The sequence below is a fragment of the Enterococcus gallinarum NBRC 100675 genome, assembly GCF_001544275.1.
GTDB classification, from domain to species: Bacteria; Bacillota; Bacilli; order Lactobacillales; family Enterococcaceae; genus Enterococcus_D; species Enterococcus_D gallinarum.
The window spans coordinates 1-57,409 of sequence record NZ_BCQE01000017.1; the positions used below are offsets into that span (position 1 = coordinate 1).

Genomic DNA, 57,409 nt, shown 5'->3' on the forward strand with positions numbered 1-57,409 from the left:
AATTTACATTTTATCAGGTGCATGTAATCCTAACAGACGCAAATCTTCTTTTAACAAGACCGTTACAGCGTAAACCAATGCCAATCGAGCATCTTTTTGCGCATCTTCTGCTAAAATCTTGACATTTGCATAATATTTATTGAAGGCTTGCGCTAATTTGATCGCATGTTTAGCAATCACTGATGGCTCATATTTATCTGCAGCCTGTAAGATAGTTTCTGGGTAGCGTTGGATCAACTTGATCACTTCCCAGCTCTCTGCATCATTCAAAGCAAGAGCTTGCGCATTGGCAGGATCAAATTGTGCTTTTTCTAGAATGCTCATCGCCCGTGCATGAGAATATTGGACGTAAGGTCCGGTTTCTCCTTCAAAACGAACGACTTCTTCCAATGTGAAATCGAAGTTGTTCAAGCGATCATTTTTTAAATCATGAAAGACGACCGCACCGACACCCACTTGTTTTGCCACTTCATCTTTGTTCGCTAAGCCTGGATTTTTTTCTGTGATTTGTTCTTTCGCAGATTCGATGGCCTCATTCAACACTTCTTCTAATAAAACGATTTTTCCTTTACGAGTAGACAGCTTCTTACCATCTTTGGTGATCAAACCAAATGGAATGTGGTGCATATCATCTGACCAATCGAAGCCCATTTCTTTAAGAACTGCTTTCAATTGCTTAAAGTGATAGCTTTGTTCGTTACCGACAACGTACAGAGACTTAGCAAAGTCATAAGTCCGTTTGCGGTACAATGCTGCCGCCATATCCCGAGTGATATATAATGTTGCGCCGTCAGATTTGCGGATCAACGCTGGATTGAGATCATAGGCAGACAAATCAACGATTTCTGCGCCTTGGTCTTCTTGTAACAAATGTTTTTCTTCCAAAAGTTCAACGACTTCCGTCATTTTATCATTGTAGAAGGCTTCCCCATTCAATGAATCAAAACTTACTTCCAGCATGTCATAGATTTTGTTGAATTCTTGCAATGACTCATCGCGGAACCATTGCCATAATTCGGTTGCTTCTTGATCACCGTCTTCTAACTTCTTGAACCATGCCCGAGCTTCGTCTTCCAACGCTTTATCATTTTCTGCTTGTTCATGGAATTCAACATATAAACGCAAGAGTTCATTGATTGGTTCTTTTTTAACTGCTTCTTCAGAACCCCATTTTTTATAGGCGACGATCAATTTCCCAAATTGAGTTCCCCAGTCTCCTAAATGATTGATCCGAATTGGCTGATAACCGATTTTTTCAAGAATAAAGCCAATCGAATTTCCGATCACCGTAGAACGCAAATGGCCCATGGAGATTGGTTTCGCAATGTTTGGTGAAGACATATCAATCGGAACCGTCTGCTGATTGCCAATTGATTGATCTCCATAATGATTTTTTTCCTTCAAGACGGTTTGTAAGACGTGTTCGCTGATCACTTCTTTATTCATAAAAAAGTTCAAGTACGGACCCACGACTTCGATTTTTTCAAAAGAAGCTGGATCAATTTTTTCCGCCAGTTCGCTAGCGATCTGTTGCGGTGCTTTGCGATAGACTTTAGCTAAGGCAAAGGCAGGAAAAGCAACGTCTCCGTGTTCAGCAGTTTTAGGATTTTCTAACAATTGACTGACTTGTTCTAAAGTCAAATCTTCTTTGACAGCGGCATAAATAGCTTGTGCAACGATTTGTTTATTATTCATTTTCTTTCCCTCCATTTGTTTCGATACGAAAGCAATGCCCAGCGAATGTACACGCGGAACAACTAAAAAAAGCCTCTAGTGCATCACATGCACTAGAGACGAGATTTCCCGCGGTACCACTCTATTTGTCCCTTAAGGAATGATCCTTAAAAAACCTACTTATTTCTGATAACGGCAGAATTCCGTTTGCTAGGCAAAATCTCACAAGTGCGCTTCACTTTCTTGATTGTTCGGCTCACACCTTCCCGAACTCGCTGAAAAACAAAAGCTACTCTTCTTGCTCATCGATTATCTACTATTTTGTTCCCAGAAAGTATAACAAAAAATAATCGGTTTGGCTAGCCGGTTTTTCGCCTTTGCATGGATTTCGCTATTTAAACCTTTGGAATAAAAAGATCTCCAAGGGTGACAGCCATAATGGCTTTGATAGAGTGAAGGCGATTTTCTGCTTGATCGAACTGGCGCGCTTGCTTGCTGTGAAAAACGTCATTCGTCACTTCCATCTCCTTCAAGCCAAAATCAGCAGCGATTTTAGCCCCATATTTGGTTTGTGTATCATGAAAAGCTGGTAAACAATGGAGGAAAATAGCTTGTTCATTATTGGTTTTTTTCATTAATTCAGCATTTACTTGGTAAGGCATCAGCAAGTCGATTCGTTCTTTAAATTTTGCTTCTTCTCCCATTGAAACCCATACATCGGTATAAACGACGTCTGCTCCTGCTACAGCTGTCACATCATCTGTAATTAAAATCTCTGCTTGTGATGCTTGGGCAAATTGCTCTGCCAGCTCGATGACTTGCTGTTCCGGCTGTAATTCTTTTGGTGCGATGATTCGAATAGCAACACCGAGAATCCCGCTAGTCACAAGTAAGGATTGCGCAACGTTATTTCTTCCATCGCCGCAGTAAGCAATCGTCAGACCTTCAAGACTGCCAAAATTTTCTTGAATCGTCATAAAGTCTGCGATCATCTGTGTCGGATGCCACATGTCAGACAATCCATTCCAGACAGGTACACCAGAATATTTCGCCAAGTCTTCAACGATTCTTTGGCTAAATCCTCGATATTCAATCCCATCAAACATCCGACCAAATACTTTTGCAGAGTCCTCAACAGATTCTTTTGATCCCATCTGGATATCATTTGCTCCTAAAAATTCCGGATGCGCTCCTAGATCAACGGCAGCAACGGTAAAGGCGGCTCGTGTTCGAGTAGAATTTTTTTCAAACAAAAGAGCGACATTTTTTCCTTCCAAATAACGATGCGGGATATTCTTTTGCTTTAATTCTTTTACATGTAATGAAAAATCGATCAGATACTGCAATTCATCTCTGGTAAAATCTTTTTCTGCTAAAAAACTGCGACCTTTAAAAACGGATTTCATTTCTTTTGCACCCTTTCTTGCCTATGTTTTTAGCCAGTATACAACTTTTATAATTTTTATTCAATATATAGAAATTTTACGTATTTTTAATCAATTATATCCAAATAGTTGAAAAAAAGACCGTGGCTGCCATTCGGATTCGTATCCCAATGACACCACGGTCTTCTCTGTAATGTTGAGCAGAAAATGCTTGATTATTTCATTTCATGACCAAAACTTAGGCTTGGCATGGCATTTAATGATAATGGGGCAAACTGTTGTTTTTCTAACAGAATATGCCCAAAGGCCCCGATCATTGCCGCATTATCGCCACATAAGCGCAAAGGTGGGATAATCAAGTCAATCTCAGGCAGTTCACTCATTGCTTCATCTAGTGCCTGACGCAGGCCTTGGTTTGCAGCAACGCCACCTGCTACAATCAATTGGTTGACAGGATAAGTCTTGCAAGCGCGAATCGTCTTAGTGACCAAAACCTCTACGACACTTGCTTGAAAACTAGCAGCAAGGTTGGCTTCGTCCAATGTTTCTCCTCGTTGCTGCGCATTATGGACAAAATTAATAAAGGCACTCTTTAATCCGCTAAAACTAAAATCAAAGTTGTCTTCATGGATCATTGCTCTGGGAAAATGGTACGTGTCCTCACCTAAATGCGCCAAACGATCGATTTCTTTTCCGCTAGGATAAGAAAGTCCTAAGACTCGTCCCACTTTGTCATATGCTTCTCCTGCAGCATCGTCACGTGTCTCGCCAATAATCTCAAAGGAACCATCTTCTGTCATATAAACTAACTCCGTATGACCACCGCTCACTAGCAAGGCAAGCAGTGGAAAGGTCAGAGGTTTGACAAAACGGACCGCATAGATATGCCCCGCCATATGATTGACTGGCAACAAGGGTAATCCATGCGCCCAGGCAAACGCTTTGGCGGCCGAAAGACCGATCAGCAACGCCCCCACTAAGCCTGGACCATACGTGACCGCTACAGCGGATAAGTCTTCTGGTGTTACTTCTGCTTGTTTCAGTGCCTCTTCTAAACAAAGAGTAATCTGCTCCACATGATGTCGACTAGCTACTTCTGGGACAACGCCACCAAAACGTTGATGACTTTTAATTTGAGAAGCCACGATATTGCTTAAAATCGTGTCCCCGTTCTTTATGACAGCGACACTTGTTTCGTCGCAACTGCTTTCAATGGCTAAAATCAATTCATTCATTTGATTGATGCTGGCCTCACTTTCTTTTCCATGATCAATGCATCCTCTTGAGGATGACTATAATAATTTTTGCGCCGCCCAATGATTTCAAAACCCATTCGCAGGTATAAGGCTTGTGCTGGAAAATTACTGACCCGCACTTCTAGAAAAATCCTTTCGACGCCAGCAGATTGACAAGACTGAATAACAGCTTGCAGCAAGAGTTTCCCCAACCCTTGTCCCTTTTTTTCCGGTAGGACTGCGAGATTAAAGATTTCGGCTTCGTCTAAAACCCGATGGTAACTAACAAATGCCTCCATTGGCTGGAGTACTAAATAGTGACTGTGGGCAGCAGTCAAATCCTGCTTGAATTGTTCACAAGTCCAGGGAGAGCCATCTTGATAACTCGCTTCTGCCAATTGCCATAACAGCTCTTCGCTTTTTGCAGGCAACTCTTCTTTATTCAACAGTTTATTCATTTAAAAATTTCACCATATCCAATGCATCTTCATTTCCTTCTGTATAGTAGGCAGTTTTGATTGCTCGTGAGACAAAGCCCAGCTTTCGATAAAGCCGCTGAGCGTCACGATTACTTAAACGCACTTCTAACGAAATTCGGTCACATTTGTTTTTTCGCGCATACTGTTCGATTTCAGTCAACAAAAAAGAGCCGACACCTCGGCCTTGATATTCAGGTATAACAGCAATATTGGTAATATGAGCATCTTCTCCCAACAAACGAACGCCCGCAAAACCGATCATGCGCTCATTTTGTAAGATACACAAGTACAAATGCTTAAATCGCGAATAAATCTCTGAAAGAAACGCGCTCTTGGTCCAAGGCAGCTCCCCGGCATACACCAATCGTTCCACTTGCAGTAACTCTTTGATATCTTCGCCGACGATTTCACGGATCACATACGTTTCATCCTGAATCGTTTTCGTCTGTTCCGGGTATTGAACTTTACGAAAAAGGGTCAGCTTTCCTTTGAAAGATTTAAATTTTTTCAACATACGTATCCGCTCCTGGAGTATGAGATGCCAACCACTTTTCTTCCGCTTCAACAAGTTTCAAATACTCTGGCACAAAATCATGGATCGACGAAACGGGTTCCTCTGTTTCACTTAATTCTGCCAACACGACGCCATTCGGATAATTCCACAAAGAAACTTGATTGATCTGTGCAGACGGCATTGCTTCAGTGATTTGCGGGGCAAATTTTGCAGCATCAGCGCCAACAAATAGTACCTCTGTGTCTAACTCAGCTAATGCATGCAACAATGTCGGTAATGCCACATGCTGGTCAGGGATCACTGACTGCAGCTTCCCTTCTTGCCAACGATAGCCACCGGCATAGACATTGTTGCGGCGTGCGTCAAATAATGGCACGATCACTTTCAAAACCCCAACACAATTCGCAGCTATGTTCTTCAAACTCGACACGCCCACCAATGGGATATGTAATGTATCGGCTAATGTTTTAGCGGTCGTGACACCGATCCGCAATCCTGTATAAGATCCCGGACCTTGGGCAACTGCGATTCGCTCTAACTGCTGCGGCAATACCCCTACAGATTGCATCAATAAATCGATTGCTGGCATCAATGCACTGCTGTGATTTTTGATAGCCATCGTCTGACTTTGTCCTAGGATCTCCTGACCATCCATGATTGCAATGGCCAATGTTTGATTTGATGTATCGATCGCTAATGTTTTCATTGCTTTTTCTCCCCAATCAAAAAACTCACTCATATTTTACCATATTCTGATAAAATGCCAAACTTTGCTTATTTGTTTTCATAAGTGCATGGTTACTGGTGAACTAAAAAAATGACCAAAGAATCTATGGCAGCCGCGACAGTTTCTGACTGCGACGGAAAACTGTTCCATTTCTGGAGACTTTTTCCCATAGATTCTCAGGACATTTCTATTTGTTGCAGATGAACTTCCCCATCATTGATTCGTCGATTGACGTTTAATCAATTCCGTTGCGATAGTGACCTTTCGCGGAACAGGAGCTGGATTCTTGATGATCTCAAGTAGTGTGGTTACAGCCAACTCTCCCATCCACTCCGTATGAACTTTGATTGTCGAAAGGGTTGGAAAAACATATTTGGCAACACTGACATCGTTAAAGCCGATCAAGGAGATATCTTCTGGCACACGAATCTTTTCTTCCTGCAGTGCCCGCAGTGCTCCGATGGCTAAAGCATCGCTGGAAGCAAATAACGCAGTAGGTAGTGGCAAGGTGTCTTGCAAGAACTGTTTCATTGCCTGATATCCATCTTCGACAGTAAACGGTGCCGCAATGTGATACCCTTCGTCATAAAGACGCAAGCGTGTCAGTCGTTCCTTGAATAGCGTCAGCCGCGGATCTTCAATTTCTTGTCGACTTCCTTTTGTATATTCAATACCAGATAAGATGCCGATTTTTTGATGTCCTTTAGCAACAAAATGATCAATGACCAAATCCACTGCTTGCTGAAAATCGACTACCAATGAATCCACTCCAGCCGACAGCCCGTCAAAATCAACGAGTAGCAGATGAGGCTGCGTCTTTTTTAATTGTGCGATCTGCTGGGCATCAAATTTTCCTAAAGCAATCGTTCCATCTACTTGGGTCTCACTGATAGAAGCAAACGATTCTTTTAGCAAACGAATCCCCAATTCTTCCGTCTTGTTCTCAATCCCAAGCCGAATAGCTAAATAGTAAAGATCTGCCAGTTCTTCTTCGGTATCAAACCATTGAATCAAACGAATCCGACCGTTTTCGACTTGGCTTTTCTTTTTATGCTTTGTATAGTTCAGTGCTTCGGCGGTTTTGAATATTTTTTCTTTGGTTTCTGAACTGACGGCTAACTCACTGTCATAATTGAGGACACGAGAAACGGTCGCTGGTGAAACGCCTGCCTGTTCAGCAATATCTTTGATTGTAGCCATTCCCGCGCCTCCATTCTTTCCAATTCATCTCAATAACTTCAAAGTTTATTGATAAAACGCATGAATGCAGCCTGACCGGATGCATCCCGCTTGAAAACTCCTGCGTATTCCAAAACTTTTGCAAAAATTCCACCAACTTCTTGATAAACAATCTCTGTTACATTCTCCTCAGTGATGGTATAGGATTCCTTCATCTCTTGTGCCCACGGAATATGATAAGCAGCAATTTGATTTGGCTGATCAAGAAGGTAGGCCCTCACTTCTTCTAACTCCGTTGCTAAACGCGGAGGCAAGACCGCTAATCCCATCACCTCGATTAACCCAATGTTTTCTTTTTTGATATGCTGAACATCTTTATGAGGATGAAAAATACCATCAGGATGTTCGTCAGAAACATTGTTATCCCGAAGAACAAGATCCATTTCAAAGTGTTCGCCCTGTTTTCGAGCAATTGGTGTGATGGTGTGGTGCGGTGTGCCATCTTCTGAATAAGCATTGATCGAAACGGAAGGATCTGAGTACTCTTTCCATTGTGCCAAAATATAATCAGAAGCAGCAGCCACTTTTTGCTTGTCTCGACCTTGAATCCGAATAACCGAAAGCGGCCATTTAACGATTCCCACCGTTAGCTCGTCAAAACCAGTTAGTTTGAATGTTTTCTCAATGGGTGCTTTTGCCATCGCAAATGTATGCCGTCCACCTTGATAATGATCGTGGGACAAGATCGATCCGCCTACGATCGGCAAATCAGCATTTGAACCGACAAAATAGTGAGGCAGGACCTCAATGATTTGCAATAGACGATCAAAGGTTTTGCGCGTGATCTTCATCGGACGATGCTCTAAAGACAAAAAGATGGAATGCTCATTGTAATAAGCATACGGAGAGTACTGAAGTCCCCATGCTTCGCCGTCCAGATTCATCCGAATAATGCGATGATTTGTCCGAGCCGGGTAATTCATCCGCCCTTTATAACCTTCATTTTCCAAACAAAGGAGACATTTAGGATAATCGATCGCTGCTGCTGCTCGCTGCGCAGCGATTTCTTTCGGATCTTTTTCGGGTTTGGATAGATTGATCGTGATCTCTAATTCTCCATACTCGGTCATTACCGGAAAAACAATATTTTTCTTGATGGCTCGAGTCTTGATGTAATCATTTTGCTGACACAAATGGTAAAAATAGTCCGTTGCCTCTTGTGGGTCTTTTGCATAGTGCTGGGCAAAGAAAGCATTGACCACAGAAGGCGGTGGCGTCAAGAAATCCATCAATTGCGCTTCAAGGATTTCCGTTTCAGCAAGTGCCTCGCCGATCACCTGATTTTTTTTGGCTTGAGTGACCAATTGATCCATCAATACCACGGCTGGTTCTTCGACCGGTCGGACAGTAGCTGATTCAAAGGCTTCTTCACTAATCATACCAAGGATCCTATTTTGTAAATAAATACGATCCATTTCCATCCAACCACCAGCCTGGATCGCTAATGTCACGAAATCACAGATTGTTTGACTGAGCGTCATTTTGTTGCCTCCTAGTCTTGATAACCTTCTGGATGGCTAACGTGCCAATTCCAAGCTGTTTCAATTATTTGTTTCACATCGGTGTAACTAGGTTCCCACCCTAACACCGCTTTTGCTTTATCACTAGAAGCGACCAATGTTCCCGGATCTCCGGCACGTCGCGGTGCTACTTTCGCTGGAATATCTTTTTGCGTAACAGTACGCGCTGCATCCAACATTTCTTTGACTGAGTAGCCATTGTTGCTGCCAAGATTGAAAACATTGCTAGGATTGCCTTTTTTCAAATATTCTAATGCTAAAATGTGGGCGTTGCATAGATCTTCTACATGTACGTAGTCTCTGATACAAGTTCCATCTGGCGTATCATAGTCATCACCGAAAATTGCTAGCTCCTGACGCTGACCTAAAGCGACTTGCAAGATGATTGGAACTAAGTGAGTCTCAGGATCATGGTCTTCCCCGATTGAAGCATCTGATTTAGCTCCTGCAACATTAAAGTAGCGTAAAGCGACGTATTTCATGCCGTAAGCTTCATCACACCAACGCATCATTTTTTCCATCATGAGTTTGCTTTCCCCATAAGGATTTTTGGGATTTGTAGGTGTTTCTTCTGTGATCGGGCTTTGTTCTGGCTCGCCATAAGTCGCTGCAGTAGAAGAAAAGACAATATGCTCAACGTTGTTGTCTTTCATTACTTCTAATAATACCTGCATCCCATACACATTATTGTTGAAGTATTTCAACGGTTTCTCAACTGATTCACCGACAAGAGAACTTGCGGCAAAATGGATCACACCATCAATCGTTTCTTTCTCAAAAACGCTTTGCAAAAATGCTTTGTCTCGAATATCTCCTTCGTAGAAAACAGCCTCTGGATGGATCGCTTGACGATGACCTGTTAAAAGGTTATCCACGACAACGGCTTGGTATCCTTTCGTAATCAATTGATCAACTGCATGAGAGCCGATATATCCGGCGCCACCTAATACTAAAATAGCCATTCTTAATCATCCTTTTCTTTCATTTATTCAATGAATCCGTCTTACATTCTACAGTTTTCGCGCGCCATCATCAATGCTTGCTTGGTAAATATCTGTCTCATAGCCGATTTTTTCACGATAGCTTTCTTTGACAGCCGTTGCAAATGCTTCCCACTCGCTTTTTTTCACCAAAGCGATTGCACAACCACCAAATCCAGCCCCTGTCATTCGAGCTCCTAAAACTGCTGGCTGTTCTTGTGCCGCTGCCACCAAAGTGTCCAACTCGATACCCGTAACTTCATAATCATCTCTTAAAGAAGCATGAGAAGCATCTAACAGATGACCAAAAGATTCTAAATCTCCCGCTTCCAATGCCGCTTTAGCTTTTAAGGTACGCTGATTCTCAGTTACAGCATGTTTTGCGCGCTTGATCAAGGTTGGATCTTCAATCAGTGAAGTATATGCAAAGAACGTTGCTTCGTCCAATTCACCAAGCGATTGGATTTTCAGTTTCGTTTGAAGCCGTTTCAATGCTTCTTCACACTCCCCACGGCGCTCGTTGTATTTCGAATCTGCCAATTCCCGCCGCTTGTTTGTATTCATGATAGCTACGACATAGTCCCCAAATTCTGCAGGTACAAGGTCATAAGCTAAAGTGTTGGTATCTAGCAATAATGCATGGTCTTTTTTTCCCATCCCTATAGCAAACTGATCCATGATACCTGAATTAACCCCAATAAATTCATTCTCAACTTTTTTCCCTGTCAAAATCAACTCTAAACGTTCGATCGCCAATCCGAACAAATCATCAAGAATCACTCCTGTCAATAATTCAATGGAGGCTGAAGAAGACAAGCCGGCACCATTAGGAATATTGCCATAAAAAGCGATTTCAATACCAGAGTCGATTGCATGACCCGCTGCTTTCAAATAGCGAATCACACCTTTAGGGTAATTGGTCCAATCGTCTTCTTTGCGGTACTCCAAATCGTCTAAAGAAAAAGTGATGATCCCCTTTTCAGGGAAGTTTTCCGAATAAAGACGTATTTGCTTATCTGCCCGTTTTCGTGCTACACCATATGTTCCTATCGTGATAGAGGCTGGAAAGACATACCCGCCATTATAATCTGTATGTTCCCCGATCAAGTTGATTCGTCCTGGTGCAAAATACGATCCTGTGCCTTTTTCACCGAATTTTTCTGCAAAAATTTGTTGTAGCTGTTCCATCTTTTTCACTCCTTCATTTAATTTAGTAAATTTATTATAAAATATTTACTAAATTTTATCAATACTTTACTCGCGTTACAAGGGCTTATTTTTGATATTTTTGCACTTTTGTTTCATAATAGAAATAAATAGATAAAGGCGAGGTGGAGAAGAATGAAACGATTTCTTTCAGGTTTCTTAGTTGGTACAGTAGCAACTATCGCAGCTGCTGCTAGCGTAGTCATGACTGTCAAAAAACAAGTGATCGATCCAATTGACGAACAACAAGCACTAAATGAAGAAAAAAGAAAACGAGCTATGCGTAAAAGTGTCTCTCGTTAATACAAAAACTGCCATTGAAGATTTTACTTCAATGGCAGTTTTTTCAATTCCTCAGCTAATACAACCGCTTGATTATGTGTTTCATCTTTTGCACCATAAACCAATGTCACGGTTTTGTGGTCTTTTACTATTTGTTGCAATGCTCTAAAGGCATCATCGGTTGGCTTCTTTTTTAGTTCTGCTAGGTATCTTTGACAAAACGCATCATAGCGCTCTGGATCATGACCAAACCATTTACGCAATTCTGTACTAGGAGCAACCTCTTTCAACCAAGAATCAATCACCGCCACTTCTTTTTTGACGCCCCTTGGCCAGATTCGATCAACAAGGACCCGATAACCATCTGTTGGTGCGGCAGCCTCGTATACACGTTTTACTTTAATCATTTCCATCCACTCCTTTGAATCTACCTTAACACATTCTTTCAAAAAAAAGACCGAGTCCATGATGACAAGATCCTTAGTTACAGCTGTTGAATGGTTTCTAACGACTCATTCTTGCGCCTCTTAGGAACATCTTGTTTGATCATTGATCTCAGTCTTTTGATTAATTAACTAGTTTTCTTTTTCGTTTTTCCGCTCCAGCCTTCATAGCCTTCTTTTAGAATGTAAACTTCTTTAAACCCTTCTTTGCGAAGTTTATTCGCAGCACGGATACTTAGAGATTTACGGGTATCATATAAGTAGATGGGCTGATCTTTCCGAAATGCGCTAAACGAATTTGTTAATACCGTGAATGGGATATTTCGTGCACCTAAGATATGACCGGCATCGAACTCATTTTTCTCCCGCACATCAATCACTTGTGCTTTTTTCATGCCATTTTTAAATTCTTCTTCGGAAATGATTTTGGCTGATCGTCTTCCCATAATTTGGAAGTACGCCCAATTCAATGCGATTGCCAATAAAATCAATCCTAAAATAATATTAATCCAGTTCCAAACAGACATCTTACCTATTCCTCTCTACTTTGCAAATTGTAATGCTAATGACGCAGCGCCGATCACACCAGCATCATTCCCTAACTCAGCTAATTTGATTTCCGTGCTTTCCGTTACTTGCGGGAATGTGAATTCTGCAAAGTAAGCTGCTACACGACTACGTAAAAATTCACCTGCTGCTGAGACACCGCCACCCAGTACAATACTTGAAGGATTCAGTGTATTGCCCAAGTTTCCACAAGCAAGGCCTAAATAGAAGCAGACTTTATCTACTACCATCAATGCAAACGGATCTTTCGCTTGGGCCGCTTCAAAAATATCTTTGCTGGAAATGTCTTCGCCATTATCCAGATTTTTTTTCAATTCAGAATCGCCAGCATACTCTTCCGCCAAATGTCTCGCTACCCGAACGACACCCGTCGCACTTGACACGGTCTCTAAACAACCACGTTTCCCGCAAGTACATTCAAATCCTTCTGGATCTACAGTAATATGGCCGATTTCTCCTGCACATCCTGCTACACCATGCAAAAGTTGTCCTTCCATGATGATTCCACCGCCAACGCCTGTACCGAGGGTGATAAAGATCACATCCGGATTGTTATCACCTGCGCCTTTCCAGCGTTCGCCTAACGCAGCAACATTGGCATCGTTATCGATAGCAAAAGGAATCCCTGTCCCTTTTTCAATCGCTTCTTTGACAGGTTGCAGCGTTTTCCAGTTCAAATTGTAAGCACCGATAACTGTTCCTTTTTTGCGATCGACACTTCCTGGAGTCCCCATACCGATCCCAATGAAGTCTTCTGCTTTCATGCCATATAAATCCAGACGATGATTGATTGATGCAATGATCTCTGGTACGATGTGAGAACCCTCATCAAGAATATTGGTATCGATACTCCATTTTTGTTGAATCTCTCCTTCAGAAGTCAACACAGCAAACTTGACTGTTGTTCCTCCTAGATCAATCCCGATGATTTTTTTGTCCATCACTTATTTTCCTCCCGGCTTTCTTCAATCCGATGTTCACGCTTTAAAATGCGCCAAGCGGTCAAATAGGTATCTCGATCGATCAAACGGCTGTCATAAAGATTTTTGACTTCCATCTGAATCAACTCGATATCATAGATTCGCTTGCCAACATAAATATAGACACCAAATTGTTTCAATAGTTGTTGTACGTCATATAACGTTTCCATAAACACACTTCCTGCTTATTATACAAGTATTTGATACTTTTTTAAACCATATATCACAAAAACTGCCAGTAAAAAAAGAAAAACAATGGCGGAAAGAATGCGGGTATGAATCGAATATTTCCCGAAGTTCTTTGGTAAAGCCAATGCATTGCCTAAGATGAATCCTCCTAAGATTCCTCCGACATGTCCCCAAATATCAATCGATTGATCAAATAGACCAAATACGAAATTCAAAACAACGAACAATGCAAATTGACGAACCATCGCTTGGATCTGGTAATCATTCTTAAAGTGGAGTCCCAGAATCAGAAAAGCACCAAACAGACCAAACAATGACGTGCTCGCACCTGCAGATTGTACACCGGCCTGATTAAAGGCAAAACTCATCGCGTTCCCCATAATCCCACTCATCAAATACAAAATGAAGAAACGAGTATGACCGTAGATGGCTTCCACCTGTTGTCCCATAAAATAAAGAATAACAGAATTCACTGCAAAATGAGCGAGACCAAAGTGAATGAAAATCGGCGTTACAAAACGCCAATACTCGTTCATGTAAGCAACATAAGGGCCAAACATCACCCCCATCACTTGAGTCATCGGACTAATATAGCCGATAATAAAGACTAACGTCTGGATGGCTAAAAACGTATAAGTAAAGATTGGACGATTAAGCCAGCGTTTCATTTGTTTATTCATTGTCTACTCCTTTTTCTCCGAAAGAAACTTTATCAGTGATTATTTTCTGGACCGGAATATCAAAAGAATCAGGTTGCCACCGGGCATCAAATTGTTCTGCAAAAACCAATGACACAGTTTTCCCTTGGAAATCTGCCAGAAACCGATCATAATAACCGCCGCCAAAACCAATCCGGTATCCCTCAAGAGAAAAAATCAAACCAGGAACGATCAAAAGATCCAGATCCAATGCATCGATTTTTGTTTGAGAAAGAGGCTCTTCTACCCCAAAACTGGAAAGCTGATATTCTGTCTGTGGCTCTACTTGATAAAAGTGAAGTTTCTTTCCCACAGATCGTGGCACGGCAATTTGTTTGCCAGAGTGAAATCCGCGCTCAAAAATTAGCTTTGTATCAAATTCAAACGGCAATGACCGAATCACGCCAATGGATTCTGCTTCGAGCCACTCTTTGGAAGCAAACAACAAAGACTGAATGATCCGCTCTTTAGTTTGCTTTGCTTGTGGATCCAGTTGCTTGAGTCGGGTTAGCCCTTGTTCACGCAAAATTTTTTTATCCATAATTAACCAACTCCTACTCCGAATAGTACCAAAAACCGGACTCAAATAGCAAACGCAATCGTGAAAAAATTCTCACGACTGCGTTTTTTGACGAATCAGCAAAAACAAAAAGTACGGAGCACCAATGATCGCAATCACGATACCAGCAGGAATTTCGCCACTTTGTAGTAAAAGACGGCCGACTGTGTCGCTGACTAGTACCAAAATAGCACCAATCATTCCCGCTGCTATCAATGCCCAACGAGATTCTTTGCCAATCAATCGTTTAGCGATATGGGGCGCTAACAAACCAATAAAAGATAAGTTTCCAGTATAGCCAACACTGCTTGCGGCCAGGCCAATCGCTACGAACAATAAACCGGTACGCAAAAGATTTAGGGGAACGCCTAAACTGATCGCCTGTTCTTCTCCAAAACCCAGCAAATTGATCAAAGGTGTAATCAAGAATGCCAACAATCCTAGAAACAAGAACCAAGGCAACAAACTTAGCACTTGCGTCCACGAAGTTCCCCAGATAGCCCCCGAAAGCCATGCCGTAACAAAACTATATCGTTCTTTTGACAATTGAACAGTCAATAATAACGACGCAGAAGCAAGTCCAGCATTAATAGCAATTCCAGATAATAAAATCCGCTCCATTGAAAGCAGCTGCCGCTGTTTATAAGCGATAGCATAGACTAGCAGTGCAGCTAATAGTCCGCCGATCATACCAATTAGTGGTAACAGCTGGGAGCCCTGGGCATAAAAGCCTAAGTAGAGCATGACACATAAGCCAGCTCCATTATTGATTCCTAAAATACTTGCATCCGCCAACTCATTTCTAGTTACTCCCTGTAACAAAAAACCTGAGAAGCCAAACGCACTTCCAGCAATCAGTGCCAGTACTGCTCGAGGAAGTCGGAAATCGAAGAATATCAATGACTGGCTAGCTGTTAGAGTTTGCTGCCAAAGAGCGAGCCAGAGATCAAAAGAAAAGAATGTCTTTCCCACCATGATACTGCCACAAAACGCCAGAAGAACCAAAACAAAAAGGATACCGATTTTTTTCTTCATAGCTGTTCCCTCCGAATCTTCACTAATAAGAAAGGAACCCCAATCAAAGCCATCATGATTCCAAAAGGCGTTTCAAAAGGTGGCTGAATGATTCGTCCTACCCAATCTGCCAAGATTACCAGTATTCCCCCCGCCACTATCGTCAAAGGTAAGATCATTTGATAATTTTTGCCAATCAGTCCGCGAATCACATGAGGGACCATCAATCCAATAAAGCTGACCGGTCCCACCAGTGAAACAGCCATCCCGGCTAATAGAACAACTACGGCTAAAGAAACAAGTCGAATCCGTTCAGGATGTTTGCCTAAAGAGATTGCCGTCTCATCTCCCATAGCCAGCAAATTCAAAGACTTTCCGAGTCCTAGGATGATGAAGAGCGCCACCAGATAAATAGGGGTGATCACTTGTAATTGTGTCCACGTTACATTTGCTGCACCGCCAATAAACCAAAAGGCCAAATCTTGATTCAAATCAAATTGTAAAGACAATACTTGACTAATCGCAGAAAAAAAAGAACTCAATGCAACACCCGCTAGAATCAATCCAGTCGGCGTCATACCGATCCTTGAATACTTCGTCAACAAAAATAAAAAAGAAGTAGCTAGAAAAGCGCCTAAGAAAGAAAACAACGCAGCCTGATTCGGTTGTAGTGAGGGAAACAGGATAAATGCAACGGCTAATCCGACTGCAGCCCCACTATTGATTCCTAGTAAACCGCTATCTGCTAGCGAATTTTTAGTGACTCCTTGCATGATGGCACCAGTTACAGCAAAACAGCTGCCAACAATAAATGAAGCACAGATCCGCGGCAAACGGATATTTCTAATCACTTGATGGGTTTGATTTTCTGGATCAAATGCACGAAAGGCCTCTTTAATAGTTATTAAAGGAATATCAGCTGCTCCTTGCGTCAATGCCAGAAAAAACACAGCAACCAATAATCCGCTTAGAACAAGCAAAAGAATCGTAAATTTCTTCATGTGTTGGCTCCTAATTCATAGGTCAAAAGCAACGGTTTCGAACTATTGGGAAACGTACCTAAAACGGCTTCGATAGCGAACAATTGTTGGAGCCATGAATGTGTCAAAACTTCTTCTGGTGTCCCCCAAGTCATTAATTGACCTTCTTTTAAGGCAAAAATATAATCAGAAAATCGAGATGCATGATTCAGATCGTGAATCGACATAATAATCGTTTTCCCATATTTTTCATTGATTCGTTTTAACAATAACAGCACTTCTAATTGATGTGCCGGATCTAAAAAAGTCGTCGGTTCATCTAAGATAACAATCTCTGTATCTTGTGCCAAAGCCATAGCGATCCAAACCCGCTGTTTCTGACCTCCTGAAAGCGTATGAATACTAGCATCCGCTAGTTCGGTCAAATCTGTCGCAGCTAATGCCCATTCAATGGCTTGATAATCTTTTGCGGTCAACCGACCTAACCCTTTTTGATAAGGAAAACGACCATAAGAAACGATCTCTCGAATGGTTAAGCCGATGGAAGAATCACTGACTTGTGACAACAAAGCAATCTGGCTTGCGACTTCCTTTGTTTTGATTGTTTGTAGATTCTGTTCATTTAGATAAACTTCCCCTTCCATAGGTAGCAGAATTCGGGCTAATGCTTTTAGAAAAGTCGACTTGCCACTACCATTAGGACCGATCAAACCAATGATCTTCCCTTCTGGGATGTCGATTGTTATCTTTTGCACAATTTTTTGTTTTTGATAGCCGACAGTCAAATCGACCGTGCGTAAGTTTGCCATATCTTTCCCTCAAAATTCTATTGATAATGATTATCAATTATGACGGTTTTCCTTCTATCCGTCAATGCTTCAAAGCAAAAAAACTAGGGATTGACAAACCGCTTTTTCTTCGTGATAATGGCAAAAAGAAGGTGAGAATGATTCTCATTTATCCTATAAGGAGGAACCTAATGAAAAAACGAACCACAAAAACACTTTTTTGGCTGTCTTGTGCTCTGATTAGCTTAACAGCATTGAGTGCTTGTTCAGCTAATTCCAATAATACCAAGTCATCTTCCTCAGCTGAGACGGCAACACTGAAAGATGCGGCTGGACATGAAGTAACAATCCCCGATGATCCAAAGCGAATCATTGGCAGTTATTTAGAAGATTACTTAGTAGCCTTGAACGTCACACCTGTAGCGCAATGGACCGTTGGTAATAACAGTGATCAAGGCTATTTGCAAGAGAAACTAAGTGATGTACCAAGGATCAACTACGACTTGCCCTATGAGGACGTCTTAAGTTATGAACCAGACTTGTTGCTGATCGACAGCAATACGATGGTTGAAGGGGATAAATATGCACAATACAGCAAAATCGCCCCTACTTATGTAGTCAAAAATGGTGAGGATGTCTCTTGGCGAGACCGTTTGACAGATATCGCAAAAGTTCTTCATAAAGAAGATCAAGCAAAAACCGTAGAAAAAGACTATGATGACTTAGTAAAAACAACTAAGCAAGAATTTTCAGGTAAAATCAATGGGAAGTCGGTGGCTGTTCTCTGGGTCACCAACAATTCTGCTTTTATGGTTGCTGACGACCGTTCCAGCGGTCAGCTCCTCTATCATGAACTAGGATTCTCTGTACCGCCACTTGTTTCTGAGATCAGCAAAACAGCAACAGCTGACTGGTCTGCCGTTTCTTTGGAGAAATTAGCTGAATTAGATGCTGATTACATGATTCTAGTAAATAGCGATCAAGGCGCCGACTTTTTCAAAGACCAAGTTTGGCAAAATCTTAAAGCGGTCAAAGAAGGAAATCTTTGGGAGTTTGGACCTGAATCCAGCTGGCTGTATAACGGCCCGATTGCTTATACAAAAATGATCGAAGACGTGAAAAATAAATTGGATGAAAATAGTTGATTTCAATCAAAAATTCGTCAAGTAAAATTACTTAACAAATTTCATTAAACTACTAGCATTCCTTTGCCAAACATGCTATTATATTTTAGTCTGAGAGAAATCTTAGAGGATTCTTGAATATATGGGAGGGAAAAACATGCGCGTAAACATCACATTAGAGTGCACTTCTTGTAAAGAACGCAACTACTTAACAAACAAAAACAAACGTAACAATCCTGATCGTTTGGAAAAGAAAAAATATTGCCCACGTGAAAGAAAAGTTACTTTACACCGTGAAACAAAATAATTCATTTTAAGTCGACTGCACTTGCTGATAATCAAGCATTGCAGTCGGCTTTTTATTTTTGTGCTATCCCCATAAGTTCACTTTAAAATAGATAGATGACAAAAGCGTAAGTTGTTTTTAATTGTTAAAAATGCTATTTTTCAACTACAGGATAAATATGCGCATAAATAATAATACAGAAAGGGAAAGTATAGAATCAAAGAAAGCTTTGCTTACCCCCATATTCCCTTTTTTTATCTCTCAAAAGATCACCTTATTCTTTGCGTGACAAGTGGTTTTCCAAATTCCAACAATCATTCTGCGAAAATCGTTTTTTCCGCTAGAACTTCTTCTTTGAACCAAGTCATTTGGTCTTGAAGATCAATCGTCCCATCTCGAATATAATCTGCTTGTGGAGAAATGATTTCTTCGTGCATCAAAAAAAGCGGGCGCGCTTCCTCTAGATACCCCGTGACCCAATTAATAATTTTCTCTGGCTGTTGTTGAAAGTCTCTAATGATTAGTCTACCTAAGACAATATCCAGAGGTGTTCTTAAATAAATGACCTTGTCGATAGAAGGTGCGAGTTGCTGATGGACATACCCAAACGGAAAATCGATCAAGATCAGCGTACAGTGATGAATGATTTGTTTTAGGTCATTTATCAATGGTTGAATATCAAATTGATTGATTGCTTCGTAGGGTTCTTTTAACAGAGCCTCAGAGGATGGCGCACAAGGCAATGCATCGATACTATAATCATCAAAAGATAAAACTGCTGTACCGGGACATAGATTGGCGACCTTTTGGATAAAGGTGGTTTTCCCTGAAGCAGTCACTCCACTAACAACGATAACTCTTGCTTTTTTCATTTGTTTCTCCTTTGTTTTCATTTTCTGTTTAAGTCTTGCGACACACCTAGCTGTTTCTTCTAAGCGCGAAGTAGTTTAGATGCAATACCAAACAGGTGTTTAAAAATTTACTAATTCATATAGATTTTTTTTACATTACTCCGGAAATAAGGTAACTTATCATATAAAGGAGCGTGATCGTGTGAAGGTAGACAAAATCGAATATAAACGAGTAATCAATGATGCCGGACATCTTGAATATGATCTTTTGCAGTATCTTGAAAAAAATCGCGAGAGTGCTTCTCCGGAAATCAAACGTACTGAGATCGATTACTTGATCGATCATGATATTCAACACCGCATCATCCAAAATGCTCGTAAAAGCTTGCTTGGAGACAAAATCATACTTAAAGATGCCGTCAGCCAAGACTATCTTTTATTAAAAAAATATACCGACTTTTTTCGCACTTATCAGTGATTGTAATGAAAAAGCAGAACCAGAGAGAAGCTCTCAGTTCTGCTTTTTTTTATTCTTCAAAATGTTCTTGGTAAACGTCTTCGACTGTTTGGTTTGGATCAATCACAATATACAAGCTTTTTGTTTTTTCACTGATTTTTGTTGATTGATAAACGTTATCTAATCCTTCAGTATCTTTGTCTTTGTATGGGAAATACACAAGATCAGGTGTTCCATTGCGGTAAAGAATTTCCATTCGTTCAATATCTTCGTATTTCAAAGCGCGGGCGAACATACCTAATTCCAATCCACCTAAATTGATATCATGTGTTGCAACATGATCCCCTTCTTGGAAGATTTCAATTTTGAATCCTGCACAAGGATGGATCTCAACAAATTCGCTTCCGTGGATGCGGCCAAAACTAGTAGTGATTTGCTTGATCCACAAATCTCCAATATAACGGCGCTCAATCGTCCATGTTTCTCCATTACGGAAATAAAATTTCAATGCTTTCATTTCTCTTGCCATGACATAACGCTCCTTTTTTTTAATAATACATTTCAATTTTAACACATTGTCCGCTAAGGAGCACAAATTAACTTTCTTTCTCGCTCACTTTTTTTAAAAAACCTTCGATATCGACCACCGCTCGATGATGTGTACCTGTCGCTAACAGTTGATTGTTTTCATAGACACGAAAAGCAAACCCATAGGTCTTTTCATTCGAGATCTCTTCACAGCATACCTGAACGGTTGCACCGATTCCTGAAGCCGCCCGGTGCTCGATCGTAAATTGTGTTCCTACTGTTGTCTTACCAGACGCTATACGCGATTCCAATGCTTCAAAACAGACAGCTTCTACCATGGCAGCCAAACGAGGGGTCGCTAAGACAGGCAGTCCTCCGGATCCAACTGCAAGAGCCGTATCTTCCTCGGTAACCAAAAATTCTTTTTCGATCATTGTTTTCTCACCTGCTTATTTATGGGTTATTTAATACGATTGTTTTAGCAAAAGCCAATAATGCTTTCTCTTCATTTGCGACTCGTCTCTCAATCACCGCTTTTTCGGCAGCTGCTAGCACTTCTTTCATCCAAGGACCGCCGGATTGGTCAAAGTGGCTCAGCAAGTCGCGCCCATTGATGGCCAAGTCTTTAAGTGAATGGATTGGCAACGCCTGGTAGCGAGCTTGACTAATAGAGGGATCTACCTCTTGACCATAATAGTACATCAATTCTTCTGATAGTCGAGCGGCCTCGCTGCCCAGATGGTACAATGCTTCATCACTAAACGGCCCTGCTTTCCGCAGCAATACTCCCTCGAATAATGATTGGACCATCCGAATCAATTCATTGGAACACTTCCATTGCTTCAAAAAAGGACGAACTTCTGCTGTAGAAAGTCCAATCTGGTCAATCAATAGTGTCCAGGCAGAAGCTTCATTGTTCAATGGTCTCTCCGGTAAATCAGCCATTCGCAACAGAGCTTCACCGGCTTGTTTCAGTCCTGGACAATAGAGATAACATTCAGTCGCTACAAAAGCCTTTAAAGCTGAATTGCGATGTGCCCCTAACAGCAATTTGACGAACTCGATGGTGATTCTCTCTACGGATATTTTTGCCAATAGCTGATGATTGTCATAAATTGCCTCAAATGTTCGTGGTTCCAATGCAAAGCCCAATTGACTGACAAAGCGCAAGCCCCGCATCATCCGTAGTGCATCTTCATGAAATCGTTCGTGCGGCTGACCCACTGCTCGCAGAATTTTCTGTTGCAGGTCTGCCAGTCCATCAAACAAATCAATGATTTCACCATCTTTTTTCAGAGCAAAAGCGTTGATCGTAAAATCTCTGCGCTTCAAATCTTCAGCCAAAGAGCGCACAAAAGCAACTTTGTCTGGCCGACGGAAATCTTGATAGGCTTCTTCTGTCCGAAAAGTCGTGATCTCATATTGTTCATTTTCCCATAAAACAAGGACTGTTCCGTGCTCGATACCCAAATCGATGGTACGAGGAAAAAGTTCTTTGATCTCTGCTGGAAAGGCACTTGTTGCAATATCTACATCATGGATTGGCTGTCCTAAGATTGTATCTCTGACACTCCCTCCCACAAAGTAGGCATCAAAACCGGCTGCTTCGATTCTTTGCAATACAGGGATTGCTTGTTCAAATTCTTGTGGTAACTTAGTCAGCTTCATTCGTTTTCCCATCTTTTCTTTCAAAGCGATACGCATCTCTGCGGTTGAACTTTTTCATATTGGATTCAAAAACTTCCGTCAAATCGATACCCATGGAATTTGCCATGATCATGGTGACAAAAAGGACATCACCTAGTTCTTCAGCAACTGTTTTCTCGACTTCCGTCTTCTTCTTGGCCTTTTCCCCATAGTGATGATTGACTTCCCTTGCCAACTCGCCGACTTCCTCAGTAAGTCGGGCCATCTGTGCTAAAGGGCTGAAATACCCCGCCTTGAATTGTTGGATATAGGCATCGACTTCTTCTTGCATCTCATATAGTGAACGTTTTTCTGTCATCCTCTTCACCCTTTCTTTCACATTTTAGCAAAAGAATACGCACCTGCCTAGATAGAGGATCGACTTGCTCATATTGTTTAATGCCAAATTTCGTGCTAAATTGGTACTTGTGAGATTTAGAAATGGAGGAAACAGGATGCGATCTTTTTTTTCGTGGCGGACAGTCCGCGATATTGCCTTAATTGTTCTAGGAACGAGTGTCTATGGTTTTGGTCTCGTCTATTTAAATATACCTAATGATTTAGCTGAAGGCGGCGTCACCGGAATCACGTTGATCATGCGCGCATTATGGGGCATCAATCCCGCTTACAGTACACTGATTTTGAATATCCCAATCATTTTGCTAGGAGGTAAGATTCTTGGCAGACGTTCGCTAGTCTATACAGTGATTGGAACCTTTGGTCTTTCATTTTGGCTAGGTTTCTGGCAGACGGTGCCATTATTGATCGATCTGCAGCATGACTTACTGATCGTTGCGTTACTCGCAGGACTAATTGCCGGGATCGGCAGTGGTATTGTCTATAAAGTTGGTGGGACAACAGGTGGCGTGGATGTATTAGCCCGGATCCTAGAAAAGAACTTTGGGATCACGATTGGTCGTTCTCTCTTGATCTTTGATGTTTTCGTTCTATTGCTTTCCTTAACCTATATCGATTTGAAACGCATGATGTACACGCTAATCTTTTCCTATGTTTTCGCTCGCGTGATTGATTCGATCCTAGATGGCGGCTATTCAGCAAAAGGGATCATTGTTATCAGTAATCATAGTGAAGAAATTGCTCCTGTCTTAATGAATGAATTGGAACGAGGCGTCACCTTTTTAAATGGGGAAGGAGCCTATTCCGGTGGTAATAAACGGATCATTTATATGGTAGTAAGCGGCCGGGAAATTTCAGAGGTCAAACGGATCGTTGCCGACTTCGATCAACAAGCGTTCGTGTCGGTGATCAATGTCCATGAAGTTGAAGGGGAAGGCTTCACTTATTTACGTCCTAAATCACGATTTTTGCAACGCAAGGCAGCAAAATCAAAAGGATAACCCCATTCTTCCATCCTATCTAATTATAAAGAAAAAACCGCAAGAAACTTGATTTCTCCTGCACACTGTTGCAAACGACGAACGCTCGGTGCTGGGAGTCATCTTCTTTCTTGCGGTTCTTTTCTGTTCCACTAGTTTTTATTACTTCACAGAGCGCTTTTTAATAGCTTTATTAATGACTTTTTTCTTTTTGATCGAGTTTGAAGCGGTTGACTTCATCCGATAATTCCAAAAAAGCATCCCGATCCCCATTTTCCAAAGCAAGATCGATTTGGCGGTATAATTTCTCAATTTTTAACTGCATAGCTTCTTTGTCAAGATATTCTGTCACATTTTTTTGTACTTCTTCGTCAACATGGTCATTCCACCGTTCAAAAGGGTTGTCCTCCAGAACAGCTAAATAAAGTGGTTTTTCCCAAGGATTTGGAAAGATACATTCTAAATAAAGCGGCTGTTTCCAATTCATCCTGATTTCGTGAAAAATTTGATCGATATCATAAAAGGTTTGATTCTGGATCGTCAATACAAATGGCTCACCGCCAATCTCTGTACTGCGAACACTCAACCCCCGATCTGTCTGCATCGCCCCTTCAACAAAATGAACATTTGTCAAAATGGCTTCATGATTTGCTAGGTAGTTCAGAACCCAAGAAACTTCTCGTCGGCTGAATGATACAGTAGAAACTAACCAATTGAGAAATTTTTTCTTTTCTTGTACATTGATGTTCATTTCCCTCACCTATCTTTCTAATAGATCCTCCACGATTGATTGCACTTCCAGATCACCCGGTTCGTGAGCCAGATAATGTCTCAGTAAAGGTAGAGCTTCTGATAATCGTCCTTCTTCTCTTAAGAACAATCCATATTCTTTCATAAAAGCTGGTTCATGCTGCAATCCTTCATTAGCTTGTTCATAGAACTTCGCTGCTTGGTCAAACTCTTCTAACGCGTTATAAGCCTGTGCTAAATTCCATAGAGCATGGGGTTGTTCATTGTCTTCCATCTTCTCGATAGCCAACACAGCTTCTTGCCAACGCTCTTCATTCAAATAAAGATTACTTAGTGTAAGAAGGGTTTCATCTTCTTTTTCCCCCGTCTCAAGGGCTTTTAATAAGAAGGACTCGGCTGCTTCGCTGTCATGCAACCGATACGCATTTTCTGATGCAAAATGATAAAAATCCACTTGAAATGGATCTTCATGGATTCCTTCTTCAATGACAGTTTGTGCCTCTTCCAGTTGCTCTTCTTCTTGTAATGCCTCTGCTAAATAGAGATACAAGGAACGGTATTGCGGATTCAGTGCCCGCAACTGCTGCAAATATCGAATCGCATGCTCATTTTCTTTTAATTGTAAGTAAACTAAAGCGGTTTGGAATAGACGGTCATCTGTTTGATCCTCAGCTAGACTTGCTTCCAGATATTCGATGGCTTCTTCAAATTTCCCAGCCATACTCAATGCGGCTCCGGTCCGTTCCAATAAGGAAATACCTGTGATTTCCTGGATATTTTCACTTAGTAATCCTTGATAAAACTCTGCCGCTTCTTGATAACGGTCGGTTGAAAAATACAATTCCGCTAGTGCAAAACGAATCAGCGATTCTTTGGGCAGCAGCTTTTGGGCTTCCAATAATTTTGCTTCACTGACTTCAGGGATCCCAATCAATTGATAGAGATCAGCACTGCTCAATAATGCTCGTGGATAAAAAGAGCTTTGCGGTGTGATCCGATCTAGATAATCAAAAGCTTCGTCGATTTGATCATTTTCCATAGCGATTTCTGCTAACGATAGCAACCATTCTTCATTTTCGGGGTCACGTTCTTGCAGTGTATCAAATACTTCTCTTGCTTCTTCTAAAAAGCCGATTTGGATCAATTCTTCTCCTAATTCGGCTAAGACTTCATTTTGATCTGATTGCAGGGCTTTTGCAAAATTCAATTGTGCATCAGCTAAATTCTCGGCTGCTAATGCCTGTAACATTTTTTCACTATATGTTTCCATCTAAGTTCCTCTTATCTGATTGATTATTGTTTGGTAAGCGCTCATTGTCTGGACGAGATCCTCTTCTAATGCGCTAGTTCTGCCCCCTATTGTACCAATTTCTGATAAAAAAAGCAGTTTTTTCTCTTTTTTCTGTAACAGCAGAACTTGCTGAAAATAGTCGCTTAAAGATAGTTGGTCAGGCAATACGAGGGGGTACCCCAATTGGTCAAGCCACAAGCAAAGCTTATCTAATTTGACTGCTAACTGCTGTTGTTGAACATTCCAGATTAAGTGAAAGAGTAGGCCATAAAAAAGTTTCATTGCATCAGACAGCAAATGTCCATTTTCCGTCTTATAAAAAGCATCTGTAAAGACTTGTCCATATTCTTCAAGTGCTGCACCATTTGCTTGATAGGCTTGGATCACCCGATCTGTATACGCTGCAAACGAACGATTGTTTACTTGTTTTTCTGTCAGAAACGTACGAAAGAGTTCCCGCAGAAAAGCTTGATCCGTGAGCAGTCCGCAACGAATCAATACAAGCAAGTCCACCAATTTCCCATCTTTTTGTTTTTCAGCAATCGTTTGATCGTATACGACCACTTGCGGTACATTGGGACTTTGCAAAACAGGGATATCTGGTTTCTTAACAATGATCGCAGATTCTTTGACACTTTTAGCTAACGCCCGTAAAGACACCGGAATCAACCAAAGATCGCTCGTCAGAATCGACGTGTAGTGAATAAAACTGCTTAACGCCAGCACGCCTTCATTGCCGAAACCCACGATCAAATAGTTCTCCTGTTTCGAAAAGCGGCTTAGGAAGGACATAAAGGCCTGAAATTCCGTAAAATTATTGCAATACATTTGATTGGTACAAATATACCAGCTGACTTCTTTGGGTAAAAACAAACGGGTCAGTTTTTCAGAGAAACGATCATAATACCGCTGATTTGTGAGAATGATGACTTGATCATTGGAAATTTCCTGCGTCCGTAAAACAGCATTCAATGTTTCTCCATACAAGATTTGCGTCTGCTGTTCTTTTCTAGAAAAGACAAATTCCATACATCCGCCCCCCATCTACGATTTGTTACTTCTATTATAACAAGAATCAACCATTTCACCTACTAACTAGCGAAAGGATGAGGGAAAGTCATGGATTTGAAATCAAAAAACAAACGACCTCTTTTTTAAAAAAGGTCGTTTGTTTCGTAACGCTTGGTTCATAAAATCAAACAAGAAGAGTATAGAGAGATTGATTGTCCCGCAAATCAATATATTGTGGATCAAATCTTGACATTCGCGCCAGTAGTGGGGGCAGATCTTCTTGCCTTTTTAGCAGAATCCCTAACAGTACTGGTCCTGTTCCGCGATTGATTTTTTTGGTGTATTCAAATCGAGTGATATCATCCGTAGGACCCAAAATATTGCTAACGAATTCTTTCAACGCCCCAGGTCTTTGAGGAAAATTGACTACAAAATAATGTTTTAGTCCTTGATAAATCAAGGACTTTTCCTCAATCTCTGCCATTCGAGTGCTATCATTATTGCCGCCGCTGATAATACAAACAACGGTTTTCCCTTTAATCTCTTCTTTGATCAATTCCAGAGCGGCGACACTCAGTGCTCCCGCTGGTTCTGCCACCACTGCTTGTTTGCTGTATAAGTCCAAGATAGTTTGGCAAATCAAGCCCTCATCTACCGCTACTAGTCGATCGACGTACTGGGCCGCATGCTGGTAGGTCAATTGACCGACTTTTTTGACAGCTGCTCCATCTACAAATTTATCGATCTGCTCTAATGTGGTCGGACCATGATTATCAAAAGCCGCCTGCATCGAAGCGGCACCTAAAGGTTCAGCGCCAACCATTGAGATTGTAGGCTGTTTTGCTTTCAAATAAGTTGCAACACCACTGATCAACCCGCCACCGCCAATTGCTGCCACAACATAATCGATAGAATAATTGCGCTGCTTTGCTTCTGCCATCAGTTCAACTGCCAATGTTCCTTGGCCTGCAATAATGGCGGGATCATCAAAGGGATCAATAAACGCCATTCGATGGTCTTTGGCATAGTGCTGGGCTGCCTCGGCGGATGCATCGAAGGTATCACCGACAAGTTCGATACGGACAAAATCACCGCCAAAAAACAAAACTTGCGCTACTTTTTGTTGTGGTGTCGTCGTCGGCATAAAGATAACCGCCGACACTTTCAATTCATGACAGGTATAGGCGACCCCTTGGGCATGATTGCCGGCACTTGCACAGACAACCCCCCGCTTCAGTATAGCCGGATCTTGCTGTGCGATTGCATAATATGCCCCCCGCAGTTTAAACGATCGGACCTTCTGAAGATCCTCCCGTTTCAGCAAGACAGTCGCTTGATACTTCTCGGATAAAAACCGATCATACTGTAAAGGTGTCTTTGAAACGACTGATTGCAAGCTTTCATGTGCTTGTTCTATTTGATCGACAGATACCAGCAATCACTGTTCCTCCTTAATCTTTCGTAACAAAAGGCATCATTTTTCTTAATTCTGACCCAACTTTTTCGATTGGATGATTCCCGTTTTGTTCCCGCATTTTTTTGAATTCCGGAAAACCAGCTTGATTATCCGCAATAAATCCTTTGGCAAACGTGCCGTTTTGAATATCTTTCAAGACATTCTTCATATTGGCTTTTGTTTGTTCGGTAATGATTCGTGAACCAGAGACATAATCCCCATACTCTGCTGTATTGGAGATTGAATCACGCATCTTGGCGAAGCCTCCTTCATAAATCAAGTCAACAATCAGTTTCATTTCGTGACAAACTTCAAAATAGGCTAATTCTGGCTGATAGCCGGCTTCTACCAGTGTTTCAAACCCAGCCTCGATCATACTTGTCAATCCGCCACACAATACGGCTTGTTCCCCAAACAAGTCTGTTTCCGTCTCTTCCTTGAACGTTGTTTCTAGTACACCGACTCTTGTAGCCCCGATTCCTTTGGCATAGGACAAGGCTGTCTCTTGTGCATTGCCAGTAGCATCTTGATAAACAGCAAACAACGCAGGGACAGCAAATCCTTCGCTAAAGGTCCGGCGCACCAAATGGCCTGGTCCTTTAGGTGCCACCAGGAAGACATCCACCTCTTGTGGAGGCGTGATGACCTCAAAATGAATATTAAAGCCATGAGCAAAGGCTAATGTATCACCTGCAGAAAGATTAGGCGCAATTTCCTTCTCGTAAAGTTCTCCTTGGATCTCATCAGGAGCTAAGATCATCACAACATTTGCTTGTTGTACAGCTTCAGAAACTGGAAGCACGGTAAAACCATCATTCTTTGCGTTCTCAGCTGATTTCCCTGCACGAATCCCGATCACGACGTCGTGCCCTGTATCCCGTAAATTCTGTGCATGGGCGTGTCCTTGAGAACCGTAACCAATGATTGCAATAGTCTTATCTCCTAAATTGTCTGTTACTTCGTTATAATATACTTTTACCATGTATGCTTCCCTCCGAAATCTTTTTTTATTAAAAGCAACTGTTCTTGCATTTAACCTCTAGTGAAACCTGTCACACCGGTACGGGCCATTTGCTTGATTCCATAAGGCCGCAACACGTCGATACAGGCTGCTACTTTCTCTGAGTCTCCCGCTACTTGAACCACGATAGTCTTCAATGCAACATCAACGATGTGGGCTCGGAATGGTTCAATCACAGCTTGGATCTCCGAACGTGTAGTCGTTGGCGCGTTCACTTTGATCAGCACTAATTCCCGTTCAATATGGGGGTCTTCTGTAATATCTGAAACTTTTAAGACATCGATTTGCTTATTCAATTGCTTTGTCACTTGTTCTGTCTCCAGTAGGTTTTCTGCGTTGATAATGATCGTCATTCGCGAAAATTCCGGCTGTTCGGTGGTCCCAACTGAAATACTTTCGATATTCACCTGACGACGATTCAACACACTGGTGACGCGGCTTAAAACACCAGCTTCGTTATGCACAATGGCGGCAAGGATACGTTTCATAGTCTTTTAAACTCCTATCATCTCATGATTGGCTTTTCCTGGTGGAATCATTGGCAGCACATGTTCCGTTGGCGAGATCAGTACCTCGATTAGTCGTGCACCAGGTTCTAGCAATGCATCGGCCAAATCGTTGATCAATTGATCTGGGGTTTCGATCCGCACACTATTGATGCCATATGCTTCTGCTAATTGGCCAAAATTTGGCTGTTTAGCAAATACAGAAGCAGAACGGCGTTCATTATGAAACGTTTCTTGCCATTGCCGTACCATCCCAAGAGAGCGGTTATTCATCAAAATGAATTTGACATCCAGACCATAATCATTTAGCAGAGCAAACTCTTGATTGGTCATTTGGAAACCGCCATCGCCTACAAAAACGACTATCTTTTTTTCAGGACAAGCAAATTTTGCCCCTATGCCTGCGGGGATGCCATACCCCATTGTTCCTAAACCTCCGCTAGTGATCAGCTGTTTGGGAAATCGGAAAGGATAGTATTGAGCGACCCACATTTGGTGTTGACCAACATCGGTAACAATAACGGCTTCCCCTTTCGTCAAGCGTCCCACTTCTTCAATCAATTTTTGCGGCTTGATTTCCTTTGTTTCCTCGCGGTCATACCGATAAGGATGTTCTTTTTTTCGTTTTTGACAACGATTGAGCCATTCCTTGCAATCTAATTCCTCCGCAGGATAGCGCAGCAACTGGGTCAAAGCTGCTTTCGCATCCGCCACGATCGGAATGGTTGTTTGAACGACTTTTCCGATTTCTGCAGGATCAATATCGATATGAGCAATGATTGCCTGTTGTCCAAATTGACTGCCGGCTGTTGCTAATCGGTCATCAAAACGTGAGCCAATATTGATGATCAAATCCGCTTCAGATAATGCCATATTCGCAGCATACGTGCCATGCATGCCTCCCATTCCTAAGAATAAGGGATGATCTGTTGGCACCAATCCAAGACCTAAGAGCGTGGTTACGATCGGCAAACGATGGGTTTCGACAAACAAACGCAATTCTTCGGCTGCATTGGCGGCACATACCCCTGCTCCCGCCAAGACAACTGGACGTTTTGCTTGTTTTAAACAATTCATCAATTTCTCGATTTGCAAAATAGATGGAAAGACGGTGGGTTGATAGCTTTTTCGCTCAATCGGCAGTTCAATGACTGCGGCTGTCCGCTGAAGCGTGACATCTTTTGGCAAGTCGATCACCACTGGACCTTTTCTACCCGTTGTAGCGATATGAAAAGCTTCTGCGATCACTCGCGGCAAATCATCGACATGTCTAACTTGATAATTATGTTTAGTGATCGGTAATGTGATCCCTAGAATATCCGCCTCTTGAAAAGCATCTTTGCCAATACCGGCTGTTGCTACTTGACCGGTGATCACCACTAATGGAACGGAATCACTCATGGCATCAGCGATGCCTGTTACCACATTGGTGGCTCCTGGTCCACTAGTCACTAGGACAACGCCGGCTTTTCCGGTGGCTTTGGCATAGCCTTCTGCTGCGTGGACAGCGCCTTGTTCGTGACGCGCTAAAATATTCGGAATCGCAGCATCGTAGAGTTGGTCATATAATGGCAAGACCGCTCCGCCAGGATACCCGAAAATCAGTTCTACTGCTTGTTTCTGCAAGCTATCGACTAACACTTCGGCACCGGTTCGAGTTACTTCATTCAACTGGATATTCTCCATTATGCTTCCTCCTCCTCGCTGATTTTCATGATCGCCCCGGTATTTGCTGATGTGACTAACGCCGTATATCGTGCCAGCCAGCCTTTCTTCACTTTAGCCCTAAACTTGGGACGTGTTTGTGCGCGCAGCATGAATTCTTCCTCTGAGACTAAAACTTCCAATGAACGATTTTGCAGATCAATCACGATGTCATCTCCATCACGGATCAAAGAGATCGGTCCACCGGCTGCCGCCTCAGGAGAGATATGCCCAACTGCGATCCCTCTCGTGGCCCCTGAAAAGCGTCCATCTGTGATCAGTGCAACCTCTTTGCCTAACCCTCGTCCAACAATACTCGAAGTCGGCGCCAACATTTCCGGCATCCCGGGACCTCCTTTAGGCCCTTCATAGCGGATCACCACGACATGCCCTTTTTGGACCGTATGATTGTCGATTGCGGCTACTGCATCATCATGAGAATCGAAACAAATTGCTTTTCCTTTAAAAAGCTGAATGCTTGGGTCAACCCCCCCCACTTTGATGACACTTCCCTGAGGCGCAAGATTGCCGTAAAGGATCGATAAGCCGCCGACAGGGCTGTACGGATTCTCCTTTGGATGAATCACTTCTTCATTTTTGATTGTCGCCTGAGCGACATTTTCCCGCAAGGTTTTGCCAGTGACTGTCAGCCGATCTGGATGGATCGCCCCCTCGATATCGACCAATTGCCGTATAATGGCAGAGACGCCGCCAGCTGTATGGACATCATGCATGGAATAAGCGGAAGATGGCGCAATTTTTGAGAGATAAGGAACTCGTTCGGCAATCTCATTGACCCGCCTCAAGTCATAATCGATCTCCCCTTCGTTCGCAATAGCTAATGTATGCAAGACGGTATTGGTAGAGCCCCCCATTGCCATATCAAGAGCAAACGCATCATCGATGGCTTCCTCTGTTACGATATCCCGGGGCTTGACTTGATTCTTCACTAAATCCATCAGATGGAATGCCGCTTTGCGAACAAGTTCCCGTCGTTCTTGCGAAACTGCCAGAATCGTCCCATTTCCTGGTAATGCCAATCCTAAGATTTCCAAAAGACAGTTCATGGAATTGGCTGTGAACATGCCGGCACAGGAACCACAGGTGGGACAAGCATTTTTTTCCATGAATTCAAAATCTGCCTGTGACATTTTGCCCTCTTTAAAGGCGCCTACTGCTTCGAACATGGAAGATAACGTCGTCTGATGGCCTCTAGGATCAATCCCGGCTTTCATAGGTCCCCCAGAGCAGAAAATTGCTGGCACATTGGTACGCATAGCTGCTAAGATCATCCCAGGCGTAATTTTATCGCAGTTGGGGATGTAAAAAACACCATCGAACCAATGGGCATTGATGACTGTTTCAGCTGAGTCAGCAATCAGTTCACGACTTGGCAATGAGTAACGCATCCCGATATGTCCCATGGCGATTCCATCATCTACCCCAATTGTATTGAATTCAAAAGGAATCCCCCCGGCTTCTCGAATGGCTTCTTTGGCAATATCTGCTAGTTCTCGCAGATGGACGTGACCAGGTACGATATCGATATACGAGTTGCAAATGGCAATAAAAGGCTTATTCATATCTTGGATATTTTTTACTTGTCCTGTCGCATAAAGCAAACTCCTTGCTGGAGCTGCCTCAATGCCTTTTTTTATCTGATCACTTCTCAATTCCATCATCTCCCGCCTATTTCATAAAAAAAAGCACCCCGGTTTATAATAAACTGGGATGCTTTGCCAGAATCCCATTTTACTTACGCAAATAGGACTCAAACAAACGGATAAATTTTGCTTCCGTGTTCTAAGTCCTGGTCTCAATAATAATGACTAATAAATATTGATTAAAATTGCGCATGAAAAATGGCTCCTTCATTAAAATATTTGCTGTTTTCTTGTAATTGTTTAATAATATAGCGCGAAAAAAAATTCTTGTCAATGAATTTTCTGAATTTTTTTGCAATTGATCCGATAAATGTACTTTTAGTAGACGGATCTACATTGGATTTTTGATGAAAATAGGGATAAGTAAATTTATGTACAAAAAAACCCTTGATTACTCAAGGGTTTGGAAGACTCAATTATTTCACTGCGTCTTTAAGAGCTTTACCTGGTTTGAATGCAGGTACTTTGCTAGCAGGGATCTTGATTTCTTCACCAGTTTGTGGGTTACGTCCTTTGCGTTCTGCACGAGAACGAACTTCAAAGTTACCAAAGCCGATCAATTGAACTTTTTCACCGTTAGCTAAAGCGTCTTGAATTGTTGAGAAGACAGCGTCTACTGCTGCTGTAGCGTCTTTCTTTGTCAAGTCAGTAGCTGCTGCAACTTTTTCGATTAATTCTGCTTTATTTGCCATGGATGGTTTCACCTCCTGATTATTTTTTTGATGTCATACATCAACAAAAATCTTGAGTGGTCCAAGGTTTTTGTCAAATATTGATATCCATCAATATTCTGATATAACGTTATCATAAGAACGTTGTAATATCAAGGATTTTAACGTTTTTACTACTGTTTTTTTTAGGATTTATCGTTTTTCTGTCAAAAGAATAGAATTCTTTGTCAAAAGCAGCAAAGTATGATAAAATCGCTACTTTCGTCTTCTTGGAATGATTCGAATCGGAGTTCCTTCAAAAGTAAATGCTTTCCGGATCTGATTCTCTAAAAAGCGCGCATAAGAAAAATGCATCAACTCTTCTTCATTAACAAAAATAACAAATGTTGGTGGCTTGACCGCAACTTGTGTCGCATAAAAAATCTTCAATCGTTTTCCTTTATCCGTTGGCGTTGGATTGATGGCTACTGCATCCATGATCACATCATTCAATAATGCAGAAGGGATACGCATGTTTTGATTCATGCTGACTTCTTCGATCAAAGCTGGCAATTGATTTAACCGCTGTTTCGTTGCCGCTGAAACAAAGATGATTGGGGCATAATCTAAGTATTGAAACTCATCACGAATCTCCGCTTCAAAGTCTCGCATGGTATTGGTTTCTTTTTTTAGCAGATCCCATTTATTGACAACTAGGATGATCCCACGGCCAGCTTCATGAGCATAGCCAGCGATTCGTTTGTCCTGTTCACGAATTCCTTCTTCTGCATTCAAGACCATTAGAACCACATCGGAACGTTCGATGGCACGCATCGCTCGCATGACACTGTATTTCTCTGTTGATTCGTAAACTTTTCCTTTTTTACGCATTCCTGCAGTATCAATCATAGTGAACTCTTGCCCATTTTCACTTGTAAAATGAGTATCGATCGCATCCCGGGTCGTTCCTTCGATATCCGAAACGATGACACGTTCTTCACCTAAAATCGCATTGATTAACGAAGATTTCCCGACATTTGGTCGCCCAATCAAACTAAATTTGATGATCGATTCGTCCTCTTCCTCTGCTTCTTCTGTAAAATGCTTAACGGCTTCATCAAGCACATCACCGATCCCTAATCCATGACTGCCAGATATTGGATACGGATCACCTAATCCTAATGTATAGAATTCATAGATATCTGCACGCATTTCTGGATTGTCGACTTTATTGACCGCTAGAATCACAGGTTTATTGCTCTTATACAAAAGGCGAGCAACAAGTTCATCTGCATCCGTCACACCTTCTCTGGCACTCGTAATGAAGACGATCACATCTGCTTCATCGATCGCAATTTCTGCTTGATGTTTGATTTGATCCATAAACGGCTCATCGCCTAAGTCGATTCCACCTGTATCGATAATACTGAACTCTCGACCTAACCATTCACCTGTTGCATAAATTCGGTCTCTCGTCACACCCGGAGTATCCTCAACGATCGAGATTCGTTCTCCGGCAATCCGGTTGAAAATAGTCGATTTCCCGACATTCGGACGTCCGACGATCGCAATTGTTGGATTTGACATTTTTTACCCTCCATTTATAAGAAGCAAACTGCTGAATACAGCTGCTTCTGCTTTTCAATCTTTCTTAGTTTACCTAATGCATCCCTAACTTGCAAGTCTTGATGACAAACAAAAAAGCAGCTTATAACAAATTCAAAAAACGAATCGTTATAAGCTGCTAGGCTAGATTATTCTTCGTCGTTATCTTTCAACGCATCGCCCAAGATATCACCCATGGTAAAACCAGTGGATTCTTCTGGTAATTCATAGTCATCTTCTGCAGGCACTTCTTCCGCTTCTTCGGCTTTTTCTAGTGCTTTGATGCTCAAAGCAATCCGATGATCGGTTGGATTCACTTCAAGAACTTTCACTTGCACTTGATCACCTTCATGCAACACTTCATGAGGCGTTGCAATATGTTTATGTGAGATTTGCGAAATGTGGATCAATCCTTCTACACCAGGGAAGACTTCCACAAAAGCACCAAAACTAGTTAGTCGTTTTACTACACCATCTAAAACACTACCAACGGGTGCTTGTTCTTCGATATTGCTCCAAGGCCCAGGCAATGTATCTTTGATCGATAACGATACGCGTTCTTTATTTGGATCAACGGATAAGACACGGACATTGACAGTATCACCAACAGATAAAACATCACTCGGTTTGCCTACATGGGCATGAGAAATTTCTGAAACGTGTACTAAACCATCAATTCCACCCAAGTCAACGAAAGCCCCAAAATCGGTCAATCGTGCAACTTTCCCTTCGATTTCTTGACCTTCATAAAGATCAGCTAGCAAGGCTTCTTTTTGTTTCTCTTTTTCAGCCTCAACCACTGCTTTATGGGATAAAATCAAGCGGTTCTCAGAAGGTTCGATCTCAACAATCTTAAAGGTAAGTGTCTTGCCTTTATAATCTTCAAAATCAGCTACAAAGTGGTCCTCAACCATCGAAGCTGGCACAAATCCGCGTACGCCAACATCAACAACTAAGCCACCTTTGACTACATTTGTTACAGGCGCTTCAATAATCTTACCTGCTTGGAAATCTTTTTCGATATCTTCCCAAACTTTCTTCGCGTCTAAACGACGTTTTGAAAGTAGATAGCTGCCGTTTTCTTTATCTTTACCGATTGCAGAAATAACAACTAACTCTAAAACATCGCCCACTTTGACCACTTCATTGATATCCTCAACAGGCAATGTAGACAATTCTTTTGCTGGAACGACTCCTTCTACACCTGCTCCTTCGATGCCAACGATCGCTTGTTTGTCTTCGATGGCTAAAACTTCACCTTTGACAATATCGCCAACGTTCACTTCTTGGAAATTATCCAAAGCAGCTTCCATTGATTCATTCCCATTTTCCACTTGATTATTTTCAAATTCTGTCATGTCTTGTGTCCTCCTAACCAACAATTGTACGTAAATGCACTACATCCCTTAGTTTAAATTAGAATGCCAAAAAAATAAAGCGATTTCGCTTATTTTCACAAAAAACTGTCAATAATTGTTCTCAAAAAACGTTTCCTTCACTATTTTGCTTCAAAATCACTATTTCATCCAAAAAAACTGGCCCCTCCGACCTAAAAACCCCAGATTTCGAACAATATTTCTACGCGAAAATTCCGATATTTAATGAAATTTCTCGTGAGAATCGTTCGGTTCTGTTTTTTTTAGGTCGACTAGCGCCAGTGGTTGATTATTCCATTTTTTGATCAACGATTTGCTGAATCGCTGCAACGACTTCTGTAATGGACATTCCTGTCGTATCAATGCGAACTGCATCATCGGCTTGTTTCAAGGGAGAGATTTCTCGATGAGAATCTAAATAATCCCTTTGCTCGATTTCTTTTTTTAATGTGTCAAAGGAGGTGGTGATTCCTTTTTGCTGGTTCTCTTTGTATCTTCTTTCTGCTCGTTCTTCTACACTCGCCACGAGAAAAACCTTTACTTCCGCTTGAGGTAAGACTGCGGTACCAATGTCGCGGCCATCCATCACAACACCGCCATTTTCAGCAATTTTTTGTTGCTGTTGGACCAGTTTTTCCCGGACTTTTTGGTAAGCAGAAACTTTGGAAACAGCGTTGGTTACCTCGGGCTGGCGAATCTCTTCTGTCACTTTTGTTCCATCTACAAAAACATCTTGTCCTGTTTCTGTTGGCGCAAAAGTGATTGGATAAATATCGATCAATGCCACAAGCCCGCTTTCATCTTCTAATGAGCACCCTGTTTTAAGAGCTAAATAAGTGATACTACGGTACATTGCCCCTGTATCCGTATAAACATATCCATAATGCTGAGCTAAAATTTTTGCCACTGTACTCTTGCCCGATGAAGCTGGACCATCGATGGCAATATTGATTTTTTTCATTTGTTACTCCTCGCTTCTCAACAACTACCGATCAACGGTCTTTTAACTTTCAAGAAAAAAAACCGCCAAAGCGGTTTTTTATTTAATTCGTAATGTATCGCCTGGGTAAAGCATGAAATTACTTGGATCGATCCCGTTTAATTGATACAAAGTCTCGACAGAAATACCTGTACGTGCTGCTACTTGTTCTGGACCTTCACCAGCTTGAACAGTCGTATATTGCTCTGTTCCTTGGTTGGTTTCTCCCTGATTCGCTGCACCTTGATTCGTCGTTCCTTGGTCTGCATTTCCCTGATTGTTCTGGGTGTTGTTTCCTTCTGCTTCACTGTTCGCTGGCTCTTCAGACTCACTGCTTTCAGATGAGGAAGATGATGATGACGAACTACTGCTGGAAGTAGATGATTCACTGACTTTTGTCGATGACTCAACAGTCGATGATTCTGTGCTGGCAACTGTACTGCTACTTGTTGATGAGGCAACAGTCGCTGTATCATTTGAGCGGTTTAAGACCCAAATCCCCGCGCCAACAGGAATTGCAACGATCAAGAAAAGTAAAACTAAGACGATCGTCAAAAAGAGTGAATTCCCGCGTTTTTGTTTCCGCTGTTGTGATCGTGAGACAGAATCTTCATATTCTGTATCATAAATTGGTTGTTCCCACGGTTCTTGATTTTCTGAATTAAAGTTTTTGTCTTTCTTGCTCACTCGTATTACCTCCTAATATCCTTCCGATGTATTATAACATAGCTTGAATCGAACTGTCTTTTAAAAAACGATTCAATTTGTTTCTTTAAAAATTTTTAGTAAACGTTCCTGCCATGAGTTCTTTCTTTGCGGCTTGAATTCCTTTTGGTCAAGCTGAATTTCAATACCATCGATATCACAACACTGGTCAAGCGGTTGTTTTTCTTCGTCAAAATGAGCCAATAAAAAACACCGTCGACAACTAGTACAGTGAATGTATTCGAGCATCGTTTTTAGCTGCTGCTTTTTTTCCCACTCATTTTGCTTTAAAATAGCAAACCATTTGTTGGCACCATACTCATTGATTTTTGCTTGCCATTTTTCCTGCAATGGGGAAAGCATCAAAGATTGTGGCGTCATTTCCAGCTGTTCCCTTTCTGCACTTAGTTCCTTTTGAAAGAAATAATGGATGGTTTCGTCTCCAGGACGATAGAGTAAGATCGCATAGCTTTGCTTGCCATCTCGACCTGCTCGGCCAATTTCTTGACTATAGTTTTCTAACGAATCCGGCAGATCATAATGGATCACAAAGCGAATATCTTGTTTATTGATCCCCATTCCAAAAGCATTTGTGGCGATCAATAACTGCAGCTCGTTCCGACTAAACTGCTGCTGAAGGACTTTACGTTGATCACTGGCTAATCCGCCGTGATAATACCCCACAGAATACTTGCCGCGTAATTTTTGATAAAGTTCTTCCACCTTGTTTCTAGTGGCACAATAAATAATTCCCGCACCTGACAATTGCTGCAAGTAATGCATTAAAAGCGTGTCTTTTTCTTCGGCGCTTTTATCAACGATCAGTCCAATATTTTTGCGATCCATTCCATAGCGAAAAACGTGATGCGTTTTTCCTAAAAGGTTTTGTTGAATATCTTGTGCCACCTGTTCGGTTGCCGTGGCAGTCAAAGCCAGAGTCGTTGGTGCTTTTAATTGTCGTTTGACCGCAGCTAGCTGAAGGTATTCTGGTCGAAAATCGATCCCCCACTGAGAGACACAGTGTGCCTCATCTACGACCAGCAATGCGATTCTACTATTTGCCAATGCTTGGAGAATCGTCTTTTGAACAAGCATCTCGGGACTAATAAATAGAAATTTATACTGCTGTAGATGGCTAAGAACAAATTTTCGTTCAGCAAATGACAAGAGACTGTTAAAAGCGATCGCTCGTCTCTCACCATTTTTTTGCAAACTATACACTTGATCTTCCATCAAAGAAAGCAATGGTGATACGATTACTACCAACCCTTCCAGCAAATAGCCCGGCAGTTGATAGCATAAGCTTTTGCCGTTACCAGTGGGCATGATTGCTAATGTATCCTGATGATTCAGAACCGATTGGATCACTTCTTTTTGACCTGTCCGAAAATGGGAATGACCAAAATAGTGTTTGAGTGCCTGTTCTAACATAGGATCCCTCGCTTTTGTGCAATTTGATTGATTCGGATACTTAAAAAATCCAGCGGCACTTCTTTTTGAAGAATGTGATAAGGCAATTTCCATGACAATGGAGGGAACTGCTGCTTTGTGGCAAAATAGTGATAGGGAAACTGATCATCGATGATCGCCCATTCGATCAAGTGATCGTTGACTGTTCCTCGCTTGATCTGTCTAAGTTCCATGATTTCCTCAATCGACTTCCCGCTGAGAAATAAGCGACGGGTCTTCAGCATGCTTTGGTTGAGGTTTTCTTGATAAAACGGTTTTAACCCTGCTGCTAAAAGAGGAGATTGCTTATTTGCCACTGACAAAAAGCAGTGGATCGCTGCCGCTGGAAAAAACTGATTCCAAGGCATTTTTTGGTAGTTATCCGGTAACAGCTGAAAAAAAGTCTGACCAATTTGCTCAGGTCCTGTCAACGTCCCTGCCAAAAAGTCGGCAAATTCACCCGGAATCTGTTCGAAGACTGTCCAAAGCTCAGTAAACAACGCCTGCTTCAATTTTGGGTGCTGCCGAATCAGCTGCCGCACCGGTTCTGTGAACATAGGAGTGTTCTCCACAGGAATATATCGATTACTAATTCCTTGAAAAGCAGCCGCTTGAACAAGCAGCTGTACCAAGCGCCACATCTGTTCCCCCCGGCGACCGAATTGAAAGTAATTTAAATGACGGCAGAGTGTCTCTACTTCAGTAAGCGCTGCAGGTGCAACTGTCTGGAGAAACCCTTTTTCATCTGCTACAAGTTGTTTGGCAGCAATCAGCGCCGTGATTCTTTTATTAAATTCATCTTCTTCAAGATTCGGCATCGCTTGAAAGTAACCTAAGCGATCATAAAAAAAAGCATAACTCAATACTGAACTCGTTCGTTTGCCATAAAGTATTTGATAAATGGTTGACGGACGCAACTTGTCAGAATGATGAAACAACGCTAAAATAAAAGCATCCATATGTCTATACTTACCTCCAGAAAGGAAACAATTCCATGTCTCAACGCTGCAAAATCATTCCTGAGCGCTGTATCGCTTGTGGATTATGTGCGGTCTGTGCCCCTGATATTTTTGATTATGATGAAGACGGTATCGTCTTATTTGCTCAAGAACCAGCCGCTCGGCAACAGTTTATCATAGAAGATCAGCAAGAAAAAGTCTTAGCTGCATATAAAAAGTGTCCTACTCGGGCGATACTGTTAGAAAAATAAAAAGATCGCGTTTGCTCAAAAAGCAACACACGATCTTTTTTATTATTTTCCAACTGGTGAATGTTGCGGTTGTTTACGAGCCAACCAAGGCAACAACTTCGCATGAAGGATCAAGAAGACCCCACTGACGATAACTCCTTTGATCAAGTTAAAAGGAATAATACCGATGCTGACATAACGAGCTAATGACATGCCAAGGAATTGATCTGCTGTAACACCAAAGAAGCGCAGGTACAATGGTGTGATGACATATAGATTGGCAATACTCATAAAAGCAGTTAATGCGAGAATTCCTGTGACCACTCCCACGAATTTATTTTTCGCATGGATCCCTTTACGGAAAAAGTAGTACATTGGCAAAGTGAAGACACAGGATGCCAAGAAACTTGCCGTGTCTCCCACGAGATCTGCTGGTGAAAAACCAGATAGAAACAAGTGTAAGAGAGAACGTAGAAACGCGGTTGCCACGCCAGCAAAAGGACCGAATAAAAACATGACGATCATTACTGGAATATCGCTAAAATCGATTTTCAAAAAGCTAAACGCCGGGATGATGGGAAACGCAATAAACTGTAAGACTGTTCCCATTGCTGCACACATTGCTATTGTTACCATTTTTCTTGTTTTGTTGTTCATTAATACAAATCCTCCTAAGTTCAGGATTCCTCTTCAAACGAACCTATTAAATTTCCTTGATTCCTTACTTGTCGGCGCCAGACAAAGTAAAAAATGCCCTCTTTTTCCACAGGGAAAAAGAGGGCATTTGAAAAACCATAGGCAAATCAAATACGCTCTATCTTCTTTATCCAGACTTTACTGTCGGTATCGGAATTTCACCGATTCAGCTACTTCAAAAGAAGTAGGTCGTGGACTATCACCACCGGTCGGGAATTGCACCCTGCCCCTGAAGACGAACCTTTTATTTATAATACATGTTCCATTATACACAAAAATTCTCGATTGACAAATTTTTTAAGCATCTTTTGCTGTGTGCTGGTTATTTCACTTGGTTTTTTAATTCATTGACTTCTTTTTTCGTCAACTCCCGATACTCTCCAGGGCGCAACCCAGCTAATGTCAACGAGCCATACATTTCCCGTTTCAATTTTTGGACCGGTAAACCAACCGCTTTAAGCATATTTTTCACTTGGTGATTACGGCCTTCATGAATCGTCAATTGGACGATACTTGTTTGAGTAGCAGCGTCTGTCGACAAAATCTCAAAGCGAGCCGGTGCGGTTTTCTTGCCTTCGATCCGAATTCCTCTAGACAAGGGCAATAGTTGTTTTTTATCAGCGATTCCTTTTACTTTTGCCACATAGACTTTATCCACTTCGTGTTTTGGATGCATCAGTTTTTGTGAAAGATCGCCGTCATTGGTCAGCAACAATAAACCTGAAGTATCATAATCCAATCGTCCGATTGGGTAGAGACGTTCTGGAACTTCAGTAAAAAAGTCTAAAACAACTTTCCTTTTTTTATCGTCAGTTACTGCTGAGATTACGCCACGTGGTTTATAGAGCATATAGTAAACGGGCGATTCTTGTTCAATTGGGACGCCGTCAACTTCCACACGATCTTTGGCACTCACCTGTACTCCTAGTTCCTTAACAATTTGACCATTGACACTGACACGACCTGACACGATCAACTCTTCTGCTTTTCTGCGAGAAGTGATTCCAGCATGTGCGATTACTTTTTGCAAACGTTCCATTATGAGTCTCCTTCTTGTTTGTAACGATCATAAAAAAGATCCACTGGTCCATCTTCTTCGAGTTCGTCTTCCATTGCTTGAATATCAGGTAATTCGGCTAATGATTTCAGGCCAAAGTAATCCATGAAGTATTCAGTGGTTCCATATAAAATTGCTCGACCTGGTCCATCAACACGGCCTTTTTCCTCGATCAATCGTTTTGCGACTAATTTCTGTACGGAGCCGCTGGACTGGACCCCACGAATCTCTTCTACTTCGATTCGTGTGATCGGTTGCTTGTAGGCAATGATCGACAATGTCTCTAACGCAGCTTGCGAAAGAGAGTTGCCCATTGGCGATTCTGCGTATTTCTTTAATAACGGTGCGACTTCTTTCTTTGTGGACAAAACAAAATGATTTCCAACTTCTAAAATATGCAATGCTGAATCTTCATTTTCTTCATAACGCTGATTCAATTCTTGCAAGTACTGATAGACAGCCGCAGTTTTGCTATTGACTAAGTAGCTTAATTCTTCTAATCCGATCCCTTCATCTCCTACGACAAAGAGAATCGCTTCTATTTCACTATATTTACTCATCTGTTTTACCTGCTGGGTAAAGCAAGATCGATTCATAGTTTCCTTCTTGCTCTACTCGAATATATCCTTTTTTCATTAATTCTAATAATGCCATGAAAGTCGTAACGACTTCTGTTTTGCTGTAATTGGCGAAAAAAGAATCAAAACGTCGTCCTTTTTTGGCATTTCGTTGCTGCATTTCCAATTGGATCGTCGCCATTTTTTCATCAATGGTACTTTCATCTGGTGTGATCTTTGTCTCCAGTACTTTCCGACTCTTTTTCTTTTCAAGCATTTTATGAAAAGCCAAGAATAAATCGATCGTGTTGAACCGGTTGGCTGCCAATTCATCACTTTTTTCTTTATAGGCATCGACATCCATCGGATCTTTCGTAAAGTATAAACTTCGTTCTTCCGCTTTTTCGGATAATTGTTCGGCTGCGTATTTGTATTTACGGTATTCCAATAGCTGAGCAACCAGCATATCCCTTGGATCTTCTTCATAAGGATCGATTTCTTCAATCAAGATCTCTTGTTTTGGCAGCAGCATCTGGCTTTTGATCGCCATCAGTGTAGCAGCCATCACCAAGTATTCTCCGGCAACTTCTAACTCTAAACTTTTCATTGCATGAATATATTGCATATATTGTTCGGTGATCGCTGCAATTGGAATATCATAGACATCGATCTCCAATTTTTGGATCAGATGCAGCAACAGATCCAACGGTCCCTCAAAGACATCTAGTTTGATATTGATTTCTTCCATGTCTTCCTCTATTTCTAGGCACGAGGAAAGTGCTGCTTATACACTTCCGTCATCCTTTTTTTCGTAATATGAGTATAGATCTGTGTCGTGGATATATCTACATGCCCTAATAATTCTTGGACGGTACGCAAATCGGCACCATTTTCCAGCAAATGGGTGGCAAAACTATGCCTTAGCGTATGTGGCGTCACGTTTTTTGTAATGCCTGCCTTGCGCACGAGGGCCTTTAAGTTTTTCCAGATTCCTTGACGAGAAAGTTGTTTCCCATGATTATTGACAAAAAGATGACTCTCTTCTGGATGTTTCCGAGTCAAAAAAGGGCGTGCTTCTTCCAAGTAAGTTTCGATCCACTGAATCGCCAGATCTCCTAAAGGAACGATTCGTTCCTTGTCACCTTTCCCTGTCGTCTGCAACAGACCCATGCTTAAATGAAGGTCTTTCAGTTGCAACCCGATCAGTTCACTGACCCGAAGGCCGGTAGCATACATCACTTCTAAAATCGCACGATCGCGGATTCCCAACACTTCTTTGGTATCCGGTGTCTCGATCAAGCGCTCAACCTCAGAAAGGCTCAATGTATCAGGCAGTTTCTGTTGTTTTTTCGGGGAATCGATGTGCTGCATAGGATCATGATCCGTAAAGCGTTCTTGACGGAGAAATTGATGAAACCTTCTCAAGCTTGATACCATTCGAATAATGGTCGCCGAAGATTTCCCTGATTGCTGCAATTGCTGCAAAAAAGAGAGGATCAAGACACGATCCACCGCCTGCCAATCTTTGATGTGCTGTTCCGTCAAAAATGTAAGGTATTGCTCTAGGTCGCGCTCATAACTTTTACGAGTATTTTGGGATAGCCCCCGCTCAATCGTCAGATAATGCAAATAATCGATGATCTGTTCTTTCATACACGTCCCCCCTACTTTCAACTTCTTTATCATAACAAATTAAAGCTTGATATGATAGTAGTTCAACCACAAAAAAAGCTGAGGAGCAATTACGCTTCACTCAACTTCGCTGCATTTTTTGCCTGACACTTCTGACACACTCCATGAAAAGTCAATCGGTGGTCTTTTACTAGAAAATGGTATTTTTTCTCTACGATGTCTTCGACACCTGTCAGCAGATCTTCTTCTACTTCTTCTATACTGCCACACTCTAAACAAAGCAGATGGTGATGGAAATGCTTTGCGCCTTCTTTACGCAGATCGTAACGAGAAACGCCGTCATTAAAACTCACCTTGTCCACGATTTTTAGATCAGTTAAGATTTCTAATGTACGATACACTGTGGCTAGTCCGATTTCTGGACTTTTTTTGCGCACAAAAAAGAAAATTTCTTCTGCAGATAAATGATCTTTCTCATTCTCCAAAAGAACCAACAAGGTAGCTTCTCGTTGTGGAGTCAATTTAAATCCTGATTCATGAAGTTGTTTTTTTGTCTTCTTTAAAGCAGCAGTTGTATTCATACAGGCCTCCATACATCGCTAATTTATAACGATTCTAATCTAAGAGACGTTAACTCTTAGATAATATTGTAATCATTATAAATTAGAATGAGAAAAGATACAAGCATTCTCAATTGGATTTTTCGACCTTGATGGTGAAGCCGTCTTTTTGTTCCACTAAACGCTGCTTCATCAAGGTACCGATCGCCCGCTTGAATTGGCCTTTACTGATACCGAATGTCTGTAGAATCTCTTCTGGTGTCGATTTATCCGTAAAAGGAATACGATGATCTGCAGCTCGATCCAAGAATGTCATGATCATAGCGGCATCATTTGAAATTGCTTCATAAGCACGAGGCTTCAATGATAAATTCAGAACACCATCTGGGCGAACACCAATTACTCGTCCTGAGACAACTTCACCTAAACGTGGTTCTTGGTATCTTTCGGAAGGATGGATAAAGCCAATGTAGAAATCTTCCGTGAGCAAGTAAGTTCCCGCAAGTTTCAAGCGATAGACTGTCCCTGTAATGTCGGCATTCTTCAACGTCTCTGAACCACGTTTACTCAATGCTTTAAAAATCTTTTCATCCGCTAAAGAGGCCCAGATTCGATCCTTTTCATCCACCGTCAAGCTGACCATCAAGCGATCGCCTTTCTTTGGCCAAAGTTCCCGCATTGTTGGTAATTCATCTAATGATACCACCATATCTTTATCTTTGAGACCAATATCGACAAAGACGCCTAGATCTCGACGACTGTCCGTGACAGTTCCGAAAGCATAATGTCCTTGGCGGCTTTTAGGAATCTCCGTAGTGATTACGAGTTCTTGTTTTTGATTCTGATAACCAAAGCCCTCCACAGCTTCTCCAAGATGGTGCTCACCTTCTGCTTTTGATAAGCGAAAAGTCAGACCATTTTTTTGTACAAAGTAATTTTGATCATTCTCATCAATGATCAATCCGCTAAAAACGGATGCCAATAAGTCTTTCATTTTTTCTCTCCTTAGAAATGATTTACTAGAAAAAGAATCGAATCGCCGCCATCGTGATGACGCCTGTAACAACGATCTTCATCAAATCTTTTGTATAATAACCGACCACTAGCGCTGGTAAACAAGCAACGGTTTCTTTGACTTTAAGCAACGGAAATTGTCCTTCACGAAAAACCAACAGGTTTTGAACAAGCAGCGCCCCAAGAATACAAAGGGGCAAGTAGCTTAGAAAGATCGTGAATTTTTCAGGAAAAACTAATTTCTTCGAAAATAAAAACGGCAGCACCCGAGGTATCCAAGTAACGACACCACAAGCTATCATCAGTATAACAAAATCAATCATGATGTGTCACCGTCCCTATCAAACATCCAATCAAAGTGGCAGCAATCACGGCTACTTCAGCTGTTGAAATTCGCATAAAAAGGACCAATGAAATTACCACAGCGGCTAGCACCAGCACCGTCTGCTTGGTCTTCTTTTTTAAAGGCAACTCTACTTGAAAAAGGAATAAGCCAACAAACATAGCCACTAGTGCAAAGTCCAGTCCTAATGCTTCAGGATCCGGAATATATGACCCTAACAACGCTCCTAAGAAAGTGGCAAAGATCCAACTTAAATAGGCCATGACATTCAACCCGTGGGTCCACCGGGTAGTGATCGGTTTGTTTTGTTGCAAAGCTGTCGTTAAAACTCCATAGGATTCGTCTGTCAGCAATGTGCCGATGCCAATTCCTGACACTAATGAAGCAGAACGGAAATAAGGTGCCACCGATAAACTCATCAAAAAGTGGCGTAAGTTTACTAAGAAAACTGTCGCAACGATCGAAGTAAACGGTGCTTGAATAGCCAAAAGGGCACAGATGATAAACTGGGCACTTCCAGCATAGACAATGATCGACATCAAGAGGACTTCAATGACCGTCAAGCCGATTCCTTTTCCCACGACCCCCATTGCAAAACCAATGCCTAAATAACCCAGAATCGTTGGAATGCAGGCAATAACTCCATCACTGAACTGTTCATATCTTTCAATTTTCTGCAACAAAAAAACCTCCGTTTCCGATTGATTATCATCCATCATATCGAAAAGCCGGAGGAGAAACAAGCTGTTTTTGATTCAATAATGTAATTATGCTGAAAATTTTCTAAGTGTCACCATCACCGAATCGTATGGTCATTTCCATTTCCACGGAAATACCCGGTTTTGGCATTCACTGTAAAGAGATACATTGGAAAAGCGGAATCACCGGTCCCTTTCAACAAGGAGCCTTGGTTGTTGGTTGCATAAAAATTATAGTAACCTTCTCCATTCACGATTCGTACGCGCTCAAAGGTATAACCCCCTTCAACGACATAGCCGCGAGCAATTGCGGTTGCAATGATCTTTTCTTGGACACCAGGCGCCCAATTCCAAGCCGGATTGCTAGAGTCTGCCAAATCACTTGCACGTGCTGGAATGATTGGTTGATTATTGGTATTCGTTGGGGTATTTGGCGATAATACATAATCAGCTTCAGAAGACTGGCTATCGTTAGCCGTAGTTGTTTCTTGAGCTGCGGCGGCTTTTTCCGCTTGTGCCTGAGCTGCTTCTTGGGCCGCCTTCTCTTTAGCAGCCTTCGCGGCAGCTTCTTTTTTCTTCAGTGCAGAATCAATCGGTGCTATCTCAGCGGTCAATTGCTCTTTTAAAGAAGCAATCGGCAATGCATCGATCTTCTTCACTAAATCATTGTAGCTTTTTCGTGTGACTTTGTCAGAAAGTTCACCCTCTTTATTCAAAGCAACCGTGCTTTTGACTGCATTTTGTACTTCTTCGATCTGGGCATACTCTTTTTGCCCTTGATCAATCGCCCGATTCACTAATTGATCGAATGGTGTTTCAGATGTTCTTTTTGACATGGTCACTGCAGAAGGTTCTTTTAAGGAAACCTTCTGCAATTGATCTTCAATGATCACTGGACTAGCGAAATACCCATTGATTTCCGAAAGAGTCGCCATCTTTTCTTTGATTGTTTCAGATTGAGCCAACAAGTCCGGGTAACGGCTTTCCGTTTTATACTTGGCTAGTCGATCAGTCAATGCCTTCAATTGCGTAGTTGTTTTGTCTGCTTTGATAAATTCTTGGTTATCGTCGGTATAAAAATCGGCTAGATCCGCTTCGATCTGATCCAGCTCACTTGCTGTCGCAATTTGTCCTTGACGAGCGGTCTCTTCGTAATAATACCAGCCACCTGCAGAAACAAGTACCAACGCCGCAGCCGCTACATAGAATTTTTTGCGTGACTTTTTATTTTTGGGCAGTGGATCGGTTTTACTCTTCGTATTTTCAGATACCGCTGTTTTCTCTGGAATTTCGGCAAACTTTGTTTCTTCTGCTTCAATTTTCGGTTGCGGACTCTCTGTTGATTGAGGACTTTCTGAAGATTCAGTAATCGCTGCAGTATCAGTTTGTTCATCTTCTAATCCAGATTGAGATTGTTCCTCCGTTAGAGGAAGAGCCTTTTTATCGTCCGTGACTTCCGGTATCACTGGAACATCTGTCGCATCTTCATCCATCTCTGAATTTTTATGTTGACGAATATAAGCAGATAAAATAGCCGAATCGTGATCTTCAGGGACCTCGGCTGAATCTACTAAATCATTGGGCTCTGCGGAACTTTCTGTGATCGATTGGATTCCTTTGTCTGATCCAGATGCTTCATTGCTTTCATTTCCAGCGTGCATCGATTGTTCTGCTGACTGATGTTCAAGTGACTGTGATTCGATCGTTTCGGACGCATCTGATAGCGTTTCTTTTGAAACGGGTGTCTGTTCTATATTTGGGTTCGTTATCAGCTCTTGCACGTTTACGTCGTCTTCTGACTGATTGTTCTTTGACTCATCAGTTTCATTCTTGTCTTCGAAATGTTCAATTAATTCACCTAAGGGAACATCTTTAAAATCAGACCAGCGGATATCATCATTTTGCTGCGGATTCTTTTCGGATACCGTCTCATTCGTATGAGGGGCTTCTTTTTCATTTGCCTCATCTGCTTTAACAAACTCAAAGCCGCAGTTTGGACATTTCTTTTGTGCATCAATTGATTCAAATCCACATTGAGGACATGTTTTCATCATTTGTTCGAATTTGCTCCTTTTATTTTGAACCTGCTTCGGCAGTTATCTGTTCATCGTTGAAAGGTTTCATTTTACTACAGAATATCACACTTATAGACTTGCCCTTTATTCACTGGCTTTGGTGAAAAAACTCTCTGTACCAAAATGATTCACCTTCGTGTAAATGATTCACAAAATTAAATTTATCATATTCAAAGCAATTAGCCAACACTTGCTTCGTTACGTTTTTATTAAGTTCATTACTTTTCCTACGAAAGTTCGCTAAACCACAAGAAAAAGACTTCTCCAAGGATACTTCTTGGAAAAGTCTTTGTGGTCTCAGTTTTATTCTAGAAAATCTTTTAATTGTTTTGAGCGGGATGGATGGCGTAATTTACGTAACGCTTTTGCTTCGATCTGACGAATCCGTTCTCTCGTTACACCAAAAACTTTTCCGACTTCTTCTAAAGTGCGTGTCCGACCATCATCGATACCAAAACGCAATCGCAAAACATTTTCTTCACGATCGGTCAACGTATCCAGTACATCTTCCAGTTGTTCTTTCAACAATTCGTAAGCTGCATGTTCGGCGGGACTTGTCGCATCTTGATCTTCGATAAAATCGCCTAGATGGGAATCATCCTCTTCACCGATCGGTGTTTCCAATGAAACTGGCTCTTGTGCGATTTTCAAGATTTCACGTACTTTTTCAGTTGGCAGATCCATTTCTGCTCCGATTTCTTCCGGCGTCGGTTCGCGACCTAGATCTTGCAGTAATTGCCGTTGGATTCGAATCAATTTATTGATTGTTTCCACCATATGGACTGGAATCCGAATCGTCCGTGCTTGGTCGGCAATAGCACGAGTGATTGCTTGACGAATCCACCAAGTGGCATAAGTCGAGAACTTGAATCCTTTGCGGTAATCGAATTTTTCAACAGCTTTCATCAAGCCCATGTTTCCTTCTTGGATCAAGTCCAAAAACTGCATCCCCCGACCAACGTAACGTTTCGCAATACTTACAACGAGACGTAAATTGGCTTCAGCTAACCGTTGTTTCGCTTCTTGGTCGCCTTCTTCGATTTTTAAAGCAAGGGCTACTTCTTCTTCGGCAGTCAATAAGGGTACGCGTCCGATTTCTTTCAGATACATCCGTACCGGATCATTGATCTTGACACCCGTAGGAGCGGAAAGATCTTCTTGTGGTTGCGTTGCTTGCTGTTTTTCATTGCTCTTTAGACTACGAACGGAAGGCTCCCCATTCTCATCTACTACACTGATCCCTGAGTCTTCCAATTTTTGGATCAGCTTGTCCATTGCGTCTGCATCTAAAGAATAAGGGGTCGCTAAATGATTGGTTAGTTCGTCATAAACGACTTGTCCTTTTGGTTTGTTTTCTTTGATAAATTCGGCAACAGCTTTGTCATATGTTTTCTTTGTTTCTTCTGCCATGAAAGAAAGCCCCTTTCAGTTCGCTATTTAGCTTGTTTCAACCGTTTGGTCAAATCAATGATCGCAATTGCTAATTCCAACTCTAATTGCTGGTTTCCTTTTTGTCGTGCTTCTTGCTGCTGGATTCGTTTTTGATTGATTTCTTCAGCAATGCCCGACTTACGAAATACCTGCAGAAGGTCTTGGAATTCTTGTTCCGTCCCCTCTTCAGAAGCTTTGATATCAGCGATCTCGATCACTTGTTGTTTCATTTGTTCATCTTTCAAAAAATCCAAGAATTTTGCTAGGATAAATTGCTCTTCGGTTTCCATATACGCATCGTATAAAAAATAGATTTGTTGGTATTTATCATGAATAAACGCAACACCGGTACTTTTAAAACGAGGATTCAGCGTATTGTCATGGAACAGACGATATAACAGTAATTCCTCCGCCTTTTCTACCTGAGTTTTCCGTTGCTGTCGTGGTGGCGGTGGTGCTACACTCACTGTTTCACGAACTGGCGGTGAAGGCGTTGAGGTCGGCTGCGTCTGTTTTAACTGTCGCAATTGCGTCTGTAGTGTTTCTCGACTAATATGAAATTCAGTTGAAAGTTGTGTCAAGTATCGGTCTTGTTCTAGCAAAGAATCTACATGCTGTAATTCTTGCAAGACCTCTTGGACATAATCGATCTGTTCTTTTTCATTGGCCAAGTTGCGATTGGCACGATGAAAGTCCATTTTGAATGCAAAAACCGTTTCTCTGCCATGCATGGCCAGTTTGAAAAAGGCCTCTGTGCCATACTTTCGCACATAATCATCCGGGTCCAGACGTTCAGGGACTCGAACGACGGAGAGATTCACGCGGCTATGTTCTTGTAAAAGATCAATCCCGCGATTCGTTGCATTGATTCCTGCCTGGTCACCATCATAACAAAGGATGACTTCTGTAGCGACACGTTCAATATTGGCAATCTGCTGGTTCGTCAAACTAGTTCCCATTGAAGCGATCCCGTTCTCGATTCCTGATTGCCACGCTGCGATTACATCCATAAAGCCTTCAAATAGAAAGACTTGGCCTTCTTTTCGGATTGATCGCCGTGCTTTATCAAAGTTGAAAAGCACTTCACGCTTATTGAAAAGCATTGTTTCTGGACTGTTCAAATACTTGGGCTGGTCTTTGCTGTCATCCTGTTCCGTTTGAAACCAGCGTCCAGAAAAACCGATGGTCTTTCCTTGTGGGTTCCGAATCGGAAACATGATTCTTTGATAAAAACGGTCAGCAAGTTGCCCATCGTTTCTTTGTACAAAGAGACCTGTATCCGCAAAAAATGCCGCATTTGCTTTTTCATTCAAAAAAACTTTTTCCAAAAAGGCACGCTCGTTAGGCGCAAAACCAATCTGAAATTCGTCGATCAGTGCCATCGTCAATCCGCGTTCCAGCAAATAATCCAATGCGCCTTGCCCGGCAGCCGTATTGACTAACATGTGATGATAGACTTCAGCAGCTTTTTCATGCAACGCTATCAATTGATTTTGCTGAGAAGAGGTTGCATCAATTGCTTCGGTTTGCTTGTATTGCTCGTCTAAAGGGATATCACTGATTTCTGCAACTTTCAAAACAGATTCTGGAAAACTTAATCCTTCTAACTCTTGCAAAAAACCAAAGACATTGCCTCCGCGGCCACAGCCAAAACAATGATAGATCTGCTTGTCTTCTGCCACAGAAAAAGAAGGTGACTTTTCGTTGTGGAAGGGACATAATCCAAAATAGTTTTTCCCAGATTTCTTCAACTGGACGTACTGACCAACGATATCAACGATATTACTTCGTTCTCGAATATCATCAATGACCGTTTGAGGTATTCGTGCCATCCACTCACCTCCATTCGGTAAGTATTCCCGTATTCATTAGGTAAAAAATCGCACCAATCAGAATCAGTGCGACGAACAATTAGACAGAATCACTCATATTGATTCTATCATATTTTATTGTTTTTTCAAGTCTTTTACCTGCTTGATTTCAGAGACTTTCAAGAAAACAAAATACTACCCATTTTTATCTTCCATTGATTGAATTTTACCACATCTGCATAAAATAAATTGCCACCATTGTGATACAAATAACCGCCATTATAAGTGATCGACTGCCACCCCCAGTAACGATAGGTTTGCTCATTATCATTTCCTAGCAAAGGAGAAAGCACTTCTTTTGAATAGGACTCTGCCAGTTCTAGCGTATTTTCGCCACCATTCTTGGCTACATAATCAATATAGTCCGTCCCAAAATTATAGGCTTGAACGGCGGTCCACAGATCACAGTTCATGTCAGCAGATTTTTTGATCAGTTTAGCCAGATAAGCCACTCCCTGCTCGATACTATCTTGGGCATTTTCAAATTGATTTTGTTTCCCGTAAGCACTCTCTGAGCTTTGCATCGGGTCGTTTCCTTCCCCTTTTGATTCAGTCAACATAATACTCATCGCTAATTCCTGATAGTCGCTGATGCCATATTTTTCTGTTTGCTCAGCGATTGTTTCTTCATAAGAATACACTTTCTTTAGAGCTGTATAATTTTTATAGCCTAAAAACAGTCCGCCGATAAGCAACAGGACTCCAGCTATTTTTGCTATAAAAATAAAAAATCGTCGCAGTTTTCTCATGGAAAAACATCCTATCTTTTTAGTGTCAGCTTCTATCCTACTATGAAACTTATTTGCTGACTAGGTTTGTTTTCCTCCATCTAAAATCCTTAATAAAATCACAAAGAAATTTAGAAAAAGAAACAGTGACTGTCCTAAAAGGCTCTAGTCACTGCTTCATTCTTGTTGAAACACTGATTTATTTTTCAATTTCAGTAACGATACCGGAACCAACAGTGCGGCCACCTTCACGAATAGAGAAAGTCGTTCCATTTTCAACGGCGATTGGATGAATCAATTCCACATCGATGGTCACGTTGTCACCTGGCATCACCATTTCTGTTCCTTCAGGCAATGTAATGTTCCCTGTCACATCCGTTGTACGGAAATAAAATTGTGGACGATAGTTGTTGAAGAATGGTGTATGACGACCACCTTCTTCTTTCGTCAATACATAAACTTCTGCTTGGAATTTTGTATGTGGTGTGATCGAACCTGGTTTAGCCAACACTTGTCCTCGTTCAATTTCGTCACGAGTGATCCCTCTCAGCAAGACACCTACATTGTCACCGGCTTCCCCAAAGTCCATCGTCTTGCGGAACATTTCGACGCCTGTCACTACAGCTTTTTGGGTTTCAGGTTTGATACCGACGATTTCTACTTCATCGCCTACCCGAACTGTTCCCCGATCGATCCGTCCGGAAGCAACTGTTCCTCGTCCAGTAATCGAAAAGACATCTTCAACTGGCAAGAGTAATGGTTTGTCTGTATCACGCTCAGGTGTTGGGATATAGCTGTCTACTGTATCCATTAATTCCATGATGGCAGCTTCTGCATCAGGGTCTCCTTCCAACGCTTTTAATGCCGAACCTTTGATAACAGGAATGTCATCCCCTGGAAAATTATATTCAGATAGCAGTTCTCTTACTTCCATTTCTACTAAATCAATCAATTCTTCGTCATCGACTAAATCGATTTTGTTCAAGAAAACAATCAGATGTTTCACACCAACTTGTCTCGAAAGCAAGATATGTTCCCGGGTTTGAGGCATTGGACCATCTGTTGCGGATACAACTAAAATCGCACCATCCATTTGGGCAGCACCGGTAATCATATTTTTAACATAATCCGCGTGTCCTGGAGCGTCAATGTGAGCATAGTGACGTTTTTCTGTTTCATATTCAACGTGAGCGGTATTGATCGTGATACCACGTTCCCGTTCTTCAGGAGCCGCATCAATACTTGCGTAATCTTGCGGATTAGCGAGTCCTTTTTTACCAAGAACTGTCGTAATGGCAGCAGTCAGTGTCGTTTTCCCATGATCCACGTGTCCAATTGTACCAATGTTTACATGTGGTTTACTACGATCATAATGTTGTTTTGCCATAATAATTTCCCTCCTAAATGAGATGTAGCGCCGTTGGATCGGCTCTACTATCAATTATAGACTTTTCCTTACAAAAGTAAAAAATTCTTCCTTACTTATTTTTTGTAAGTTTAAATCTATCTCTATTATAGGTCAAATTTAGTCAAAGTCAAGAATATTGTCTCCTTCATTGTTCGCCGTTTTTATTCAAAATTTCTAAGATTTGCTTTGATTTTGATAAAATAGTTGGACGGGTCTGCTTTTTTATAGAATAATAGATATGAGGTGAACAGGAATGAAAAAAATCATTGCGAGTTTGATCGTCTTTGGCGTTTTCTTAGGCGGCTGTTTCTTTGCCTACCGTTATTACTATGGCGGCACTGCTTATTACACCGAAATCACTACTAGCGGTACCCACTCAACATCAATTGCCAGTGATGGTGTGGCTCAAGATATTTATAAATATGAACAAGCGGCTTATAATGAATCCGGTGAAGAGAAGATCGTTCAAATGAATGAACATCGCTCCAAGCCCCTACGAGAAGGTGCCTATCTGAAACTGTTAGTCAATCCCCGCAAAGGCGTCCTCAGTTGGGAAGAAGTCTCACAAGAAGACGTACCCAAACCCGCTTTGGATCAACTCAACAATAAATAAAAATAGCTGCCAGAGACTCCTTGAGAAGAGCCTGGCAGCTATTTTTATATGCGATTGATGACTTCTTCCACATTTTTGATGGTTACAGAAATCGTGCCATCCGGATTGTTGATGAATTCGATCAAATTCGGATCTCGATAGACATCCAATGGAACGATCAACTCGATACCATTGGAAAGTTTTAGCTTTTGTTTGCCATATTTTTTTTCTGAAATTTCTCTGACCTCTCGCAGCATAGGGGCTTGATCGATATACCCTTTTTCTGCTACTTCTTCTTGAAACGCCATCTGAGCCGTAATATTATCTTTGAATACTTTTTGGGCAATCGAATCTACATGCAGCTGACCATTTTCTTCTATTGTATCGTAAACAGCCTCTTTGACATCGGCAATGACATCATAAGAAGGGGTCTCAAACTTTTGACCAATTTTTTCAGCTACCTTTTTGATGACTTTGACATTTTCTTCAAGAGAAGGTAACGGTTCAGAATCAATCACTTTCGTGGAGAAATAGAAATATTTTTCTCCGGAGAAGGTATATTTTTTCTCTACTAATTCGTAAGTCAGCTGCTCGACATCGATTGTTATTCCTTCATCTGCTTTTTGGGTTTTGCCAGCTAAAAGTGCTCGATGCAAAATCAGATTATTGGCGATACCTATTTCAGTGCTGTCGATAAAGTGCGTGTAGCCATCTGTATAGTTAACCTTCAAAAATGCCAATTGCAGTTTGGTATCTAATTCATACAAGACAATGAAAGCATCCGCACTTGGGGCATCTTCACTTTGTTGGTAAACTTCATACCAGCGTCGAAGGATTGCTTCACTGCTTTCAACAAATGATTCCGGCGCTTGTTTGACGAATCTAGCCATCTCAGAATCCTCCAGCAAGCGGCCGGTCTTTGTCTGAGGTGTCGCTAATTTTTGAATTTTTTTCGTTAAATAATCTCGGATGTATTCCGTTGTCAGATCCAATTCCACTTGCGAGTATACGGGATCACCCGTTTGTCGATCCACAATGTGCATAATCGCACGCTTTAAATAGATATCCATATTCTCTCTCCTTATCCATTTCTCAAGTGTACAAAAAAACTGGTTCAAAACACAAGTTTTTTTACATCTTTTTTGTGCATTATTTTGATCAGAAGTATCTTCCATTGGAAAAAAATCCCTTCTCTGCTAAACTAAAAACAAAGAAATGGAGGAATGAAAATGAACAGTTATACTTTATCGAACAATGTATCGATTCCTGAACTTGGCTTTGGCACTTGGCAAACACCAAATGGTGACGTTGCTGTTTCTGCTGTCAAAAAAGCATTGGAAGTTGGTTACCGTCATATCGATACCGCGCAAGGTTACAAAAATGAAGACAGTGTTGGACAAGCAATTAAAGAAAGTGGCATTCCTAGAGAAGAAATCTTTTTGACAACAAAATTATGGAATGAAAATCACTCTTACGACTTGGTCCTTTCTTCCTTTGAAGAATCGTTGAAGAAATTACAAACCGACTATATCGATCTTTTCTTGATTCATTGGCCAAATCCAGTGAAATTCCGTGACAATTGGCAGTCAGCCAATGCAGAAACGTGGCGCGCAATGGAAGAGCTTTATCAAGCTGGTAAGATCAAAGCCATCGGCGTCAGCAA

Annotated in this window: 61 protein-coding genes, 1 pseudogene, 1 riboswitch and 1 other annotated feature (1 of these 64 cut by a window edge); of the genes and pseudogenes, 8 read left to right on the forward strand and 54 right to left on the reverse strand. The window is 41.6% G+C overall.

The window, feature by feature from the left end:
* Positions 1-3 precede the first annotated feature (3 nt).
* From argS to EG2_RS10885, 10 genes are all read right to left on the reverse strand, one after another.
* Entirely contained in the window at positions 4-1,695 is a 1,692-nt protein-coding gene (argS, locus tag EG2_RS10840; RefSeq protein WP_060814770.1) for an arginine--tRNA ligase, read from the reverse strand.
* Positions 1,696-1,786: 91 nt separating this feature from the next.
* Positions 1,787-1,989: a binding site (T-box leader), on the reverse strand.
* Between the two features lie 80 nt (positions 1,990-2,069).
* On the reverse strand, positions 2,070-3,080 hold the full coding sequence (gene argF / locus EG2_RS10845; protein WP_060814771.1) for an ornithine carbamoyltransferase: 1,011 nt from the start codon (positions 3,078-3,080) through the stop codon (positions 2,070-2,072).
* Between the two features lie 194 nt (positions 3,081-3,274).
* Positions 3,275-4,294 carry a tRNA (adenosine(37)-N6)-threonylcarbamoyltransferase complex transferase subunit TsaD gene (gene tsaD / locus EG2_RS10850; RefSeq protein ID WP_060814772.1) on the reverse strand — a complete coding sequence of 340 codons (1,020 nt, stop codon included), beginning with the start codon at positions 4,292-4,294 and terminating at the stop codon, positions 3,275-3,277.
* Positions 4,291-4,752 carry a ribosomal protein S18-alanine N-acetyltransferase gene (gene rimI, locus EG2_RS10855; protein WP_060814773.1) on the reverse strand — a complete coding sequence of 154 codons (462 nt, stop codon included), beginning with the start codon at positions 4,750-4,752 and terminating at the stop codon, positions 4,291-4,293. The genes tsaD and rimI (EG2_RS10855) overlap by 4 nt, the downstream gene beginning before the upstream one ends.
* On the reverse strand, positions 4,745-5,287 hold the full coding sequence (gene rimI / locus EG2_RS10860) for a ribosomal protein S18-alanine N-acetyltransferase (protein WP_060814774.1): 543 nt from the start codon (positions 5,285-5,287) through the stop codon (positions 4,745-4,747). The genes rimI (EG2_RS10855) and rimI (EG2_RS10860) overlap by 8 nt, the downstream gene beginning before the upstream one ends.
* Positions 5,271-5,993: a tRNA (adenosine(37)-N6)-threonylcarbamoyltransferase complex dimerization subunit type 1 TsaB gene (tsaB, locus tag EG2_RS10865; RefSeq protein WP_060814775.1), complete on the reverse strand. Its 723-nt coding sequence runs from the start codon at positions 5,991-5,993 to the stop codon at positions 5,271-5,273. The genes rimI (EG2_RS10860) and tsaB overlap by 17 nt, the downstream gene beginning before the upstream one ends.
* 234 nt (positions 5,994-6,227) lie before the next feature.
* Positions 6,228-7,214 carry a LacI family DNA-binding transcriptional regulator gene (locus tag EG2_RS10870; protein ID WP_060814776.1) on the reverse strand — a complete coding sequence of 329 codons (987 nt, stop codon included), beginning with the start codon at positions 7,212-7,214 and terminating at the stop codon, positions 6,228-6,230.
* Between the two features lie 38 nt (positions 7,215-7,252).
* Complete coding sequence (gene galT, locus EG2_RS10875; protein ID WP_060814777.1) at positions 7,253-8,734, reverse strand: UDP-glucose--hexose-1-phosphate uridylyltransferase; 1,482 nt, start codon at positions 8,732-8,734, stop codon at positions 7,253-7,255.
* A gap of 11 nt (positions 8,735-8,745) precedes the next feature.
* On the reverse strand, positions 8,746-9,735 hold the full coding sequence (gene galE, locus EG2_RS10880; protein WP_060814778.1) for a UDP-glucose 4-epimerase GalE: 990 nt from the start codon (positions 9,733-9,735) through the stop codon (positions 8,746-8,748).
* A gap of 48 nt (positions 9,736-9,783) precedes the next feature.
* Positions 9,784-10,941, reverse strand: a complete 1,158-nt coding sequence (locus EG2_RS10885) for a galactokinase (protein WP_060814779.1) — start codon at positions 10,939-10,941, stop codon at positions 9,784-9,786.
* Positions 10,942-11,094: 153 nt separating this feature from the next.
* Between EG2_RS10885 and EG2_RS18465 the strand changes: the two genes are divergently transcribed.
* Complete coding sequence (locus EG2_RS18465) at positions 11,095-11,262, forward strand: DUF3042 family protein (RefSeq protein ID WP_003126853.1); 168 nt, start codon at positions 11,095-11,097, stop codon at positions 11,260-11,262.
* 23 nt (positions 11,263-11,285) lie between these two features.
* Here the strand turns inward: EG2_RS18465 and EG2_RS10890 are convergent, their stop codons facing one another.
* The 9 genes from EG2_RS10890 to EG2_RS10930 all read right to left on the reverse strand — a co-directional run bounded on the left by EG2_RS10890 (position 11,286) and on the right by EG2_RS10930 (position 17,480).
* The gene (locus tag EG2_RS10890) at positions 11,286-11,648 is read right to left on the reverse strand and encodes a DUF488 domain-containing protein (protein ID WP_060814780.1); all 363 of its coding nucleotides are present in this window, start codon (positions 11,646-11,648) and stop codon (positions 11,286-11,288) included.
* A 164-nt stretch (positions 11,649-11,812) separates the two neighbouring features.
* Positions 11,813-12,211, reverse strand: a complete 399-nt coding sequence (locus EG2_RS10895) for a rhodanese-like domain-containing protein (RefSeq protein WP_060814781.1) — start codon at positions 12,209-12,211, stop codon at positions 11,813-11,815.
* A gap of 15 nt (positions 12,212-12,226) precedes the next feature.
* A complete protein-coding gene (locus EG2_RS10900; RefSeq protein WP_005472183.1) occupies positions 12,227-13,192 on the reverse strand; it encodes an ROK family glucokinase in 966 nt (321 codons plus the stop codon).
* A complete protein-coding gene (locus EG2_RS10905) occupies positions 13,192-13,401 on the reverse strand; it encodes a YqgQ family protein (protein WP_005472182.1) in 210 nt (69 codons plus the stop codon). Before EG2_RS10905 ends, EG2_RS10900 begins: the two co-directional genes overlap by 1 nt.
* Before the next feature lie 18 nt (positions 13,402-13,419).
* Positions 13,420-14,100, reverse strand: coding sequence for a rhomboid family intramembrane serine protease (locus EG2_RS10910; protein WP_060814782.1), 681 nt, complete (start codon positions 14,098-14,100; stop codon positions 13,420-13,422).
* Positions 14,093-14,659: a 5-formyltetrahydrofolate cyclo-ligase gene (locus EG2_RS10915; protein WP_060814783.1), complete on the reverse strand. Its 567-nt coding sequence runs from the start codon at positions 14,657-14,659 to the stop codon at positions 14,093-14,095. The genes EG2_RS10910 and EG2_RS10915 overlap by 8 nt, the downstream gene beginning before the upstream one ends.
* A gap of 72 nt (positions 14,660-14,731) precedes the next feature.
* Positions 14,732-15,712, reverse strand: a complete 981-nt coding sequence (locus tag EG2_RS10920; protein ID WP_060814784.1) for a FecCD family ABC transporter permease — start codon at positions 15,710-15,712, stop codon at positions 14,732-14,734.
* Positions 15,709-16,692 (reverse strand): FecCD family ABC transporter permease, encoded by a 984-nt coding sequence (locus EG2_RS10925; protein ID WP_060814785.1) that lies wholly within the window; start codon positions 16,690-16,692, stop codon positions 15,709-15,711. The genes EG2_RS10920 and EG2_RS10925 overlap by 4 nt, the downstream gene beginning before the upstream one ends.
* Entirely contained in the window at positions 16,689-17,480 is a 792-nt protein-coding gene (locus EG2_RS10930) for an ABC transporter ATP-binding protein (RefSeq protein ID WP_060814786.1), read from the reverse strand. The genes EG2_RS10925 and EG2_RS10930 overlap by 4 nt, the downstream gene beginning before the upstream one ends.
* Before the next feature lie 170 nt (positions 17,481-17,650).
* On the opposite strand from EG2_RS10930, the gene EG2_RS10935 reads away from it, so the two are divergent.
* Together EG2_RS10935 and rpmG are read left to right on the forward strand one after the other, a co-directional pair.
* Entirely contained in the window at positions 17,651-18,604 is a 954-nt protein-coding gene (locus EG2_RS10935) for an ABC transporter substrate-binding protein (protein ID WP_060814787.1), read from the forward strand.
* Between the two features lie 121 nt (positions 18,605-18,725).
* Positions 18,726-18,890, forward strand: a complete 165-nt coding sequence (gene rpmG / locus EG2_RS10940) for a 50S ribosomal protein L33 (protein ID WP_369914469.1) — start codon at positions 18,726-18,728, stop codon at positions 18,888-18,890.
* 293 nt (positions 18,891-19,183) lie between these two features.
* Here the strand turns inward: rpmG and EG2_RS10945 are convergent, their stop codons facing one another.
* Positions 19,184-19,741, reverse strand: a complete 558-nt coding sequence (locus tag EG2_RS10945) for a nucleoside/nucleotide kinase family protein (RefSeq protein WP_060814788.1) — start codon at positions 19,739-19,741, stop codon at positions 19,184-19,186.
* Between the two features lie 181 nt (positions 19,742-19,922).
* On the opposite strand from EG2_RS10945, the gene EG2_RS10950 reads away from it, so the two are divergent.
* Positions 19,923-20,198, forward strand: coding sequence for a hypothetical protein (locus tag EG2_RS10950; RefSeq protein ID WP_003126838.1), 276 nt, complete (start codon positions 19,923-19,925; stop codon positions 20,196-20,198).
* A 49-nt stretch (positions 20,199-20,247) separates the two neighbouring features.
* Here EG2_RS10950 and EG2_RS10955 read toward each other — a convergent pair whose 3' ends face one another.
* The 4 genes from EG2_RS10955 to EG2_RS10970 form a co-directional block, all read right to left on the reverse strand.
* Positions 20,248-20,706, reverse strand: coding sequence for a hypothetical protein (locus EG2_RS10955; protein ID WP_003126837.1), 459 nt, complete (start codon positions 20,704-20,706; stop codon positions 20,248-20,250).
* Positions 20,707-20,773: 67 nt separating this feature from the next.
* Positions 20,774-21,139: a thioesterase family protein gene (locus EG2_RS10960; RefSeq protein WP_060814789.1), complete on the reverse strand. Its 366-nt coding sequence runs from the start codon at positions 21,137-21,139 to the stop codon at positions 20,774-20,776.
* A 19-nt stretch (positions 21,140-21,158) separates the two neighbouring features.
* A complete protein-coding gene (locus tag EG2_RS10965) occupies positions 21,159-22,373 on the reverse strand; it encodes a CCA tRNA nucleotidyltransferase (protein WP_060814790.1) in 1,215 nt (404 codons plus the stop codon).
* Positions 22,360-22,710, reverse strand: coding sequence for a nucleotide pyrophosphohydrolase (locus tag EG2_RS10970; RefSeq protein WP_060814791.1), 351 nt, complete (start codon positions 22,708-22,710; stop codon positions 22,360-22,362). Before EG2_RS10970 ends, EG2_RS10965 begins: the two co-directional genes overlap by 14 nt.
* Positions 22,711-22,846: 136 nt before the next feature.
* Between EG2_RS10970 and EG2_RS10975 the strand changes: the two genes are divergently transcribed.
* On the forward strand, positions 22,847-23,749 hold the full coding sequence (locus tag EG2_RS10975; RefSeq protein WP_060814792.1) for a YitT family protein: 903 nt from the start codon (positions 22,847-22,849) through the stop codon (positions 23,747-23,749).
* Positions 23,750-23,921: 172 nt separating this feature from the next.
* Here EG2_RS10975 and EG2_RS10980 read toward each other — a convergent pair whose 3' ends face one another.
* From EG2_RS10980 to EG2_RS11050, 15 genes and pseudogenes are all read right to left on the reverse strand, one after another.
* A complete protein-coding gene (locus EG2_RS10980) occupies positions 23,922-24,479 on the reverse strand; it encodes a YpiB family protein (RefSeq protein ID WP_060814793.1) in 558 nt (185 codons plus the stop codon).
* 9 nt (positions 24,480-24,488) lie between these two features.
* Positions 24,489-25,748, reverse strand: coding sequence for a tetratricopeptide repeat protein (locus EG2_RS10985; protein ID WP_060814794.1), 1,260 nt, complete (start codon positions 25,746-25,748; stop codon positions 24,489-24,491).
* Complete coding sequence (locus EG2_RS10990; RefSeq protein WP_060814795.1) at positions 25,749-26,798, reverse strand: hypothetical protein; 1,050 nt, start codon at positions 26,796-26,798, stop codon at positions 25,749-25,751.
* Between the two features lie 166 nt (positions 26,799-26,964).
* Positions 26,965-28,218 carry a threonine ammonia-lyase IlvA gene (ilvA, locus tag EG2_RS10995; protein ID WP_060814796.1) on the reverse strand — a complete coding sequence of 418 codons (1,254 nt, stop codon included), beginning with the start codon at positions 28,216-28,218 and terminating at the stop codon, positions 26,965-26,967.
* 13 nt (positions 28,219-28,231) lie between these two features.
* A pseudogene (gene ilvC, locus EG2_RS11000) lies at positions 28,232-29,230 on the reverse strand (ketol-acid reductoisomerase); the annotation flags it as partial.
* Positions 29,231-29,268: 38 nt separating this feature from the next.
* Positions 29,269-29,745 (reverse strand): acetolactate synthase small subunit, encoded by a 477-nt coding sequence (ilvN, locus tag EG2_RS11005; protein WP_060814798.1) that lies wholly within the window; start codon positions 29,743-29,745, stop codon positions 29,269-29,271.
* Positions 29,746-29,751: 6 nt separating this feature from the next.
* Complete coding sequence (gene ilvB, locus EG2_RS11010) at positions 29,752-31,449, reverse strand: biosynthetic-type acetolactate synthase large subunit (RefSeq protein WP_060814799.1); 1,698 nt, start codon at positions 31,447-31,449, stop codon at positions 29,752-29,754.
* Entirely contained in the window at positions 31,449-33,140 is a 1,692-nt protein-coding gene (ilvD, locus tag EG2_RS11015; protein ID WP_060814832.1) for a dihydroxy-acid dehydratase, read from the reverse strand. The genes ilvB and ilvD overlap by 1 nt, the downstream gene beginning before the upstream one ends.
* Before the next feature lie 407 nt (positions 33,141-33,547).
* The gene (locus EG2_RS11020; RefSeq protein ID WP_003126821.1) at positions 33,548-33,823 is read right to left on the reverse strand and encodes an HU family DNA-binding protein; all 276 of its coding nucleotides are present in this window, start codon (positions 33,821-33,823) and stop codon (positions 33,548-33,550) included.
* A 234-nt stretch (positions 33,824-34,057) separates the two neighbouring features.
* Complete coding sequence (gene der, locus EG2_RS11025; protein ID WP_003126818.1) at positions 34,058-35,368, reverse strand: ribosome biogenesis GTPase Der; 1,311 nt, start codon at positions 35,366-35,368, stop codon at positions 34,058-34,060.
* Positions 35,369-35,535: 167 nt separating this feature from the next.
* A complete protein-coding gene (gene rpsA, locus EG2_RS11030; protein ID WP_060814800.1) occupies positions 35,536-36,744 on the reverse strand; it encodes a 30S ribosomal protein S1 in 1,209 nt (402 codons plus the stop codon).
* A 307-nt stretch (positions 36,745-37,051) separates the two neighbouring features.
* The gene (gene cmk, locus EG2_RS11035) at positions 37,052-37,723 is read right to left on the reverse strand and encodes a (d)CMP kinase (protein ID WP_060814801.1); all 672 of its coding nucleotides are present in this window, start codon (positions 37,721-37,723) and stop codon (positions 37,052-37,054) included.
* Between the two features lie 78 nt (positions 37,724-37,801).
* Positions 37,802-38,428 carry an SAG1386/EF1546 family surface-associated protein gene (locus EG2_RS11040; protein ID WP_060814802.1) on the reverse strand — a complete coding sequence of 209 codons (627 nt, stop codon included), beginning with the start codon at positions 38,426-38,428 and terminating at the stop codon, positions 37,802-37,804.
* Between the two features lie 72 nt (positions 38,429-38,500).
* A complete protein-coding gene (locus EG2_RS11045; protein WP_060814803.1) occupies positions 38,501-39,877 on the reverse strand; it encodes a RecQ family ATP-dependent DNA helicase in 1,377 nt (458 codons plus the stop codon).
* A complete protein-coding gene (locus EG2_RS11050) occupies positions 39,871-40,854 on the reverse strand; it encodes a helix-turn-helix domain-containing protein (protein WP_060814804.1) in 984 nt (327 codons plus the stop codon). The genes EG2_RS11045 and EG2_RS11050 overlap by 7 nt, the downstream gene beginning before the upstream one ends.
* Before the next feature lie 35 nt (positions 40,855-40,889).
* On the opposite strand from EG2_RS11050, the gene EG2_RS11055 reads away from it, so the two are divergent.
* Complete coding sequence (locus EG2_RS11055; RefSeq protein WP_003126810.1) at positions 40,890-41,105, forward strand: ferredoxin; 216 nt, start codon at positions 40,890-40,892, stop codon at positions 41,103-41,105.
* A gap of 42 nt (positions 41,106-41,147) precedes the next feature.
* Here the strand turns inward: EG2_RS11055 and EG2_RS11060 are convergent, their stop codons facing one another.
* The 14 genes from EG2_RS11060 to tuf form a co-directional block, all read right to left on the reverse strand.
* A complete protein-coding gene (locus EG2_RS11060) occupies positions 41,148-41,741 on the reverse strand; it encodes an ECF transporter S component (protein WP_003126809.1) in 594 nt (197 codons plus the stop codon).
* Between the two features lie 155 nt (positions 41,742-41,896).
* Positions 41,897-42,021, reverse strand: a riboswitch (FMN riboswitch).
* An 81-nt stretch (positions 42,022-42,102) separates the two neighbouring features.
* Positions 42,103-42,819 (reverse strand): pseudouridine synthase, encoded by a 717-nt coding sequence (locus EG2_RS11065; RefSeq protein WP_060814805.1) that lies wholly within the window; start codon positions 42,817-42,819, stop codon positions 42,103-42,105.
* Positions 42,819-43,397 (reverse strand): SMC-Scp complex subunit ScpB, encoded by a 579-nt coding sequence (gene scpB, locus EG2_RS11070; RefSeq protein ID WP_003126807.1) that lies wholly within the window; start codon positions 43,395-43,397, stop codon positions 42,819-42,821. Before scpB ends, EG2_RS11065 begins: the two co-directional genes overlap by 1 nt.
* Entirely contained in the window at positions 43,390-44,142 is a 753-nt protein-coding gene (locus EG2_RS11075) for a segregation/condensation protein A (RefSeq protein WP_060814806.1), read from the reverse strand. The genes scpB and EG2_RS11075 overlap by 8 nt, the downstream gene beginning before the upstream one ends.
* Before the next feature lie 14 nt (positions 44,143-44,156).
* Positions 44,157-45,047, reverse strand: a complete 891-nt coding sequence (xerD, locus tag EG2_RS11080) for a site-specific tyrosine recombinase XerD (RefSeq protein ID WP_060814807.1) — start codon at positions 45,045-45,047, stop codon at positions 44,157-44,159.
* A gap of 89 nt (positions 45,048-45,136) precedes the next feature.
* Positions 45,137-45,607 carry a ferric iron uptake transcriptional regulator gene (fur, locus tag EG2_RS11085; RefSeq protein ID WP_060814808.1) on the reverse strand — a complete coding sequence of 157 codons (471 nt, stop codon included), beginning with the start codon at positions 45,605-45,607 and terminating at the stop codon, positions 45,137-45,139.
* Between the two features lie 109 nt (positions 45,608-45,716).
* Positions 45,717-46,580, reverse strand: a complete 864-nt coding sequence (locus tag EG2_RS11090) for a CvfB family protein (RefSeq protein WP_060814809.1) — start codon at positions 46,578-46,580, stop codon at positions 45,717-45,719.
* 25 nt (positions 46,581-46,605) lie between these two features.
* Positions 46,606-46,923 carry an AzlD domain-containing protein gene (locus EG2_RS11095; protein ID WP_003126801.1) on the reverse strand — a complete coding sequence of 106 codons (318 nt, stop codon included), beginning with the start codon at positions 46,921-46,923 and terminating at the stop codon, positions 46,606-46,608.
* On the reverse strand, positions 46,916-47,623 hold the full coding sequence (locus tag EG2_RS11100; RefSeq protein ID WP_003126799.1) for an AzlC family ABC transporter permease: 708 nt from the start codon (positions 47,621-47,623) through the stop codon (positions 46,916-46,918). The genes EG2_RS11095 and EG2_RS11100 overlap by 8 nt, the downstream gene beginning before the upstream one ends.
* Before the next feature lie 116 nt (positions 47,624-47,739).
* Positions 47,740-49,695 (reverse strand): cell division site-positioning protein MapZ family protein, encoded by a 1,956-nt coding sequence (locus EG2_RS11105; RefSeq protein WP_060814810.1) that lies wholly within the window; start codon positions 49,693-49,695, stop codon positions 47,740-47,742.
* Positions 49,696-50,019: 324 nt separating this feature from the next.
* Positions 50,020-51,126, reverse strand: a complete 1,107-nt coding sequence (gene rpoD / locus EG2_RS11110; RefSeq protein ID WP_060814811.1) for an RNA polymerase sigma factor RpoD — start codon at positions 51,124-51,126, stop codon at positions 50,020-50,022.
* Positions 51,127-51,149: 23 nt separating this feature from the next.
* Positions 51,150-52,979: a DNA primase gene (gene dnaG, locus EG2_RS11115; protein ID WP_060814812.1), complete on the reverse strand. Its 1,830-nt coding sequence runs from the start codon at positions 52,977-52,979 to the stop codon at positions 51,150-51,152.
* A gap of 158 nt (positions 52,980-53,137) precedes the next feature.
* Positions 53,138-53,767, reverse strand: coding sequence for a lysozyme family protein (locus EG2_RS11120; RefSeq protein ID WP_005472164.1), 630 nt, complete (start codon positions 53,765-53,767; stop codon positions 53,138-53,140).
* 178 nt (positions 53,768-53,945) lie between these two features.
* Positions 53,946-55,133 (reverse strand): elongation factor Tu, encoded by a 1,188-nt coding sequence (tuf, locus tag EG2_RS11125; protein WP_003126794.1) that lies wholly within the window; start codon positions 55,131-55,133, stop codon positions 53,946-53,948.
* A gap of 274 nt (positions 55,134-55,407) precedes the next feature.
* On the opposite strand from tuf, the gene EG2_RS11130 reads away from it, so the two are divergent.
* Positions 55,408-55,767 carry a YxeA family protein gene (locus tag EG2_RS11130; protein ID WP_060814813.1) on the forward strand — a complete coding sequence of 120 codons (360 nt, stop codon included), beginning with the start codon at positions 55,408-55,410 and terminating at the stop codon, positions 55,765-55,767.
* A gap of 44 nt (positions 55,768-55,811) precedes the next feature.
* Here EG2_RS11130 and EG2_RS11135 read toward each other — a convergent pair whose 3' ends face one another.
* On the reverse strand, positions 55,812-56,816 hold the full coding sequence (locus EG2_RS11135) for a nucleoid-associated protein (protein ID WP_060814814.1): 1,005 nt from the start codon (positions 56,814-56,816) through the stop codon (positions 55,812-55,814).
* A gap of 153 nt (positions 56,817-56,969) precedes the next feature.
* On the opposite strand from EG2_RS11135, the gene EG2_RS11140 reads away from it, so the two are divergent.
* Positions 56,970-57,409: the 5' portion of an aldo/keto reductase gene (locus EG2_RS11140; RefSeq protein WP_003126791.1), read on the forward strand. Its footprint extends 406 nt past the window's final position; only the first 440 of its 846 coding nucleotides appear in the window; it begins with the start codon at positions 56,970-56,972; its stop codon lies beyond the right edge, outside the window.

Coding starts and splice junctions, on each gene's coding strand:
- argS (WP_060814770.1), bottom strand. CDS start 1,695: ATGAATAATAAACAAATCGTTGCACAAGCTATTTATGCCGCTGTCAAA.
- argF (WP_060814771.1), bottom strand. CDS start 3,080: ATGAAATCCGTTTTTAAAGGTCGCAGTTTTTTAGCAGAAAAAGATTTT.
- tsaD (WP_060814772.1), bottom strand. CDS start 4,294: ATGAATGAATTGATTTTAGCCATTGAAAGCAGTTGCGACGAAACAAGT.
- rimI (WP_060814773.1), bottom strand. CDS start 4,752: ATGAATAAACTGTTGAATAAAGAAGAGTTGCCTGCAAAAAGCGAAGAG.
- rimI (WP_060814774.1), bottom strand. CDS start 5,287: ATGTTGAAAAAATTTAAATCTTTCAAAGGAAAGCTGACCCTTTTTCGT.
- tsaB (WP_060814775.1), bottom strand. CDS start 5,993: ATGAAAACATTAGCGATCGATACATCAAATCAAACATTGGCCATTGCA.
- EG2_RS10870 (WP_060814776.1), bottom strand. CDS start 7,214: ATGGCTACAATCAAAGATATTGCTGAACAGGCAGGCGTTTCACCAGCG.
- galT (WP_060814777.1), bottom strand. CDS start 8,734: ATGACGCTCAGTCAAACAATCTGTGATTTCGTGACATTAGCGATCCAG.
- galE (WP_060814778.1), bottom strand. CDS start 9,735: ATGGCTATTTTAGTATTAGGTGGCGCCGGATATATCGGCTCTCATGCA.
- EG2_RS10885 (WP_060814779.1), bottom strand. CDS start 10,941: ATGGAACAGCTACAACAAATTTTTGCAGAAAAATTCGGTGAAAAAGGC.
- EG2_RS18465 (WP_003126853.1), top strand. CDS start 11,095: ATGAAACGATTTCTTTCAGGTTTCTTAGTTGGTACAGTAGCAACTATC.
- EG2_RS10890 (WP_060814780.1), bottom strand. CDS start 11,648: ATGATTAAAGTAAAACGTGTATACGAGGCTGCCGCACCAACAGATGGT.
- EG2_RS10895 (WP_060814781.1), bottom strand. CDS start 12,211: ATGTCTGTTTGGAACTGGATTAATATTATTTTAGGATTGATTTTATTG.
- EG2_RS10900 (WP_005472183.1), bottom strand. CDS start 13,192: ATGGACAAAAAAATCATCGGGATTGATCTAGGAGGAACAACAGTCAAG.
- EG2_RS10905 (WP_005472182.1), bottom strand. CDS start 13,401: ATGGAAACGTTATATGACGTACAACAACTATTGAAACAATTTGGTGTC.
- EG2_RS10910 (WP_060814782.1), bottom strand. CDS start 14,100: ATGAATAAACAAATGAAACGCTGGCTTAATCGTCCAATCTTTACTTAT.
- EG2_RS10915 (WP_060814783.1), bottom strand. CDS start 14,659: ATGGATAAAAAAATTTTGCGTGAACAAGGGCTAACCCGACTCAAGCAA.
- EG2_RS10920 (WP_060814784.1), bottom strand. CDS start 15,712: ATGAAGAAAAAAATCGGTATCCTTTTTGTTTTGGTTCTTCTGGCGTTT.
- EG2_RS10925 (WP_060814785.1), bottom strand. CDS start 16,692: ATGAAGAAATTTACGATTCTTTTGCTTGTTCTAAGCGGATTATTGGTT.
- EG2_RS10930 (WP_060814786.1), bottom strand. CDS start 17,480: ATGGCAAACTTACGCACGGTCGATTTGACTGTCGGCTATCAAAAACAA.
- EG2_RS10935 (WP_060814787.1), top strand. CDS start 17,651: ATGAAAAAACGAACCACAAAAACACTTTTTTGGCTGTCTTGTGCTCTG.
- rpmG (WP_369914469.1), top strand. CDS start 18,726: ATGGGAGGGAAAAACATGCGCGTAAACATCACATTAGAGTGCACTTCT.
- EG2_RS10945 (WP_060814788.1), bottom strand. CDS start 19,741: ATGAAAAAAGCAAGAGTTATCGTTGTTAGTGGAGTGACTGCTTCAGGG.
- EG2_RS10955 (WP_003126837.1), bottom strand. CDS start 20,706: ATGGCAAGAGAAATGAAAGCATTGAAATTTTATTTCCGTAATGGAGAA.
- EG2_RS10960 (WP_060814789.1), bottom strand. CDS start 21,139: ATGATCGAAAAAGAATTTTTGGTTACCGAGGAAGATACGGCTCTTGCA.
- EG2_RS10965 (WP_060814790.1), bottom strand. CDS start 22,373: ATGAAGCTGACTAAGTTACCACAAGAATTTGAACAAGCAATCCCTGTA.
- EG2_RS10970 (WP_060814791.1), bottom strand. CDS start 22,710: ATGACAGAAAAACGTTCACTATATGAGATGCAAGAAGAAGTCGATGCC.
- EG2_RS10975 (WP_060814792.1), top strand. CDS start 22,847: ATGCGATCTTTTTTTTCGTGGCGGACAGTCCGCGATATTGCCTTAATT.
- EG2_RS10980 (WP_060814793.1), bottom strand. CDS start 24,479: ATGAACATCAATGTACAAGAAAAGAAAAAATTTCTCAATTGGTTAGTT.
- EG2_RS10985 (WP_060814794.1), bottom strand. CDS start 25,748: ATGGAAACATATAGTGAAAAAATGTTACAGGCATTAGCAGCCGAGAAT.
- EG2_RS10990 (WP_060814795.1), bottom strand. CDS start 26,798: ATGGAATTTGTCTTTTCTAGAAAAGAACAGCAGACGCAAATCTTGTAT.
- ilvN (WP_060814798.1), bottom strand. CDS start 29,745: ATGAAACGTATCCTTGCCGCCATTGTGCATAACGAAGCTGGTGTTTTA.
- ilvB (WP_060814799.1), bottom strand. CDS start 31,449: ATGGAGAATATCCAGTTGAATGAAGTAACTCGAACCGGTGCCGAAGTG.
- EG2_RS11020 (WP_003126821.1), bottom strand. CDS start 33,823: ATGGCAAATAAAGCAGAATTAATCGAAAAAGTTGCAGCAGCTACTGAC.
- der (WP_003126818.1), bottom strand. CDS start 35,368: ATGTCAAATCCAACAATTGCGATCGTCGGACGTCCGAATGTCGGGAAA.
- rpsA (WP_060814800.1), bottom strand. CDS start 36,744: ATGACAGAATTTGAAAATAATCAAGTGGAAAATGGGAATGAATCAATG.
- cmk (WP_060814801.1), bottom strand. CDS start 37,723: ATGAAAAAAATCAATATTGCCATCGATGGTCCAGCTTCATCGGGCAAG.
- EG2_RS11045 (WP_060814803.1), bottom strand. CDS start 39,877: ATGTTAGAACAGGCACTCAAACACTATTTTGGTCATTCCCATTTTCGG.
- EG2_RS11050 (WP_060814804.1), bottom strand. CDS start 40,854: ATGGATGCTTTTATTTTAGCGTTGTTTCATCATTCTGACAAGTTGCGT.
- EG2_RS11055 (WP_003126810.1), top strand. CDS start 40,890: ATGTCTCAACGCTGCAAAATCATTCCTGAGCGCTGTATCGCTTGTGGA.
- EG2_RS11060 (WP_003126809.1), bottom strand. CDS start 41,741: ATGAACAACAAAACAAGAAAAATGGTAACAATAGCAATGTGTGCAGCA.
- EG2_RS11065 (WP_060814805.1), bottom strand. CDS start 42,819: ATGGAACGTTTGCAAAAAGTAATCGCACATGCTGGAATCACTTCTCGC.
- scpB (WP_003126807.1), bottom strand. CDS start 43,397: ATGAGTAAATATAGTGAAATAGAAGCGATTCTCTTTGTCGTAGGAGAT.
- EG2_RS11075 (WP_060814806.1), bottom strand. CDS start 44,142: ATGGAAGAAATCAATATCAAACTAGATGTCTTTGAGGGACCGTTGGAT.
- xerD (WP_060814807.1), bottom strand. CDS start 45,047: ATGAAAGAACAGATCATCGATTATTTGCATTATCTGACGATTGAGCGG.
- fur (WP_060814808.1), bottom strand. CDS start 45,607: ATGAATACAACTGCTGCTTTAAAGAAGACAAAAAAACAACTTCATGAA.
- EG2_RS11090 (WP_060814809.1), bottom strand. CDS start 46,580: ATGAAAGACTTATTGGCATCCGTTTTTAGCGGATTGATCATTGATGAG.
- EG2_RS11095 (WP_003126801.1), bottom strand. CDS start 46,923: ATGATTGATTTTGTTATACTGATGATAGCTTGTGGTGTCGTTACTTGG.
- EG2_RS11105 (WP_060814810.1), bottom strand. CDS start 49,695: ATGATGAAAACATGTCCTCAATGTGGATTTGAATCAATTGATGCACAA.
- rpoD (WP_060814811.1), bottom strand. CDS start 51,126: ATGGCAGAAGAAACAAAGAAAACATATGACAAAGCTGTTGCCGAATTT.
- dnaG (WP_060814812.1), bottom strand. CDS start 52,979: ATGGCACGAATACCTCAAACGGTCATTGATGATATTCGAGAACGAAGT.
- EG2_RS11120 (WP_005472164.1), bottom strand. CDS start 53,767: ATGAGAAAACTGCGACGATTTTTTATTTTTATAGCAAAAATAGCTGGA.
- tuf (WP_003126794.1), bottom strand. CDS start 55,133: ATGGCAAAACAACATTATGATCGTAGTAAACCACATGTAAACATTGGT.
- EG2_RS11130 (WP_060814813.1), top strand. CDS start 55,408: ATGAAAAAAATCATTGCGAGTTTGATCGTCTTTGGCGTTTTCTTAGGC.
- EG2_RS11135 (WP_060814814.1), bottom strand. CDS start 56,816: ATGGATATCTATTTAAAGCGTGCGATTATGCACATTGTGGATCGACAA.